Here is a 48788-nt window from a genome sequence, read left to right as displayed (position 1 = left end):
TGGTAATCGTACGCGCAGTATTGGCTGCCACGATCCGAGTGCAGCAGTACCTCGGTTTGCGGCTGTCGGCGAGCCACGGCCATCTCCAGCGCGGCGTGTACCAGAGCCTGCTGCATCCGATGGTGCATCGCCCAACCGACGACAGCACGTGAAAAAAGATCGAGCACGACGGCCAGATACAGCCAGCCTTGGGCCGTCCGCACGTAGGTCATGTCCGAGACCCAGTGCCGATTAGCGCGATCCGAGGCGAACTGGCGATCCAGGTGATTCGGGGCAATCGGCAGAGCATGACGACTGCTGGAAACCAGCCGCCAGCGCCTACGCGAACGAACGCGCAGACCGGCTTCGCGCATCAGTCGAGCCACTCGGTGTCGACCACACACATACCCCATGGCCGCCAACTCGGCCTTGATTCGGCGATGTCCATAGATTCCATTCACCTCGTGGTGGATGGCGCGGATCTCCTTGCTCAGACGCCGATTCGCCATCTCTCTCGCCGAAGGTGGCCGCTGCTGCCAGGCATAGAAGCCGCTGCGTGATACCCGCAGCAGCCGGCACATCGGTGCTACGGGATAGCGACCGGTCAGCGCCTCGATGGCGCGGAACTTCACTTCGTGGGCTGCGAGAAGATGGCGAGCGCCTTTTTTAAAACATCGCGCTCCATGGTGACCTGAGCCAGCTGCTGGCGTAGCCGGCGCAACTCAGCACTCTCGCCACGCTGCTTGCCATTGCCCGGAAAGGCATTGTCACCTTGCTGTTCGTACTGGCGCTTCCATTTGCCCAGCAGGCTTTCAGCGATGCCGAGCGTCTCGGCCACATGACGAAGCGGCGTGCCGGCAACCACCTGGTCTACCGCTTCACGTTTGAAAGATTCTGGAAAACGTCGTCTGGTCTGGGTCATGAACACTCCTTGCGGCGGACATTATCCACCTTAAGTCAGTGTCCACTCAGCCCGGGACAGACCAGATCGCACCTTGCCGCTTTTTGGAGCCATCGAAGGAACCTCTGGCCATCGCAGCCCGGTGGCCCTGGCAGATCCGCACGATCATTTCCGTATATGGGCAGCACCGAGCAGCACCTGACAACAGGAAACTACGTGCGACACCTACCCCGCCTGAAAGAACCACACAAACAAAAACGCCGCGCAAATGCGCGGCGTTTTCAGGTAAGGCAAGACTCAGATCGAGAACGACGAGCCGCAACCGCAGGTGGTGGTCGCGTTGGGGTTCTTGATCACGAAGCGTGAGCCTTCGAGGCCTTCCTGGTAATCCACTTCCGCACCGACCAGGTACTGGAAACTCATCGGGTCGACGACAAGGCTGACGCCCTCGCGTTCGACGATGGTGTCGTCGTCGGCCACTTCTTCATCGAAGGTGAAGCCGTACTGGAAGCCCGAACAACCGCCTCCCGTGACGAACACGCGCAGCTTCAGGCGCGGGTTGCCCTCTTCATCAACCAGGCTCTTCACCTTGCTGGCCGCACCCTGCGTGAACTGCATCGCAGCGGCAGGGGTGAAGGTTTCGACGCTCATGTTCTATCTCCCGGCGCCAGGCGCCCATACTGCGTGGTAGCGCTATATTATCCGCTTACCCTAGAAAATTGGTCAACTATTGAGCGTCATCCACGCTCTCGGGCAGCTCCAACGGTCTGTCATGCTCCTTGATCGGCCGCAGGCCACCTTCGACCTGAGCGCCCATGGCCATTTCCATCAGCCCATAATAGAGGTTGCCGCGAACCCGGGCCTTGGGGCCCAGCTCGACGTGCTGGCTGGCATAGACATCACCGACGATCTCGCCGTCGATCACTACATGGGGGGCGCGCACCTCGCCTTCAACCTGCCCTTCGACGCTGACCCGCACCAAACCCTGCTCGGTGAGGATGTCGCCGAGCACCTTGCCGTCGATCTGCACTGCGCCCTGAAACTCCAGGTCGCCACGAAATTGCGCACCTGCCGCGATCAGGCTGGTTTTGCCCGTGAAGCGCTGCATGTCTGCCTTGCCCTTGCCTTTATTCCACATGGCGAACCATCACCTATCCGTCAGTCCACTCGATTTGACGCTCGACGGCTTTTCCACCTTCGACATCAGCCTTGATACGTATGCGTTTGGGCACGAAGCCCTCGGGAATCCGCAGCTCACCCAACCGCCCACCGTCGGGAATCGCCTGCAGGTGCTTGAACGCGAATGGAATCGCCTTCTCGGTCGAGCCTTCCGGGAGGTCGCCACTGAGCTGAGTCAGCGGCAGGCTCTTCGCCTTGCCATTCATGCTGCCCTCCAGTTGCACGTTCAAACGCCCCTGCAGAGGTTTGTCGTCCTTGCCGATACGGCTGAGCATGAGTTTGAAACGATAGACGCCAGGCGCCTCCGCCGGGTGAATATCGAAGCTGCGGATCAGCAGTCCGTTGACCTTGCTGTCCGGGGCCAGAACCCCCTTGTAGAATGCCAGCTCCTGCTGCTGCTTGAAGTTCTGTTCTTCGAGCAACTTGATGGTCAGGCGGCTTTGCTCGTTGGACTGCTGAGCCAGTTGCTCACCACTGCTGAGTACCGCCATGCGCTGACGTAGCTCGTCCAACTCGCGGACCTGCGTCTCGACCTGCGCCTGCATCTGCTGGAATGCCAGCGCCTGCTCTTGAGTGGATCTGGCTTGCCACCAGTTGCCCCCATAGAAGGCGAGCGGCACCGCGACGAGCAACATCACCAGCGCGACCCGCAAGCGCCGTTCCTGAACCCGGTTGCTGGGGCGAACCTCCCACCCCGTCATCAGGACCGCTGCCCGGGCACGCCGTCACCGCGGTGCCGCGGTGTAATCGCAAAGGGAGCGGATGGGTGCATCGGGTGCCTCGAAACTGTTCGACGAAAAGTCCGATGATAAGGCCCACCCTGCCTGCGGCCAACCGTCTTGATGACTATTGAGATCATGGGCACTAGTATCGCAAGCCCCATCAATGAAAAGGAACGGCAATGCTTTATCTGTGGATCAAAGCCCTGCACATCGTCGCCATGGTCTGCTGGTTTGCCGGTCTGTTCTACCTGCCGCGGCTGTTCGTGTACCACGCCATGAGCGAGGACGAGCCGAGCCGTGAACGCTTCAGCACCATGGAGCGCAAGTTGTACCGGGGCATCATGACGCCGGCGATGATCGCCACCCTGGTGCTGGGTGTGGGCCTGCTGATGCTCGCGCCAGGCTGGATGAGCCAGGGCTGGATGCATGCCAAGCTCACCCTGGTGATCCTGCTGGTGGGTTACCACCATGTATGCGGCGCCATGTACAAACGCCTGGCCCGCGGCGAGAACACGCGTAGCCACGTGTTCTACCGCTGGTTCAACGAGGTGCCGGTGCTGATCCTGATCGCCATCGTCATTCTGGTCGTGGTCAGGCCATTCTGATCCACCACTGACGCGCCTGCTGGCAAGCTGAGAACCACCGCTCAGCTGCGCCGAAAACCGACCCGCCCCCACTTGCCGAACCGATGGCGGCGGGATAGGGTCGGCGACCACTTCTTTCCGTGCAGACAAGGACGCGCATGAGCCAGCCCCGCTACAAGATCGTCTTCGATGGCAGCCTGATGCCCGGCACCTCGCTGGACGAGGTCAAGGCCAACCTGACCAACCTGTTCAAAAGCGATCGCGCTCGCATCGACGCTCTGTTCGGCCGCGGCCCGGTGGCCATCAAGCGAGACCTGGAAGAAGCCCAGGCCGAACAGTACCTGAGCGCGCTGCAACGGGCTGGTGCCCGCGCTCGCAAGGAGCCGGATCTGGCCGCTGCGCTGAGCCTCGTGGAAACGGATGAAGAAAAAGCCGCCAAGGTGGAGCCAGCGGGTCAGCCGCAGACGTCCATGACATGCCCAAAGTGCGGCCACCAGCAGCTCACGGCTGCCGAATGCTCGGCCTGTGGGGTGATCATCGAGAAGTACCTGGCCCGCCAGGCAGAAGCGCCGCAAAGCCCGCCACCGCGCACGGCGTCGAGCGCTGCCGCACAGCCGCCAACCCCCTATTCGCCGCCCAAGGCGGACATCGACCCGCACGCCGGCCAGGTTGGCCAGTTGAAGATCAATTCGTTCAAAGGCCGTATCGGCAGGATGCGTTACCTGGCCTGGTCGCTGGCATTGCTGTTCATCTTCGTCGGCGTCATGGCCGGCATCTCGGCCATCACCATGGTGGCCGATACCCTTGGCAGCATCCTGTTGGTCGGCGCGGTGATCGGCATGCTGGTGATCAGCGCGCAGATCGGCGTGCAGCGTCTGCATGACATGGGCTGGTCCGGCTGGCTGTGGCTGCTCAACGTGGTGCCGATCATCAGCAGCGTGTTCTGGATCGTCATGCTGGTGGTGCCAGGCCCCGCCGGCAGCAACCGCTACGGCCCACCGCCACCGCCCAACAGCCTGGGCGTGAACCTGGTGGCAGGAATCTTCCTGATCCTGCTCATCGGTGGCCTGCTGATGATGTTCCTGAGTGGTTTTGCCATGCTGGCGATCTTCGGCGGCCTGTTCGGCGAACTGTTAAGCGGCAGTTGAGGCACCGCACCGCGAGCACTTTATTTTCCTCACCCGCGCTGCGAGTGCAGCGCTGGCTGCCTGGTTGCGGATAGGCTATACACCTGCCCGCGAAGTGCTCTGGAGAACCTCATGTCACGTTATGCCCTGGTCACGGGTGCCTCGAGCGGCATCGGCCTCGCCCTGGCCGAAGCGCTGGCTCGCCGCGGGCGTAACCTGATCCTCGTGGCGCGCAAGCGCGACGCGCTGGAAAGCATCGCCTACGAGCTGACCCAGCGCTTTTCCGTGGACGTGCTGTTTCGCGTCTGCGACCTCAGCGAGCCTCTGCAACTCTCGGGACTGCTCCATGAGTTGGAGCAGAACGGCCAGGTCATCGAATTGCTGGTGAACAATGCGGGCCTGGGCAGCGGCGGCGCGTTCGTCGCCCAGGACTGGCGACGCGAACAGCAACTGCTGGAGCTCAACGTACTGGCCCTGGCGCGCCTGTGCCACGCCATCGGCACAGTGATGGCAGCCCGCGGCCACGGGCAGATTCTCAATGTCGCCTCGGTCGCCGCGTTCCAGCCCGGCCCGTGGATGAGCAGCTATTACGCCAGCAAGGCCTATGTGCTGCATTTCTCCGAGGGTCTACGCGAGGAGCTGCGCCACCATGGCGTCAAGGTTTCGGTGCTCTGCCCCGGGCCGACCCGCAGCGCTTTCTTCCGCAATGCGCATCTCGATGCCACGGCACTGGAACGCGGCAAGCTGATGCTGAGCGCCGAGGAAGTGGCGCTGATTGCGGTGCGCGGCCTGGAGCGCAACCGCGCGATCATCGTGCCTGGTTGGCGCAACCGCCTGCTGACGATGGCGCCCCGCTTGTTTCCCCGCTGGCTGGTGCGGCGAGTAGCGGCGCGCATCAATCGCCGCTTCGGCCGCGCCTGACTCAGTTCGCGCTGACCGTCCGCCCCCGCGCCCAGGCCCTTAGCTCGGCGAGCCGTTCGGCCATGATCACCGACAACGGCGCCGTGGCCTGAATACCACGCAGCAGCGTGCCATTATCGACCGACTGCTGCTGCGCCTGGGCCGCATACAGGGCGCTCACCACCACCTGCTCGATCTCCGCGCCGGAAAAACCATCGGAGGCCGCCGCCAGTTGCACCAGGTCGAAGGCCGAAGGCTCCAGCTCGCGGCGCTGCAGGTGAATGCGAAAAATCTCCGCGCGAATCTCCGCCTCTGGCAGGTCGACGAAGAACAGCTCGTCGAAACGCCCCTTGCGCACCAGCTCCGGCGGCAGACGGTCGATCACGTTGGCGGTGGCCACCATGAATACCGATGACTTGCGCTCGGCCATCCAGGTCAGCAGCGTGCCCAGCACGCGCTGGCTGACGCCGCCGTCCTGGTCGCCGCTGGCCAGGCCCTTCTCGATCTCGTCGACCCACAGCACGCACGGCGACATCTGTTCGGCCAGCGCCAGCGCTTCACGCAGGTTGCGCTCGGTTTCACCGAAGAACTTGTTGTACAGGCAGCCGAAATCCAGGCGCAGCAAGGGCAGCCCCCAGAGCCCAGCCACCGCCTTGGCCGCCAGGCTCTTACCCGAACCCTGCACGCCGACCAGCAGCACGCCCTTGGGAATATCCACGCCTTCACCCGCGAAGAAGATACGCTGCCGCTCGCCCAGCCAGCGCTTGAGGTTGGCCAGCCCGCCGACATCGGCGAAACGCGCCGTGTCGTGTTCGTAGCTGAGCACGCCATCGAGGTCGAGCAGCTCGAACTTGGCCTTGTTCAGCTCCGGCAGATCTTCCTGAGTAATGGCGCCGTCGTCGCAGATCAGGTTGCGGGCCAGCAGCCTCGCCTCGGCGTGGCTCATGCCGCGCAGGTTCTTCACCACCTGCTGCAGGGTGCGGTTATCGGTGCGTACCCGGCGGTTGCGGTTGCGCTCGCTCCAGCGCGCCGCCTCCTCGCGCACGATGGCCAGCAGTTCGTCTTCAACCGGCAGCGCCAGGTTGAAACGCGCGGCGTAACGCTGCACTTCCGGCGGCAGCTTGCAGGCGTGGGACACCAGCACCAGGGTTGGCGCATGGACGGCATCGGCCATGGCGACCTCCTTGAGCAGGCGCACCAATTTCGGGTTGTCGGTTAGAAACGGATGCAGGTCGCACATCACGTAAAGGCTGCCCTGCTGGTCGGCCTTGATCAGCCGCAATGCCGCTTCGGGGTCGTGGCTTTCACCTTCGGCGAAGGCTTCCCCCGCGAAACCGGCACGCTGCAAGCCGTCGGTGATCGACCAGGTAAACAGGCCCAGCGCGCGACGTACCGCCAGGCCGGTGAGGGTTTCCAGCACGCGGCGCTCGTCCCAGGACTCGATCAGCACCAGCTTGACCTTGGAATCGAGCACCAGCCCCAGGTCGTGAATATCGTTCTTCACAGCAACTCCTTATGCCCAAGCGGCAGCACATGTTCCTGCCAAGCCGAGAGGTGAGCAAGTGGCGGATACACCGCAATGGACGTGCCGCACGTTTATGCGCATCCGCCGGGCGTCACGCCCGCAAACGCCATTTGCGGTAAACTGGCCGCTCATGTCATCGCCGGAGAAACCTCATGGCCAACGACCGCCATTATTCGCCCGTCGACCGCCTGCTGCTGCAAGCCGATATGGCGCTGCGCACGCTGCTGCCCTTCAGCGGCCAACCGTCTCGCCCATCCCCTGCCGTCGTCGAGCAGGAGGCCGAGCTCGATGCCAAGCAGACCCGCCATATCGCCGGGCTGATGCGCATCAACCACACCGGCGAGGTCTGCGCCCAGGCGCTGTATCAGGGCCAGGCGCTGACCGCGCGCCTGCCGCGCGTGCGCGAAGCCATGGAGCATGCGGCCGACGAGGAAATCGATCACCTGGCCTGGTGCGAGCAGCGCATCCGTCAGCTGGGCAGTCATCCCAGCGTGCTGAATCCGGTGTTCTACGGGCTTTCGTTCGGTGTAGGGGCGGTGGCGGGTCTGGTCAGCGACCGGGTCAGCCTGGGCTTCGTGGCCGCGACCGAGGATCAGGTGGTCAAGCACCTGGACGAGCATCTGGAGCAGATCCCCGAGCAGGACACCAAGTCCCGGGCCATCCTCGAACAGATGCGCAGCGATGAACTGGAGCACGCCAACAGCGCGCTGGATGCCGGCGGCGTGCGCTTTCCCGTACCGGTCAAGCTGGGCATGACGCTGCTGTCCAAGGTCATGACCAAAACCACCTACCGCATCTGACGCAAGCAATCACAGGGCGACGCAGGTCGCCCTGCTCTCTCAGGCACCCAGTTCGACGATCTCGTAATCGTGGGTGATTTCCACGCCGGCGCGGCTGAGCATGATCGACGCCGAGCAGTACTTGTCCGCCGACAGCTCCACCGCTCGCTTGACCTGGGCTTCTTTCAGGCCACGACCTTTCACCACGAAATGCAGGTGGATCTTGGTGAATACCTTGGGATCTTCGGACGCGCGCTCGGCCTCCAGAAAGGCTTCGCAGCTCTCGACCGGCTGACGGGACTTCTTGAGGATGCTCACCACGTCGAAGTTGCTGCAGCCACCCAGGCCGATCAGCAGCATTTCCATGGGGCGCACGCCCAGGTTGCGGCCGCCGCTCTCGGGTGGCCCGTCCATTACCACCGCGTGGCCGCTGCCGGACTCACCGAGAAACAGCGCTTCACCGGCCCATTGAACGCGAGCTTTCATCGTTGCCGCTCCTGCTTTTAAAAGGCCGGCAGCTTATCACAGCGCAGCTTTTGCACTGCGCACCACGGATGCTGTTAGAGTTCCGCCAAGAACGTGTAACACCTCACAAATCGGATCACCGGTAAGTATCACCGGCCATGATGATGCCGTTTTAGTGGCACAATCGCTTTCATGAGGTACGACGACGTTCCTGATCGATAAGAACAAGGTATTCATCCGGGCCGCCTTTCTTGCACCGGAGCTGGACAGCGTCACCTACTCACGCCTGTCACAGGCCTATCTTCACAAATTTGGAATCCCAGGCATGGTCGCTATCACTCTCACGCCAAAGGTCAAAAACTTCGACAAGCTGCTCGCGCATTGTCACCGTCGTCGCTACACGGCCAAAAGCACCATCATTTATGCCGGTGATCGCAGCGAAACGCTGTACTTCATCGTCAAGGGCTCGGTCACCATCCTGATCGAGGACGATGACGGCCGCGAGATGATCATCGCCTACCTCAATCCCGGCGATTTCTTCGGTGAGATGGGTCTGTTCTGCAAGGAAGGCGCCGAAAAAGAACGCAGCGCCTGGGTACGTGCGAAGACCGAGTGTGAAGTGGCCGAGCTGAGTTACGCCAAATTCCGCGAGCTGACCCAGCAGGATCCGGACATCATGTTCGCCCTGGGCTCGCAGATGGCCGAACGCCTGCGCAACACCACCCGCAAGGTCGGTGACCTGGCCTTTCTCGACGTGACCGGTCGCGTGGCGCGTACCCTGCTCGACCTGTGCAAGCAGCCCGATGCCATGACCCACCCCGACGGCATGCAGATCAAGATCACCCGCCAGGAAATCGGCCGTATCGTCGGCTGCTCGCGGGAGATGGTCGGCCGCGTACTCAAGTCCCTGGAAGAACAGGGCCTGGTGTTCGTGAAAGGCAAGACCATGGTGGTCTTCGGTACGCGCTAAAAAAACGGGGCATCGATCGCTGCCCCGTTCTTCCATCAAGCCTTGGCCGCGACCGCCAGGGCTTCGACTTCAGGCCGTTTGATCAGCGCGTAAACCACGCCGGTCACCAGGCTGCCCGCCACGATGGCCAGCAGATACAGCAGCGCATGGTTGATGGCATTGGGGATCAGCAGCACGAACAAGCCGCCATGCGGCGCCATCAGCTTGCAGCCGAAGTACATCGACAGCGCACCGGTCAGCGCGCCACCGGCAATGCTGGCCGGGATCACGCGCAACGGATCCTTGGCCGCGAACGGGATGGCTCCCTCGGAAATGAAGCACAGCCCCAGCACACCAGCGGCCTTGCCGGCCTCACGCTCGGTCTGGCTGAACTTGCGTCGGGCCAGCACGGTGGCAATGGCCATGCCGATCGGCGGCACCATGCCGGCGGCCATGGTCGCGGCCATCGGCGCGTAGCTCTGCGACGCCAGCAGACCGACCGAGAACGCATAGGCCGCCTTGTTGATCGGCCCGCCCAGATCCACGCACATCATGCCACCGAGCAGCAGCCCGAGCAGGATCGCATTGGTGGTGCCCATGTTCTGCAGAAAGGCTTCCAGGGAGGCCATGATCGCGGCCACCGGCGTGCCGACCACATAGATCATTGCCAGGCCGGTGACCAGGCTGGCGAGCAGCGGAATCAGCAGGATCGGCTTCAGCGCTTCGATGCTCTGCGGCAGGCGCAGCCAGCGGTTGAGCGCCAGGGCCAGGTAACCGGCCAGAAAGCCGGCGATGATGCCGCCCAGAAAGCCGGTGCCCAGAGCACTGGCCAGCATGCCGCCGATCATGCCGGGCGCCAGGCCTGGGCGGTCGGCGATCGAATAGGCGATGTAACCCGCCAGCACCGGAATCATCAGCGCGAACGCGGCATCGCCGCCAATCTTCATCAAGGCCGCCGGCAGGGTGCCTTCCTGCTTGAAGGCCTCGATGCCGAAGACGAACGACAGGGCGATCAACAAGCCCCCCGCCACCACCATCGGCAGCATGAAGGAAACGCCGGTCAGCAGGTGCTTGTAGGGGCCGCTCTTGGTGGCCGGCTTGCCGCTCTCGGCACTCTGCGCCTGCCCCGCGCCTTGCTGCAGCACGCCTTCTGCCAAGGCCTTCTGCAAGGTCTGCTTGGGCTGTTTGAGGGCGACGCCCGTGCCGCAGCGATAGACTTTCTTGCCGGCGAAGCGGTCGGTTTCCACTTCGATATCGGTGGCCAGCAGCACCACGTCGGCCGCCTTGATGCTCGCTTCATCGAGCAGATTGCGCGCACCGACCGACCCACGAGTTTCCACCTTCAGGTCATAGCCCAGTTGCTCGGCCGCCTGCTGCAGCGCTTCGGCGGCCATGAAGGTGTGCGCCACACCGGTCGGGCAGGCAGTGATCGCCACCAGCTTGGGCTTGCCGGACGGTGTTGCAGCGGCCGGTACCACCTGATCGAGCACCTGCGCCTGCTCGGCAGCGGTACGCAGAAATTGCTGCGGGTCGGCCAGCGCCTCGGAGGGCGTGGATTGCACCACGCGCTTGCCGACGAAGCGCTGCAGGTCCAACTCACCGGTCTTGACCACCAGCACCAGCTCCGCCGCCTCGATGGCGGCGGCGCTCAGCGGCGAGCCGATGGCCTTGGCATCATGCACCTCGACCTGGGTGGACCAACCCAGTCGCTCGGCCGCTGCCTGCAGCAGGCGGGAACACAACACGCTGGTGACCTGACCATTGGGGCAGGCGGTAACGATCAGCACATTCATTGCAGCGACCTCTAATTATTGTTTCGACGTGACAGTCACGGCCGCCTCGAGGCGGGCGAGCTGTTGCCGATCGTGAATTCCGAAACCGATTTGCGTGACCGCCTGGGCGGCGACCGCCGTTGCCAGGCGCAGGGTGCGTTCGGCCGGCCAGCCGCTCAGCAGCCCATGCAGGGTGGCGGCGAGCAGTGAATCACCGGCGCCCACGGTGCTGGCCACTTCCACACGCGGCGGCTGGGCATTGAGCACGCCGTGGGAGCCGAACCAGTCGGCGCCTTGCGAGCCGCGCGAGAGCAGCACGTGCTCGACCCCGCCGGCACGCAGCTTGTCGATGGCCGCATCGATCTGTTCGGGCGAAGCCTGCTCCAGCTCGCAAGCCTCGGCCAGCTCTTCCTCGTTGGGCTTGATCAGCCAGGGACTGGTCGCCAGACCGGCACGCAGCGCCGCGCCGCTGGTATCCAGCGCCACCGGCAGGCCGAGGGCCGTCAGGCGGCGCAGCAAGGCGGCGAACCATTCGGTGGTCACCCCGCGCGGCAGGCTGCCAGCGACAACCACCGCATCGTGGCCAGCGGCAATGTCGTCCAGTTGGGCGAGCAACTGCGCCTGATGTGCCGAATCCACCTCGGGGCCGGGCCCGTTGAGGTCGGTGATACGCCCGTCGCGCTCGGCGAGCTTGATGTTGCTGCGGGTTTCCCCCGGTACGCGCACGAAGGCATCGATAAAGCCGCGGCGGTGCATCAGGTGCTCGAACGGCGCCGCATTGGCCTGGCCGAGAAAGCCACTGACCGTGACTTTGTGGCCAAGATCGGCCAGCACCTGCGCCACGTTGAGGCCCTTGCCTGCCGCATGGCTGGTCATGCCCAGGCTGCGGTTGACGTTGCCGGCCTGCAGGGTATCCAGGCTGACGGTCAGGTCCAGCGCGGGGTTGAGGGTCAGGGTAAGAATCCGCGCCATCACTGCGCCTCCTCGACCAACGCACGCACTGCCGCGGCACTGGGCAGCAACAGCGCCTGTTGGGCCTGGGCCCTGCAATGCTGCAGATCCAGCTCGCGCACCCGCGCCTTGACCAGCGGGATGCTGCGCGCAGCCACGCTCAGCTCGTCGACGCCCAGGCCCACCAGCAGCGGCACCGCGAGCATGTCGGCGGCCAGTTCACCGCACACGCCGACCCATTTGCCTTCGGCATGGGCGGCTTCGACGGTCATGCCGATCAGGCGCAGCACCGAAGGGTGCACGCCGTCGGCCTGGGCCGAGAGCGTCGGGTGGCCACGGTCGATGGCCAACGTGTATTGCGTCAGGTCGTTGGTGCCGATGCTGAAGAAGTCCACTTCGCGGGCCAGCACGGGCGCCAGCAATGCCGCAGACGGCACCTCGATCATGATGCCCAGTTGCAGATCGCTCAGCGGAATCTCGCTGCGCAGCTTCTCGACCATTTCCCGCGCCGCACGCCATTCCTCGACCTGCCCGACCATCGGGAACATGATGCGTAGAGGGCGACCTTCAGCGGCCTGCAGCAGGGCGCGCAGCTGGGTTTCCATGATGTCCGGGCGTTGCAGGGTCAGGCGAATGCCGCGCACCCCCAGGAACGGGTTTTCCTCTTCGGGCATCGGCCAGTACGGCAGCGGCTTGTCGCCACCGACATCCAGGGTGCGCACCACCAGTGGTCGGCCCTGCAGGGCATCGAAAACGCGGCGGTACTCGGCTTCCTGGGTGGCTACGTCGGGCGCCTGGCCATGATTCATGAACACCAGCTCGGTACGCAGCAGCCCCACCGCTTCGGCGCCAAGTTCGACCGCGCCAGCCGCCTCGCCACTGGCGCCGATATTCACGGCCACCTCGACGGCATGACCGTCGCGAGTGTGCGCCGGCTGCAGGCGCTCGCCATGGGCACGCTCGCGGCGCTGCTCGCTGGCCTGCCGCTCGCGCTCGGCTTGGGCCAGGGTTGCCTGGTCCGGCTGCACCCACAACTGGCCGCGGTCGCCATCGAGCAGCAAAGCCGTACTCTGTTCCAGCAACAGCAGGCTTTCACCGGCGCCGACCACGCAGGGAATGCCCAGCGCACGGGCAATGATCGCGCTGTGGGCGGTCGCCCCGCCACGGGCAGTGACGATGCCGGCCACGCGCTGACGATCCAGGCTGGCGACATCTGACGGACCGACTTCGCCCATCACCAGAATGTAGGGCTCGACAGGTTCTTGCGGTGCTTCGACGCCGCACAGGTGAGCCAACACCCGGCGACCGACGTCACGCAAGTCGGCAGCACGCTCAGCCAGCAAGGCGTCATGCAGGGACTCCTGCTGCGCGGCGGCCGCTTCGATTTCACCGACCCAGGCGGCCTGGGCGCTGGCACCGCTGGCCAGGCGCGCGTCGACATCCTCGCGCAGCGCCGGGTCGCGGAGCATCGCCTGATGGGTCACGAAGATGTCCCTGATGCTGGCCTCGTCGCTGCGCTCGACCAGCCGCTGGATCTCACCGTCGATGTGCTGCAGCGCCTGATCCAGACGCTGGCGCTCGGCCGCCACACCCTCGCCACGTTCGGGGTAGTCGAGATTCGGCATACGTCGCACGAAGGCCGGGCCACTGGCGATACCGGGCGAGGCCGCTACGGCATGCACACGCGAACCGGCGACCGGTGCGACGACGGTTTCCTTGATAGGCGATTCGGCAACTGGCTCGGCACTGTTCTCCGCATGCTCGGGCAGCGGCTCGACGTCTTCGCCCAGGCCGGCGAGGATTGCCGCTTCGATGGCCGGCAACGCCTGCTCGGCGATGGCCGGGTCGGCGCTGAACTCCAGCACCTGGCCACGACGCGCACCGAGGGCCAGCAACTTGCTCAGGCTCTTGGCCGACACCGTGGCCGCTGAGCCATCGGCCAGGCGTACGCGAACTTCACCGTCAAAACCCTGGGCGATTTCGCTCAGGGTCTTGGCCGGGCGCGCGTGCAGACCGTGGGCATTGGCCAGGGTAATGCGCAGGCTCGGCCAGTCAGCCGGCAGCTCGGCGCCCAGCGCCTCGAGCACACCCCGGCTGCTGGTAGCCTGGGTGAGCACCTCGCCCTGCCCGGCGATCAGCAGGTCGCACAGCCGCTCAAGTACCTGGCGGTGGCCTTCACCCAGGCAAGCCAGGCAGAACAGACCGGCTACCGGCTGGTCGCCACGCTGCAACGGCTGCGCAGGGGTAACGAAGGCCAGGCCCGGGCGCTCGACGCCCTGCTCGCTGCTCAGCCACCACAAGCCATTGCCCAGCGGCAGGGGCTCGGCCTGCACCAGGCTGGCCGCGTAACCGGCGCCCGCGCAGCCGGCCTTCTTCAGCAGGCGCGCGCCCTGCCAGGTCAACTCATCGAGATCCTCGGCCTCGACGCCCAGGCCGACCAGTTGTGCATCCAGCGCCAGCTCCGGCGCCGCCCCCTGCAGCAACCCGAGAATCGCCTCGGCATCCTGGGCTTCGCGCAGCGCTTGGCTCAGGTCGCCCTCGCCCAGCGCGCGGGTGAGCAGTTGCAGCAAGTGCAGGTGCTCGTCGGAGCGGGCTGCGATAGCAATGGCCAGGTACACCCGCTGGCCATCACCCCAATCCACACCCTCGGGAAACTGGATCAGCCGCATGCCGGTCTCGAACACCTGGTCGCGGGTTTCTGGGGTGCCGTGGGGAATGGCGATGCCCTGCCCCAGGTAGGTCGAACCCTGGCGTTCACGCGCCTGCATGCCATCCAGATAGCCGGCCGCCACCAGGCCATCGGCCACCAGATTCTCGGCAAGCAGGGCCAGCGCCTGCTGCTTGTCGACGGCCTGGCGGCCCATCTGGATTTGCGAAGGGTGTAGTTCGAGCATGACGTTTCTCCTCAAGCAAGACCGGCTGCAGACGGGCTTGGCGGACATTCTTGTTAGCTTAGTCGACTCGTTTGCTGAATCGTTTCATCTAGGACTGGCACGTTACCTGATTATGGGTAATCCTTGAAGGCCTGGCAGAGGAGACAGCCATTTGAAGTTGACCGATATTGCCCGCCTGGCCGGCGTTTCAGTGACCACGGCCAGCTACGTGATCAATGGCCAGGCCGCCAAGCGGCGTATCAGCGCGGCCACCGTCCAGCGCGTGCTCGAAGTCGTGGAAGAACACGACTACCGCCCCAACACCCAGGCCGCCGGCCTGCGCCGTGGCGAAAGCCGCTGCCTGGGGTTCATCCTGCCGGATCTGGAAAACCCCAGCTATGCGCGGCTCGCCAAGCTGCTCGAACAGCGCGCGCGGGCAGCCGGTTACCAGTTACTGATCGCCAGCTCCGACGACCAGCCAGACAGCGAGCGGCAATTGCTGGAACTGTTTCGCTCGCGGCGCTGCGATGCGCTGATCGTCGCCAGTTGCCTGCCCCAGGACGCCGCCGACTATCGCCAACTGGTGGCTGCCGGCACGCCGGTAATTGCCGTCGACCGCGCCCTGGACCCCGAGCACCTGTATTCGGTGGTCAGCGATGACCGCCAGGCCGGCGAGCAGCTGACCTGCAGCCTGGTGCAACAGGGCCAGCGCCATGCTGCCCTGATCGGCGCTCGGTTGGAGTTGCCGATCAGCCAGGCCCGCGAACAGGGCTTTCGGGATGCGCTGGCCGGCTTCGGTGGGCTGGTTAACGTCAGCCACGCTGAGCAATTCAGCCGCCAGTGGGGCTACCGGCAAATGAAGCAACTGCTGGCCAGCGATGGCCTGCCGGACGTGCTGGTGACCACCGCTTACGTGCTACTGGAAGGCGTGCTCGATGCGTTGCACGAACATCCCGAGCTGGATACCCGCACCCTGCGCCTTGGCACCTTCGGTGATGCACAGTTACTGGACTTCCTGCCCATGCGCGTGAATGCCATTTCCCAGCAGCACGAGCGCATCGCCGAGCGGGTGTTCGACCGCCTGCTCGACGCACTGGACGGCAGCTATCATCCGGGCCTGGATGCCATCGAGCGGGGCCTGAAGATTCGTTTCAAGCCCTAGCTCGGTACGAAAGGCCTCCTCACCCGGAGGCCTTTCGCGCAGCCTTAGCGCCCCTGGCGAATCTGCTGCAGCAGCGGCTCGCACTCGTTGGGCTGATCGCCGCTTGGGGCGACCAGCGCCACCAGGCCGGCGGCCGGTGCGACCAGCGCCCCCAGGGCCAGCATGCCAGCGCCACGCAAGACCAGCGGCCCGGCCTTCACGCCAGGGTTGGGGTTCTTGAAGGTGCCGCGCACGTACAGCGGTGAACGCAACGAGAAGATCCGCAGGCCCTTGGACTCGGGGGTGATGGTCAGGTCGAGCTGCTCGTTGCCGAAATTCACCGTGCCGTCCACGCCGATCAGCGCGTTCTCGGTGTCGATCACCATCAATTGCGGGCGCATCACGCCTTGCTTGATGTCGAGATTGGCGGCTGCACAGTTGATCTCCACCTCGTTATCGCCGAACAGTCGGCCGACCAGATAGTTACCGACGTTCAAGCCGGCGATCTCCATGAGGTTACGACTGACCCGGCCGTCGTTGATCAGCAGTTTGACGTGCCCATTGGCGCTGCCCAGCAGGGTCGCAACCGAATTGCCAGTACCGCTGATGGCCGCATCGCCGTTCAAGGCACCGAGGCTGCTCTGCATCACCTCGACATTGGGGAACAGCTGACGCAGGCGGAAATTGCGCGCACTCAGCTGAGCCCGGGCACGGAGCGGTGTGGCGCTGCCGTCCAGGCGCAGCATCGATTCCAGCCGTCCACCCGCCACGCCAAAGCGCAACGGTTCCAGGCTGAGGTTGCCGTTATCGAGCACCACATGGGTGAACAGGTCGGTAAAGGGTAGTTGCTCGCTATGCACGATGCGCTTGCCGGTGAAGCTGACGTCGGCGTCCATGTCGCGCCAACGCTCGGTGCGGAATTCCTCCACGGGCAGCACCTTGTTGCCGGGCTGAACGCTCGCCGCACCACGCTCCTTCTTCTCGGCATTGGAATCGGCACCGATCAGAGGCGCCAGGTCGGCGAAGCGCAGCTGGTTGGACACCAGTGCTCCGGAGAGCTTCGGCCGTGGCTTGCGAGCCACGAAGGTGAGATCGCCATGGATGTCGCTATCGCCGATGCGGCCATTGAATTTCTCGTAGCGAAACAGCGGCCCATCCGGGTCCTGCAGCTGGGCAACCAGTCGCCCGTCGGTGGAATAGGCCGGCGTATCGGGCAGCGTGACGCCGGTCAGCGGGTACAGGTTGCCAAGGCTGGCGCCGGACAGCCGCAGACGCAGATCCAGGGCGCCCAGGTTCTTCGGATCGGTCAGAGTGCCGGCCACCTGCACCCGTGTGGTGCCGGCGCGCACATCGGCCTGCACCGGGAATGGCGAGCGGGCATCCTGCAGCGCCAGCAAGCCACCGATGCGGCCATTGCCGCTCAGAGCCTGGCCTTTGTAACGACCCTTGGCCTGCCAGGCGAAAGCGTAATCCTGCGGCTGCACGGCGTCCTCCTCCGCCTGGTTGGCCGCCTTGCCGACGATCTCGGCAAAGGCGATGGGCTCGCCGAGCGGCTCGACCTGCAGGTTCACAGTGGCCTGGGAAACCTTATCGTCGACGCTGACCCGAGCCTTGTCGAAGCCGATGGTGCCGATGTCCATCACCCAGGGCGACGCAGTTTCTTGTTCTGGCTGCTCCTGCTCACCGAGATCGAAAGTCCAGTTGGCGCGCCCATCGGCCAGGCGCTCAAGCACGGCATCGGCGCCGGTCAGCTGGATGCGCGGAATCGACACGGTCTTCCACAGCAGCGGCACGGGCGACAGGCTGGCTTCGACGCGCTCAAGATAGACGAAGTGCTCACCCTTGGCCCAATCGGGGTTGCCCAGGCTGAGCTGCTCGGCAGACACGTGGGGCCAGGGCACCCAGGCGCGAAAGCCGGGCTCGTCAGGCTCGCGCTGCCAGGTGACGGCCAGATTGCCCTCGATCGCGAAGGGGCGATTGAGCGCTTCAGAAACCCGCGCGTTGATGGTGGGTTTGAGCAGGTTCCAGTCGAACAGCACCAGAAACAGCATCAGAGCTGCGATCAGTAGCAGGAGACTGGCAAGGCACCAGCCGAGTATCTTGCGAAGACGCATCATGCGGCGGCCCCTTTTTATCGGCGATCCCCACAATCACCGTCCCTGACCATTCGACTGGCCAATGCCCGGAATGACTCACAGAATGTTGTCATGCAGGTGTACAAACCTGCCGCCCTTACAACCTCGACCCTTGGCGGGCCCATGCGACTGATCGACACCCACACCCATCTGGACTTCCCCGACTTCGATGAAGATCGCCCTCGCGTGCTCGCCGAGGCCCGCGCGCTGGGCGTCGAGAAGCTGGTGATTCTGGGCGTCGAGCATGGCAACTGGCAGCGCCTGTGGAACCAGGTGCTGGCGCACGACGGGCTGTATGCGGCCTTCGGCCTGCATCCGGTCTATCTGGACAGCCACCGGCCAGAGGACCTGCAACGACTCGAGCAGTGGCTGCTGGAGCGGCAAGGCCACGAGAAGCTCTGCGCGATAGGCGAATTCGGCCTGGATTACTACTTGCCTGAACTGGACCGCGAGCGCCAGCAAGCGCTCTTCGAAGCGCAACTGGCGCTGGCCGAACGCCTCGAACTGACGGTGCTGCTGCACGTCCGGCGCGCCCATGCCCAGGTGATCGCCACCCTGAAGCGTTTCAAGCTGCGGCGTGCCGGCATCATCCACGCGTTCGCTGGCAGTTACGAGGAGGCCCGTGAGTACCTGAAGTTGGGCTTCAAACTGGGCCTGGGTGGTGCGGCCACCTGGCCGCAGGCCAAGCGCCTGCGCCAGGTCATTGCGCGCCTGCCGCTCGATGCCGTGGTGCTGGAGACCGATTCACCGGACATGGCGCCGGCCATGCATCCACACATCCGCAACAGCCCGGTCCACCTGCCGGCGATCTGCCGCGAGCTCGCCACGCTATTGGCGATCGAACCCGAGGCGCTGGCCGCCGCCAGCAGCCGCAATGCGGCCCAGCTGTTCGGCTGGCGTAACTAGAAGAACAACGTCCATAGTGCGATTGCCGCGTACCAGAGGATGGCCGCGCGCACCAGCAACTGCCAGAGGCTGTCGAGCGTCGTCACACCCACCTCGCCCAGGGCTGGCTCCGGGGTTTCGGCGGCGGCACGCGCCGCGCCAGCTGCAAGTTGTGCAGCGGAGATATCCCAGCTCAGCACTTCGTGCAGCAGCGCGCGGCTGACCGCGATGAAGTTGCCGACCAGCGCGAAGCTGGCCGCCAGCACCCGCACCGGCAACCAGTCGAAGGCATGCCGCAACTGACCGGCGCGCTCGCGCAGGGCCTCGGACTGACCATTCTCGACGATCAGCGCCAGCAGGCGATAGGCCAGCGCGGCCAGCGGCCCCAGCAACACGTACCAGAAGATCACCGCGAAGAAACTCTGATAGGCCTGCCAGACCAGGTAGGTCTGCACGTTCGGCAGCAGCGTCGCCTCGCCGTCGGCTTGCACGCCCAGGTCACGCTGTGCGACCAGGAAGGCCGCTTCGCCGTCACCACGCCGCCAACTGTCACGGAACGGGCCCAACGCAGCGAGCAGATCGCCTCGGCCCAGGCTGTAGATCACCACAAGCAGATGGATCGGCAACAGCAGCCAACCATAGGCCAGGGGCGCCAGCAATTTCAGCAGCGCGGCCAGGATCAGCAGGGGCACACCTACCAGCAGCGCAATGGCCAGCCAGGGCGAGTCGCTGGTGGTACCGCCGCGCTCCATCCGAGTCAGGGCGCGCAGCCAGGGTTCATCGTGCTGGATTCGCTGACGCCAGGCGGAAAACTTCTCCACCCACAGCACCAGCAACAACACCAGAAAACTCATGATGCCTCCTTATCAGTCATCAGTGACGAGCGCAGCCGCGCCCAGTCGAATGCCGGCCCGGGGTCGGTCTTGCGGCCCGGCGCGATATCACTGTGCCCGCAGATGCGCGCAGCGGTAATGGCCGGATAGGCCTGCTGCAGTGCACGCGTCAACTGCGTCAGAGCAGCGTACTGCGCATCCGTGAACGGTAGATGATCCGTACCCTCGAGCTCGATGCCCAGGGAGAAATCGTTGCAGTTCTCACGCCCTTCGAAGCAGGACACGCCAGCGTGCCAGGCCCGGTCCAGGCACGACACGAATTGCACGACGGTGCCGTCGCGTTCGATCAGAAAGTGTGCGGAAACCGTCATGCTGGCGATCCCCGCGAAATACGGGTGCGCGTCGGCCTGCAGACAGTTGGTGAAGAACGCCTGCACCTGACCGGTGCCGAATTGCCCCGGCGGCAGGCTGATGTTGTGAATGACCAACAGGGAAATCTCGCCCTGCGGACGCTCGTTGAAGTTGGGCGAAGGACAGTGCTGAATCCCCTGATACCAGCCGTCTTCGAGTTGCTTGCGCATAGGTGCTCCCCGAGAGAGCGGACACTCTAGGGTTTGTTGATGTTTCAGCGCAAGTGATGGCGCGGCGCGCGGCCCTTGGCTGCGGCCAGAACGACTCACGGCCCTGACGGGCCGTGAGAAGAAGATCGATCAACGGGAAGTGGCTTTCAGGCTCAGGCGCCCTTGAGACGACGCAAGTTGCCGATCACCGATTCGAGGGCGCGGTCGAAGAGCAGCGCATCGTCGAGCAAGCGCACCGCGTTGCGGCGGAATTCCACGGCGAGGCCGGTGCGGGTCTTCTCGAGCACCTTCATGCCGGTACGGTTGACGAAGATGTACTTGCCGGTCGGCTTGATGATCGCCGCCAGCTTGCAACGCAGCTTGTGCTCGTCGTCCTCCTGGAATTCGACCCAGCTGCCGACGCGCAAGGCATCGACATGCAACAGCGATTCATCGTCGTCGGCCAGCACCGGCTCATCCTGCGGCTCGCTGCGCGGTTGCCCCGGCGCTTCGAGCACGATCTCCTCGACGATCTCGACCATCGCCGAAATGCTACTTTCCTCTTCCGGCTGCAGGTCGAGCAGGGGCAGCTCGATACCGACGGCAGAGAGCGCCGAGCGCTGCACTTCGTCGGACTCGGTCGGCGCCGCGCGCTCGACATCGGGAATGGCACGTTTGAAGCGCTGGAAAGCCTGCACGTGCAGAGCTTCGAGCTGGCTGAAGAATTCACTGGTGGAGAACGGATCGAACGCCGCACTGGCCATGCCTTCACGCAGCGCCTTGAGCAAGCCGGGCACCAACTCCAGCAGGCGCAGACGCGCCTCCGGGTTGTCGTGGGGCTCCACGCTCCAGATCAGCTCATCCATGGTGGCGAGGGTGCTCTGCCACTGCTCAGAATCGGTACCGTGCTTGAGGCAGGTCAGCATCATGACCTTGCTCCAGGCTTCGCGCAGCAACCGCACGACCACCTCGGGCAACGTCCTGCCGAGCAGCCGCTCATTCAAGGCCTGCTCCACTTCCCGGCGGGCCATCTCGGCACGCGCACTGCCCTCTTCGGCGTCACGGGTACGCTGTTCGAGCAACTCGCTGCGACGGCGCTCGTCACCGGTGAAGGCCAGGAAATCGGCCAGCAACTCGGAGAAGATCGCCGGGTCATCGGTGAAATCGTTGAGCAGACGCTGCACGACCTGCTCGATCTTCTGATAGAGGCTGTCGCGCTGATTGCTGTCATGGTCGCCCCAGCCGAGAGCGGCGGTAGCGATCTCGTTGAGCAGGCGGCGTGCCGGATGGCTGCCGCGACTGAAAAACGTCTTGTCGAGCACCGCGACCTTGAGCATGGGAATCTGCAGGCGGGCGATCAAGGCCTTCAGCGAGTCCGGCAGGCTGCGGTCGTCGAGGATGAATTCGAACAGCATCGACACCAGGTTGATGACGTCTTCATCGACCTCGCCGACCACCCGCACGCGGCCGCTCTTGGCGCTGGCGCGGGTCAGCAGGTGTTCGAGCTGGGCGCGCAGGTCGACATCCGACGGTGCCTGGATCGGCGCGCGCTGTTGGAGATGGGACAGAAGGCGCATCAGGTCGTTGGTGGAAATCGGCATCGCATTGGCCGGCGCCTGGCGCCGCGGCGCGATGCCCTCACGGGTTTGCGACAGCAGCTCCTGCAGCGCGCCGAACACTTCGCGCACCTCGTCGTCGCCGAACCCGGCGGAGCGCTCGAAGCCGTCGACCGAATCACTGCGCTCGAGACGACCATGGGCGGACGGGCGACGTGTCGGTAAGGCCTTCAACTCTGGCAGCACGCCAGCTTCGATCAGCACGCCGTTGGCGTCGGTATACAGCTGTTCGAGGCCGCTGAGCACATACTTCTCGAACAACTTGAGGATGATCAGCTTGACCTTGATTTCCACACCCAGGCCACTGCACGACTCCAGGAACAGCTCGCTGAGCGAAACCGGGCCGAGGGGATTGGACTTGTCATCGAGCTTCTTGCTGACGATGGCATTCAGGCGCGTGGTCAGGTGGGTGAGCGCGACATGGTCGCGACTCAGCACCTTGGCGATCATGGAATCCAGCGCGACGGTCTCTTCCAACTCGTCGTTCTGTACCAGTGAGAGGCTGTCGAAAGACACCGCATCCAGGGTCGGCGGCTTGCCGACCACGTACTGGTTGAGGCTGGCGAACGACTCGAATACACGCTGCAGGAAGCCACGCTCGATCCCCTTGCGCTTGAGGCGCAGGTCACGCATGGCTTCGAAAAAGGCATTTTGCTCGGCATTGCTGGTGGCGCGGTCGGCCATGTCGAACAGGGTGTCGTCGGCATTGTCGAACAATGCCTGCAGCGCCTGCTTGAGCTGGTTGGCGGCGCGGTCACGAACCTGAATGAGCGATGCAGGCAGCCGGGCAGCCGCGGGGCGGGCCGTCTCAGGGACCATCTTGTTCAGATGCACTACGTTGGCATCGTTCTTCATCAAGATCTCCTGCGCAGAGCGCTGGTGAAGCAAACTGAAACAGGAATGCGGGCACCGCTTCAACGTCAAGGGTATGACGTCAATACTTCTGTATTAAAACATATCGGATTGCTGCGGGAGATGCCAAAGCAATTTCCTGCAGATATGAAATGCATCACAGGCCATCCGACGGGCTGCCGCCGAACTGCGCATGTGACCAATCGTTACAGTCAGGGTTCATTTTTACCCGATGAACGTAACAGTGGCGGTCGCAGCCCTTATAATCGCCGCCTCAGCCAATCGGAGGCTCCATGCCGAACATACTGCTCCCTGAGCTTCGCGCCGAAATCGAGGCCAACGTCCGTCACAGCCTGCGCGAAGACATCGGCAGCGGGGACATCACCGCGCAGCTGATTCCCGAGTCACGCCTGGCCAATGCTACCGTGATAACCCGAGACCGCGCGGTGATCTGCGGCACAGCCTGGGTCGACGAGGTGTTCCGCCAGCTCGATGCCCGGGTGGCCGTACACTGGCAGGTGCAGGACGGCCAGCAGGCTGAACCCAATCAGGCTCTGTTCCACCTCGAAGGGCCGGCCCGGGCATTGCTCAGCGGTGAACGCACCGCGCTGAATTTCCTGCAGACGCTGTCGGCCGTCGCCACCCGCTGCCAGCATTACGCCAACCTGGTACAAGGCACCGGCGTGAAGCTGCTCGACACCCGCAAAACCCTGCCCGGCCTGCGCCTGGCGCAGAAGTACGCGGTGACTCAGGGCGGCTGCCACAACCACCGCATCGGGCTGTTCGATGCCTTTCTTATCAAGGAAAACCATATCGCCGCCTGCGGCGGCATCGCGGCGGCGGTGACCAGCGCGCGGTCCATCGCACCGGGCAAGCCGGTCGAGGTGGAAGTGGAAAGCCTGGACGAACTGCAGCAGGCCCTTGCGGCCGGTGCCGACATCGTCATGCTCGACGAGTTGTCGCTGGACGACATGCGCCAAGCCGTCGCCATCACAGCAGGGCGCGCCAAGCTGGAGGCCTCGGGCGGGATCAACGACAGCACCCTGCGCGGCATCGCCGAAACCGGCGTGGACTACATCTCCATCGGCACCCTGACCAAGGACGTCAAGGCGGTGGACCTGTCGATGCGCCTGGCGCTGTAAACGCTCCAAAAGAAAACGGCGCCCTTGGGCGCCGTTTCTGTTTGTTCAATCCACATCCGGACTGCTGACCAGTCGCTTGCGCTCGGGGAAGAACAGACGCTCCAGCTCCGAGCCGGGGTTCTCGGCGCGCATGAAGGCTTCGCCGACCAGAAAGGCATACACCTCGCTGATTTCCATCAGCTCGACATCCGCGCGATTGAGAATGCCGCTCTCGGTCACCACCAGGCGGTCACGGGGAATGCGTGGCAGCAGGTCGAGGGTGGTTTCCAGGCTGACGTCGAAGGTATGCAGGTTACGGTTGTTCACACCCACCAGCGGGGTGTCGAGCACGTTCAGCGCACGCTCGAGCTCGTCGCCGTCGTGTACCTCCACCAGCACGTCGAGATCGAACGACTTGGCGGTCGCGGCCAGCTCGGCCATCTGTGCATCGGACAGCGCCGAGACGATCAGCAGCACGCAGTCGGCGCCCAGCGCCCGTGCTTCGACGATCTGGTACGGGTCGATCATGAAATCCTTGCGGATCACCGGCAGCGAACAGGCGCTGCGCGCTTCCTGCAGGTAACGGTCGGCGCCCTGGAAGAAATCGATGTCGGTGAGGATCGACAGGCAGGTCGCGCCACCATCCTGATAGCTCTGGGCGATGTCCGCCGGCACGAAGTTCTCGCGCAGCACGCCCTTGCTCGGCGAGGCCTTCTTGATTTCGGCGATCACCGCTGGCTGTTTGCTCTTGGCCTTTTCGATCAGCGCGTTGGCGAAGCCACGCACCGGGTCGGCCGCACGGGCCTCACGCTCGACCTCGGCCAGGCTGACGACGGCGCGCCGCGCCGCCACTTCTTCGGCCTTGCGGGCGAGGATATTTTCCAGAACGGTGGGAATGCTCACCCTTCATTCTCCTGTTTGAATACCGCGGTAAAGGACACCAACTCTTCCATTTTCTCCCGGGCCAGGCCGGTGTGCAGGGCGTCGTGGGCCAGGCTCATGCCGTCACCCAGGTTGTCGGCGTGGTCGGCTGCATAGAGTGCCGCGCCGGCATTGAGCACGATGATGTCGGCAGCCTTCTGACCGGCTTCGCTCTTGCGACGCCCCAGGGCATCGCGGATCAGTTCCAGCGATTGCCCGGCGCCTTCGACGGTCAGGCCGATCAGGCTCTGGCTCTTGATGCCGAAATCCTCGGGCTGGATGCGGTACTCGCTGACCACACCATTGTTCAGCTCGGCGACGAACGTCGGCGCCGCCAGGCTGATCTCGTCGAGACCGTCCTGGGCATGCACCACCAGCACATGCTCGCTGCCGAGGCGCTGCAGCACCTCGGCCATCGGCCGACACAGTGCCTGGCTGAAGACGCCAACTACCTGGTGTTTGGCACCAGCGGGATTGGTCATCGGGCCAAGCATATTGAACAGCGTGCGCAGACCCAGCTCGCGACGCGGGCCGATGGCGTGTTTCATGGCGCCATGGTGGGACGGCGCGAACATGAAGCCGACGCCGACGGTTTCGACGCAGCGCGCCACCTGCACCGGCGTCAGGCCCAGATAGATGCCGGCGGCTTCGAGCAGATCGGCGCTGCCACTCTTGCCCGACACCGCGCGATTGCCGTGCTTGGCCACCTTGCCGCCCGCGGCGGCGACGACGAACGCCGCTGCGGTGGAAACGTTGAAGATGTTCATGCCGTCACCACCGGTGCCGCAGGTGTCGACCAGACGCTCGGCAGCGATCTCCACCGGCGAGGCCAGTTCGCGCATCACGCTGGCGGCGCCGACGATCTCGTCGATGGTCTCGCTCTTCATGCGCATGCCCATCAGGAACGCGCCGATCTGTGCGTCGGTGCACTGACCGGTCATGATTTCGCGCATGACATCGCGCATTTCCTCGGTGCTCAGATCGAGCTGGGCGACGATGCGGTTGAGGGCTTCCTTGATATTCATGCGCGCACGCCTCCGGTCTGCTTGAGGAAGTTGGCGAACAGTTCGTGGCCCTGCTCGGTCAGGATCGATTCAGGGTGGAACTGCACGCCCTCGACGTTCAGGGTCTTGTGACGCAGGCCCATGATCTCGTCGACGGCGCCGTCTTCGTGTTGCGTCCAGGCGGTGATCTCAAGGCAGTCCGGCAGGGTCTCGCGCTTGACCACCAGCGAGTGGTAGCGGGTCACGGTCACCGGCATCGCCAGGCCGGCGAACACACCCTTGTTCTCATGGAAAACCGGGCTGGTCTTGCCGTGCATCACCTGGCGAGCGCGTACCACGTCGCCACCATAGGCCTGGCCGATGCTCTGGTGGCCCAGGCAGACGCCGAGGATCGGCAGCTTGCCGGCGAAGTGCAGGATGGCCTCGATGGACACGCCCGCTTCGGTCGGCGTGCACGGGCCGGGCGAGACGACGATGCGCTCGGGCTTGAGGGCCTCGATCTCGGCGATGGTCAGCTCGTCATTGCGAATGACGTGGACATCGGCACCCAACTCGCCCAGGTACTGCACCACGTTGTAGGTAAAGGAATCGTAGTTATCGATCATCAGCAGCATGTTGGCTTTTACCCTTTGATGTACTGCTTTTCAGCCAGTCGCCCTGGTTTCGGTACCCCTATTCCCTTCCACGCCGTAAGCGGCCGGGAGAATGTCTGTTCGGGGTTCGAGCAAGGCAGAGAGAATCGTCCGGAATGGCCGGAGAAGGAATCAGGCGCGCCAACGCCAACGGGCGTGGGCTTTGATGAGGCGCATCAGAAGGGTGCTGCTGGCGTTCACGAAGGAGGTCTCGCGTTTATCTTGCGGCACAGTAGCCCAGCAGAGCCATGGCGTGCAACTGGCATTGCGACACCCGGCATCATGGGCAAACGCCGCCCTGATGGCCGAGCAGAACGATCTACCCGCCGAGCACCAGGAGCGCGTGATGCGCTGGCAGCGCGAGTGAGCCGGAGAGCGAGCACTCTGCGGCCCGGGCTCGTCACTCTCAACGCCGCGTGAGCACCGCACCAGGAACCTATTCATAATCCTTCAGCTCAGGTTCGTCGGTTTTGGCAACAGCGGGAGCGGCCGATCCCCTCCTACAATCTCACCGGCCGCTTCTGCCTTGTAGTTCCCGCTTCATGCACATGAAGATCGTGAACAGCTTCTTAAGGCGTTTCACCGATGGCTCGCACGTACGCCTGGCACATCCCTAGGGCGATGATGGCGCGGTCGCCGCGCCCGCTGATGTCGACAATTCGTTGAGCAGCTCCTCGGTCAATGTCGGCTCGTGGGGCGCCATCCACCAGGCGTCCGGCGCGGGTGGTGGTGGGCAGTTTGGGATGGTGATCGGCGCCGGCAGCGTCGGTGTCGGCGGTAAGGACCGACAGCCGTAGCTCAGCAGTGGCAAGACGATCACGAAGACGCGCAGCCTTTTGTTCAGCATCGCCAAGTCTCCTGTAGTGGGTTTGCGAGGACGCCTGCAGCTGTTGCTCGAGTGCAAGGCGCTTGTTCTGGGCGCGCTGGATTTCACGAGCGGCCGCGTCGTGCAGGCGCGCCATGACCTCGGCGTGGGACTGGTCGCGCGCGGCCAGCGCCTGGCCCAGGCGCCAGCCTTGCACCACCCAGCCGAGGCTGATTGCGCCGAGCAGCAGCGCGAGGGCCAGGCCGCCGCCGACCAGCCATCGATAGCGGACGGGAATCAGCGTAAGCAGGCTCATGCTGTCACCCGTCCGCCGCAGGCGATGAACATGGCCAGCAGGTCTTCCCTGTCACGCGCCTGGGCGGCCAGTTCCTGTCGGTAGATGCGCAGCAGCGCAGCGAGATCGTGCTCACGCTGGCCGTAGCCGGCGCCCGGCAGGCTGGCCCAGATGGGTGCCGCCGCACTGATCGCCTCAGCCACCCGGCCGGCCTGAATGGGTGCGAGTGCGCCGCACTCTGCGAGCAGTTTCACCGCGGCCAGGTCCTGGGCCTGCGGCGTGAAGCGCCCGCGAAAATTGTAGAGCTCGACGATGGCGTCCCAGGTACGTGCCAGGAACTGATAACGGCCAGCGGCCGTGGACTGGATGTCGTAACGAGGCAACTCGATCAGCTGGCGCGGGTGCGCGCTGTAGTCGTCGAACAGCGCGCCGCCCACCAGCACGTTGTAGCCGTCGTCGCTGCTGGTAATGGTCGACGTGCCTTCGCTCCAGGCCAGCATATCGAGGAAAGCGAGTACGTTTTGGCCACCCGCCTGGGTGGCAGTAAGTCGGGCCATGGGGATTCTCCAAGTAGAATGACCCGCCGAAGCGGGTCATGTGGGTTGCTTCAGCGTGGGCCGTAAGTCGCGGTGGTGTTGCCGATACGCGCCATCAGCGAGCGAGTATTGGGCTTGAGGGTGCCGTCGTTGCGGTCCATTCCGTTAGGAGCGTTATCGGCATCACCAGGGCCGGCCAGCCATTGGAAACGCAGCATGTGGTGGGCATCGAAGAGCTTGTGCAATGCAGTGAAGTAATCGCGCATGCCCGGCACGTGATCGGGGCCGCCGAACTCACCGGCGATACCTCGTTTGCCGTTGGCCTTGAGCCAATCAACGAAAGGCTGCCAATCTGCCACTCGCTCTCGGTAGTCGATCGCCTCGTTGGCCTGCGTCCATTTGCCCCCGCCCTGCCCGCCCTTGTCGGGATACTGATGCGCCTCGTAGAGCAAACGCCCAACCGGATCGCTCAGGCTCTTGAGCATGTCGGAACGACGCGGCCATTCCAGCGCCGAGCTGAATGCATTGCCGGCGACCGTGATGAAGTGGCGTGTATCGACCTCACGTACCGCCGTGATAAGCCGCTGCACGTTGTTGCTCCACAACCGTTCGACGTTGACCCCACCATCCGGCACGCTGCCCATGTTGTGTGGCTCGTTCATCAGACCGTACCCCAGCAGTCCCGGCTCGTCGCGAAAAGCGCGGGCAATGGCCGCCCAGATACGCGCCAACAGCGTGTAGTTGACTGGGCAATCAGGTGCACCGATTGCGGTCCACAAGGCAAATCCGCCCCCCCAGCGCTGTACGGTCCGGCCACTCACCGGACCACTGGCGCGAATGTACCAACGGCAGTAATTGTGCATGTCCAGTAACGAGTAACCGCCCCAGCTGTGAATGTGGCGAATGGCCTGCCGAATTTCTTCGATATAGCTCTTGCGCAGAGTGAATCCACCGGCGCCATCGAGGATCACGGCGCGCTCGCCAGAGAACGGCAAGCGCGCCGCGAAAGGTTTGCCATCCAACTTGCCAGCGTAGGACTTGATGTAGTCCGGCTGGTGGCCGCGGGGAGCGACAGTGAAATAGTGAGTGTCGAGCTCGGCGGTGCCGATGCAATCGACATAAGGGTTATTGCCCAGGCCCGCGGCATTGAAACCGATAAGCGGGAATTGGCGGGCAGCGATCATTTGGTCAAAGGTCTTGATAACCATGGTGTTTCCTCCAGACATGAAAAAGCCCGCTCGATGGCGGGCCAGGGTGAGTACGACGGCATGAGGGTGCCGGCATACGGATTCAGATATCGGTTGTTGCCATTTACTGCCAAGCGGCCGAGTTAGACATCCCGGCCACCAGGTGTTTTGTCTTGCTTGCTGCCGCCGCCGCGGCGGCGAATCGCTGCCAGCATCAACGTCACCACCAGCCCGGCACCGGCGAAACCGGCAGGTCCCGGATAGGCGAAGGGGTGGATGCCGTACAGCTGGAAGTCGGTAATAGCGGGGGCACACAGGTACCCCATCACGGCCGACGTCAGAAAGAACGCCAGCCGGTTCCACATGGGCAGGTTCTGCGTAGTGGTGAAATACACCAGGGCCCCGCACAAGGCGCCGAGTGCAGCCTCGCCATTGATTGGAGCGATCAGCGCGGCGAGATGCTCGCCGAGCACGCCGAACAGCACGGCGCTGCTGAATTCAGTCATTGTTATCGTACTCCCCGAGGCCTACGGCCCCGACGACATGAGGTTATGCCGCCCCCTGAAACGACAGAGCCCCGCAGGTGGCGGGGCTCTGTTAAAGGAAGGTCGGTGGTTGCAGCGCGCCGTTGAGCGCATTCGGAATCGATGGATGAAGTCACGAGGCTGGCTGACTGCTCGCCCACCTCTGTGACGGTGATGAATGTATAACCCCCGATTCTCACCCTCTCAAGGGCACCCCGGTAATCAGCGGCAACGCACCGGGAAAACAACGGACACGTAGCCGTTTCAGGCTGCGCAGTACCGTAGATGCACGCCCACAGAAGCGCCCGGAAGACGATTCAGGAACCCGGTGTTTTCAAGGAAGGAAACAAGCCATTGGCGAGAGCCGCCGCCGGCAGAAATGAAAAGCGCGCTCAGGCGGCGCGCTTCAGAAGTTGTGATTCGATGGCCCGGCGGGCCTGTCCCAGCCGTCGATAGAACTGCGCCCGACTGCACCCGCAGGCCGTCCATTTCTCGCGCTGGGGCTCGTCGCTGCAATACTGCGCGATGATGACCTGCCGCTGCTCCGGGGACAGGTGCTTGCTGACGATCCAGTCAATCTCCGTCGTCCTGTCCACCAGCACACGGCTGCCACGGGCAGCGCGATTAAGCACACCTTGTGATGCCATCAATGAAGCGATCACGCTGGTGCCCATGTTCGAGCCTCGCTCCGTTTCGCCGGCCTGATGCGCATCGCCCCACCGCTGCAGCGTTTCGTCTATATGGGAAATCATTGTCTGCCTCCTGCCATCCCCGATGGCGTTTGATATGACCTATCGGCAAGTCGCGTCACGCGCCTTACCGGTTATCGCCACTTCAAAAAATAATCACGAAACGTGTTTTATTCAAGCCGAGAACTGCGCTATAAATATTTCACTACGTGATTACCGGAGAGCCATGATGGAAACCCTGGGGCAACGCATTAAACGCCTGCGCAAGAGCAAGGGCCTCAGCCAGCAGCAACTGGCCGAGGCCTGCGGTTGGTCATCCCAATCGCGCATCGGCAACTACGAAAGCGACCTGCGCGAACCTGCTCTTTCGGACTTGCTGCTGCTCGCCCCCGCGTTGGGTGTCAGCCTCGCCGAGCTGGCCGGCACCGACGAACTGCCCGAAGTACCGCCCGCCGACACCCTGGCAGTCGGCCACGCCCGCAGCGGCGCGGTGCCGGTGGTGGGGCATGCGCAACTGGGTACTCAGGGTTATTTCGAGGAGATCGACTTTCCCGTCGGGCATGGCGACGGCTACCTGCGGATTCACAGCGACGACCCCAATGCCTACGGCCTGCGGGTCAATGGCGACAGCATGCACCCGCGGATCAAAAACGGCGAATACGTGCTAATCGAGCCGAACAAGCCGTTTCATGCCGGGGATGAGGTGATGGTCCGAACCCTGGACGGCCAAGCGATGATCAAGGAGTACATCTACCTGCGCGACGGCATGTACCGCTTCGACAGCGTCAACCAGAACCACCCGCCCATTCACATCCACCAGGACAACGTCACCAAGATTCACCTGGTGGGCGGCATCCTCAAATCCTCGCGCTTCACCGAAGAGTGATGACGCGCCCCATGAACCCGAGCAGCGAGACCTGACCCCATACCGAGCCCGACCATGAACACTCAGCCTGAGCCGCACCTGCCGCTCCAGACGCTGGAGCTTCTATTCCGCACCCACGGCGACGTGCTGGTGCCTATCGACCGCGTGCGCACGGTGTATTTCCGTCACCTGAGCGCTGACAACTTCATCCGCGCCATCGCCACCGGCCGCCTGAATCTGCCCATCACCACCCTGGACAGCAGCGCCAAGGCGCCCAAGTTCATCGAGCTGCACCACCTGGCCGCCTATATCGACAGCTGCGCCAAAGCCGCCGATGCCAGTGGCGAAGGCAGCCTGTGCGCCGAAACCCCGGGCGGTTATTCGCTGGAGCGGGCTCAGGAGCCGCGCCGCGCGTAAGCGGCCAGGATGGTGCGCTCGGACTGCACCAGGTAGGCGTCCAGCGCCTTGGCGGCGTCGTGCGGGCGGCCGGCTTCGAGGTGCTCGAGAATCGCCGCGTTCATGTCGATGTAGGGCGCATGCAGGAATTCGGCGTCGTTGAGCAAGCCGAATACCAGGCGCAGCTCAGCGGACAGGTGCCGGTAGAAGGTATTCAGGCGTTGGCTGTCGGCCAGCTCGACGATGGCAGCGTGGAACGCCATGTTGGCCGTACCCACCGCCCCCCAGTCGGGCACCCCGGCGCTGCGCTGCGCCGCCTTGACCGCCTCGCGCATGCGCTTGACCCCAGGGTGCTTGGGATAGGCCTGGGCCAGCGCCTGGCATTCGACGAAACGCCGCGCCCGGTAGATTTCGATGATCGAGGCCATGTCCGGCACGGATACGAACACACCGCGATTGGGTTCGTGCTTGAGCAGGCCTTCCTGGGTCAGCACGCGAAAGGCTTCGCGCAGGGTATTGCGTGAGATATCGAGGCTTTCGCTGAGCGCCGCCTCGGACAGCCGCTGCCCCGGCACCAGTTCGCCCTCGACCAGCTTGCGGCGAATTTCCGCGGTCACGGTCTCGCCGAGCGTGCGCGGGTTGTCAGATACGTCGTTGTTCATCATCGATCCACCAGGCCAGGGCCGGGCTCTGCAGAGAGCCCAATGCAGGGATGGTCACCGAGCGGCACGCTCGAGGCAAGTGGCCAGGCTGTCACCGCGCGCACCATGGTGAAACACTGCTGGGTATCGAAGTAACAAAACAGTGCAAATAGATCACCAATACAAATTAGATTGTTGAACAATAAAAGCGTCTAGAATCAACAGATCGAACACTTTCATTGCTATATGGCATGTTGATTGCCTTACACACCTGCACCCGTTACCCCGTCCCAGGAGTGTTCCATGCAGGCCCAGACCACCGGCGACTTCGCCCGCTCACGCCGCTCATCACTGATCGCGGCGATCTTCCTGATGGCCACCTCGGCCATCGGCCCTGGTTTCATCACCCAGACCGCCACCTTCACGGCCACCATGGGCGCGGCTTTCGCGTTCGGTATCCTGGCGTCGATCCTGATCGACTTCGTGGTGCAGTTGAACGTCTGGCGCATCGTCACCCTGACACGCATGCGCGCATCGGACATCGCCAACGCGGCAATTCCCGGCAGCGGTTATCTGCTGGCGGTGCTGGTGATCTTCGGCGGGCTGGTATTCAACGTCGGCAACATCGCCGGCTCCGGCCTGGGCCTGAATGCGCTGATGGGGCTGGAAACCAAATGGGGCGGCGCACTCAGCGCGCTGGTAGCCATTGGCATCTTCATGTCGCACCGCGCCGGCATTGCAGTCGACCGAATCATGGTGGTCCTGGGCCTGATGATGATCGGCCTCACACTGTTCGTGACCTTCGCCTCCAACCCGCCGCTGGGCGAAGCGCTGCGCCAGACGGTGTGGCCGGACGAGATCAACTTCGCGACCATCACCACCATCGTCGGCGGCACCGTCGGCGGCTACATCACCTACGCTGGCGCCCACCGCCTCCTTGACCGTGGCACGGTCGGCGTCGAGAACATCAACGAAGTCTCCAAGGCGGCGTTGAGCGGCATCATGGTCACCGGGGTGATGCGTTACATCCTGTTCCTGGCGATTCTTGGCGTGGTCGCCAGCGGCGTAGTGATCGACACCTCCGGCCAGGGCGCCAACCCTGCCGGCCAGGCGTTCCAGGCCGCGGCGGGTGAACTCGGCCTGCGCGCCTTCGGCGTGATTCTCTGGGCAGCGGGCATCACCAGCGTGATCGGCGCGGCCTACACCTCGATGTCTTTCATCACCGTGTTCAACAAGTCGATTACCGAACGCGGCCGCAACCTGGCGACCGTGGTGTTCATCGCCATATCCCTGGGCGTTTACCTGATGCTCGGCACCCCGCCCGCCGGCCTGCTGCTGTTCGCCGGCGGCTTCAACGGCCTGATCCTGCCGATCGGCCTGACCATCTTCATCTACGTGGGCTGGCGCCGCGCCGACCTCATGGAGGGCTACCACTACCCACGCTGGCTGCTGGCCCTGGGCGCCGTGACCTGCCTGCTGACCTGGTACATGGCCGCCAAATCCATCGGCCCGATCTTCGCCTTCATCGCCTGACTCTAGGAGACCCGACATGCCAACCATCGACCTCAACAGCGACCTGGGCGAAAGCTTCGGCCAATGGTCCATGGGCGACGATGCCGCGATGCTCGACATCGTCAGCAGCGCCAACGTCGCCTGTGGCTTCCACGCCGGCGACCCGGCCGGCATCCTGCGTACCCTCAAGGCCGCTGCGGCCAAGGGCGTGACCATCGGCGCCCACGTCGCCTACCCGGATCTGGTCGGCTTTGGCCGCCGCAACATGGACGTGGCCAGCTTTGATCTGACCGCCGACGTGATCTACCAGATCGGTGCACTGCAAGCCCTGGCCACCACCGCCGGCACCGCGGTGCGCTACGTGAAGCCCCATGGTGCGCTGTACAACACCATCGCCCACGACACGCGCCAGGCCCTGGCGGTGATCACGGCGATTCGCGCCGTGGATGCACGCCTGGTGCTGGTCGCCCTGGCTGGTTCGCCGCTCATCGAGCTGGCCCGCCGCGAAGGCCTGACCTGCATCGCCGAAGCCTTCGCCGACCGCGCCTACACACCGCAAGGCACCCTGGTGTCGCGCCGCGAGGCAGGTGCCGTACTGCACGACGCCGAACAGGTGGCCAAACGCATGCTGCGCCTGGTACAGACCGGCGAGGTCGAAGCCATCGACGGCAGCGTCACGCGCATCGAAGCCGATTCCATCTGCGTGCACGGCGACAGCCCCGGCGCCATCCAGATGGCCCGCGAGGTGCGCCAGTTGCTGGAGCAGTCCGGCGTATCCCTGCAATCCTTCGCCGGAGCCGCCCGATGAACGCCATCCAACGCGCCCAACAGGCCGCCATTGCCGCCGCCCGCCAGGCCCGCGCCGAGTATCGCAACGGCCGCGTCGCGCCTACGGCCGGTATCGCGCCGGGCATGACCCAGGCCAACCTGATCGCCCTGCCCCGCGACTGGGCCTATGACTTTCTGCTCTACGCCCAGCGCAACCCCAAAGCCTGCCCGGTGCTCGACGTGAGTGACGCCGGCAGCCCGTACACGGTACTGGCCGAAGGCGCCGACTTGCGCACCGACTTGCCGCTTTACCGCATCTGGCGTGATGGCAAGCTGGCCGAGGAAGTCAGCGACGCCACCGCCGCCTGGGCGGAACACACCGACATGGTGACCTTCCTGATCGGCTGCAGCTTCACCTTCGAGACTGGCCTGCAGGAGGCCGGCATCGAGGTGCGGCACATTGCCGACGGCTGCAACGTACCGATGTACCGCACTAACCGCGCCTGCCGCCCGGCGGGCCGCCTGCATGGCGAGATGGTGGTGTCGATGCGCCCGATCCCGGCGGATCGCGTCGCCGAGGCGGCCGGGATTTCCGGGCGCTACCCCTCGGTGCACGGCGCCCCGGTGCATATCGGCGAGCCGCTACGCCTGGGCATCGAAGACCTGCAGGCGCCGGATTTCGGCGACGCGGTACGCATCGAGCCCGGCGAAGTGCCGGTGTTCTGGGCCTGCGGCGTGACGCCCCAGGCGGCGGTCATGGCCTCCGGCGTGCCCTTCGCGATCACCCATTCGCCGGGTCATATGTTCATCACCGACGTGCCTGACAGCACGTACCACGTATAGGACAAGCCCGTGCGTTTTCTCCCAGCCAACCTCGATACGCTGCTCGTCGAACTGGCCGATCTCGACGAAACACTGGCACTGTTCGACGCGCTGCAGGCCGAACCCATCGCCGGGGTCGAAGAGATCGTCCCAGCGGCGCGAACGCTGCTGATCCAGTACCGGCCCAGCGCCGTCGATCGCCAGGCGTTGATCGATGATCTGGCCCGCCGCGACCTGAGCCGGCGCAGCGCCCGCGAGAGCCGTCGCGTGGAAATTCCCGTGCACTACGACGGCGAAGACCTCGATGAGGTCGCCGGGCTGCTCGGCATCAGCCGTGAAGAAGTGGTGCGCCGCCACACCGGCGCCGATTACGAAGTAGCCTTCTGCGGCTTCGCGCCTGGCTTCGGCTACCTGACCGGCGGCGCCGACTTCCAGGTGCCGCGCCGGCAGACTCCACGCACGCGCATTCCAGCCGGCGCCGTGGCCCTGGCCGGCAACTTCAGCGGCATCTACCCCAAGGCCAGCCCCGGTGGCTGGCAGATCATCGGCGTGACGCCCTTGCAGATGTGGGACCTGAGCCGCGACGAGCCGGCCCTGCTGCGCCCCGGCTACAAGGTGCGCTTCCAGGATGCCGGCCCACTGCCGGCCGGTGGCCTGCCAGACCATGAACGAGCGACGGCCAGCGAGCCGCCTGCCGGTGCCCACCTGGAAATCCTCAGCCCCGGCCTGCAAACGGTGCTGCAGGACCTCGGTCGCGCCGGCCATACCGACCAGGGCGTGTCGATGTCCGGCGCGCTGGATCGCGGTGCCCTGCGTGCCGCCAACCGCGCAGTGGGCAACGACTCGGCCTGTGCCTGCCTGGAAGTGGTGCTCGGCGGCCTGAGCTTCGTTTGCCACGGCCGCACGCTCGTCGCCGTCAGCGGTGCGCAGACGCCCGTCACCGTCACCACCGCCAGCGGCCTGCAGTGGCAGCCGGGCAATTACCAGCCCATCGAACTGGATGACGGCGACCGCGTCAGCCTCCGCGCGCCCCAGGCCGGGCTGCGCAGCTACCTGGCGATTCGCGGCGGCTTTCAGGTCGCGCCAGTGCTGGGCAGTTTGTCCTACGACAGCTTGGCCCAGGTCGGCCCGCCGCCGCTCAAAGCTGGGGACCGATTGGGTTTCGAAGCAACCAGCGTCGGTAGCAGTGTGTCGACGAGCGAAGCCCCGGCCTTCCCTCTGCCCACCGCCTTGGACATCATCACTCTGGATGTGGTCATGGGCCCGCGCAGCGACTGGTTCACTCCGGCAGCCATCGAACGCCTGAGCAGCCAGCTGTGGCGCGTCACCCCGCAATCGAACCGGGTCGGCATTCGCCTCGAGGGCGAGGTGCCGCTGGAACGCTGCAACCATGACGAGCTGCCCAGCGAAGGCACCTCACTGGGCGCCATCCAGGTGCCCGCCAGCGGCCAGCCGGTGCTGTTCCTCGCCGACCATCCGCTGACCGGCGGCTATCCGGTGATCGCCGCCGTGGCCAGCCACCACTTGGATCTGGCCGGGCAAATCCCCATCAACGCGCAGATCCGCTTCAACCCGATCGAGGCGTTCGTCGAGCTCGAGCCCGACGCCTCCTTTCCTACTGCCGATGCGAAGAACCAGCCATGAAAAAAGTCCTGATCGCCAACCGTGGTGAAATCGCCGTGCGCATCGCCCGCGCCTGCCGCGACCACGGTGTAACCTCCGTGGCCGTTTACGCCAATGCCGATATCGACGCCCTGCATGTGCGCCACGCCGACGAAGCCTACGGGCTGGACGGCGAGCGCCCGGCCGACACCTACCTGAACATCGACAAGCTGCTGGCCATCGCCAAGCGCGCCGGCGCCGATGCCGTGCACCCCGGCTATGGTTTTCTCTCCGAACGCGCCGACTTTGCCCGCGCCGTGCAAGGCGCTGGGCTGATCTGGATCGGCCCGAACCCGGAAACCATCGACGTGCTCGGCGACAAGGTCGAGGCTCGCAAACTCGCCCAACAGGTCGGCGCCCCCCTGGTGGCCGGCACGCCGGGCCCGGTGCAGAGCGCCGCCGAAGTGCTGGCCTTCGCCGAGCAGCACGGCCTGCCGATCGCCATCAAGGCCGCGTTCGGCGGCGGCGGGCGCGGCATGAAGGTCGCCTGGCGCATGGACGAAGTCGCCGAGCTGTATGCCTCGGCGGTACGTGAAGCCGAAGCCGCCTTCGGCCGCGGCGAATGCTTCGTCGAGCAGTTCCTCGACCGCCCACGGCACATCGAAGCCCAGGTGATCGCCGATAGCCACGGCAACGTGGTGGTGGTCGGCACCCGCGATTGCTCGCTGCAACGCCGCAACCAGAAGCTGGTGGAGGAAGCGCCAGCACCGTTCATCACCGATGAGCAGCGCCAGCGCATTCACCAGTCCGCCCACGCCATCTGCGCGAAGGCCGGCTATGTCGGCGCCGGCACCGTGGAGTACCTGCTCAGCGCCGATGGCACCCTGTCGTTCCTGGAAGTGAACACCCGCCTGCAGGTCGAGCACCCGGTGACCGAGGAAACCGCGGGCGTCGATCTGGTGATCGAACAGCTGCGCGTTGCCGACGGCCTGCCGCTGTCGTTCACTGAAACACCGACGCCGCGCGGCCACAGCTTCGAATTCCGTATCAACGCCGAGGATGCCGGCAAGGGCTTCCTGCCCACTCCCGGCAAGATCAGCGAATTCCGCGCCCCGAGCGGTCCGGGCGTGCGCCTGGACAGCGGCGTGGAAAGCGGCTCCAGCGTGCCAGGCACATTCGACTCGATGATGGCCAAGCTGATCGTCACCGGCGCCACCCGCGAGCAGGCCATCGCCCGCGCGCGCCGCGCCCTGGCCGAGTTTCAGATCGATGGCATCGCCTCGGTGCTGCCCTTCCATCGCGCGGTGATGGACCACGCCGACTTTACCGGCCCTGAGCATTTTGCCGTGCACACCCGCTGGATCGAAACCGACTTCGCCGAGCAGATCACCCTGGCACCGCGCACCTTGCCGGTGGCCGGCGATGCGGTGCTGCGCACCTTCATCGAGATCGACGGCAAGCGCCACGAACTGGGCCTGCCGAGCGCCCTGCTGCAAGGCCTGGCGCCATTGGGCGGTAACACTCAGCCCACGCCTCAAGCCGCTGCGCCGGACGCCGAAGAAGGCCTGGTCAGCGCACCGATCTCCGGCAACCTGCACGCCTGGCTGGTCGAGGACGGCGCCCAGGTCAAAGCCGGTGAGGTGATCGCGGTGATGGAAGCCATGAAGATGGAAACCCAGGTCACCGCGCCGGGGGACGGCACGCTGCGCATCCGTGAACAGGCCGGCGCTTATCTAGACGCCGGGGCGGCCTTGGCCAAGCTGGAAGGCTGAGATCGGCCCCGGGTATCGCTACCCTCCACCCAGGCTACCCCCGTGGGAACGGGCCATGCCCGTGATTTCGCGCGCATGACGCGCTCCCACAGGATGGAGGCAACTCGCGTTTGGTGCTCAAAGAAAGAGCAGCCATAGGGTGGATCGGGGGGCCTAGCCGACGCTCTTTTCATCCACCATATTGCCGAACTGGTGGTGGACGGATAACGCGTCGTCCACCCTACAACTACCGCGGCCGAAGTAGCCTGACGTTGAGCGCAGCGATACTGAGGAAGTCGAAAACAAGAAGGGCAGCCTAGGCTGCCCTTCTTGTTATTCGCTCGGATCAGAGCGAGCCCTGCTCCGCCAGGGCCACGGCCTTGAACATGGCGCGGCGCTTGTTGAGGGTTTCTTCCCATTCCAGCGCAGGCACCGAGTCGGCGACGATACCGGCGCCGGCCTGTACGTGAAGCTCACCGTCCTTGATCACCGCGGTGCGGATGGCGATGGCGGTGTCCATGTTGCCGTTCCAGGCGTAGTAGCCGACCGCGCCGCCGTAGACGCCGCGTTTGACCGGCTCCAGCTCGTCGATGATTTCCATGGCGCGGATCTTCGGTGCCCCCGACAGCGTGCCGGCCGGCAGGATGGCGCGCAGAGCGTCCATCGAGGTCAGGCCCTGTTTCAGCTCGCCGGTGACGTTGGAAACGATGTGCATGACGTTGGAATAGCGCTCGATGACCATCTTCTCGGTCAGCTTCACCGAACCGATTTCCGAGACCCGGCCAGTGTCGTTACGGCCCAGATCGATAAGCATCAGGTGCTCGGCGACTTCCTTGGCGTCGGCCAGCAGATCCTTTTCCAGCGCCAGGTCCTGCTCCTCGGTGGCGCCGCGCGGGCGGGTGCCGGCGATGGGCCGCACGGTGACCAGGTTGTCCTCGACGCGCACCAGCACTTCGGGCGACGAGCCAACGACATGGAAATCGCCGAAGTTGAAGAAGTACATGTACGGCGTCGGGTTGATGCAGCGCAGCGCGCGGTACAGATCGATCGGCGCGGCCTTGAAAGGGATCGACATGCGCTGGGAAATCACCACCTGCATGCAATCGCCGGCCAGGATGTAATCCTTGATGGCATCCACCGAGCGCTCGTAATCCTCGCGGCTGAAGCTGGAACGGAACGCCGGCTCGGCGCCCGCAGGCTTGTTCAGGTCAACGCCCAGGCGCGGCGTGAACGGCTGACGCAGCTTGTGCAGGATGTCCTGCAGTTGCTGCTGACCACGGGCGAAGGCATCGGTCTCCGTCGGGTCGGCCAGCACGATGGCGTGCATCTTGCCGGCCAGGTTGTCGAACACCACCACGGCATCGGAGACGTTGAGCAGGATGTCCGGCGTGCCCAGCGCGTCGGAGTTCACCCCGGCAGCCAGCTTGGGCTCGACGTAACGCACGCTGTCGTAGGCGAAGTAACCGACCAGGCCGCCATTGAAGCGCGGCAAGCCGGCGATGGTCGGCACCCGGTATCGAGCCTTGAAATCCTCGACGAAGGCCAGCGGGTCGGCACATTCGAGGCGCTCGACTTCGACGCCGTCGGTGGTGATCACCACTTCGTGGCCGTGCACGCGCAGCACGGTGCGCGCTGGCAGGCCGATGATCGAGTAACGCCCCCATTTCTCACCGCCCTGCACCGATTCGAGCAGATAGGAATTGGGCGCGTCGGCGAGCTTCAGGTAGATCGACAGCGGGGTGTCGAAGTCGGCGATGGTTTCGCAGGCGAGCGGAATGCGGTTGTAGCCTTCGGCGGCCAAACGCAGGAATTCTTCGTGGATCATGATCAGCCTCGTGGCATGAGAAATCGGTCGGGTGCAAACGGGCCGCGCGCAGCGGCTGTGAATGTCAGGCGCGCCAGCGCCAACGGGCCAGAGCCTTGATGACTTTCATCCAGAGTTTGCAGGTGACCACCACGGGAGCATCTCGAAGAGGGGAAACAACGAGCGGCCAAGGTAGCGCAGCCGCTCGACGCAAGCAACCGATTGCCGTGAGTGCTTCGGTTGTAGATACCGTCTTCGGCCCTACAGCGCCGTCGCCAAAGCGGGTGTCCCAGCTAAGCAGTTCGCCGTTGCCAGCGTCAGGATCGGCATGGCCTGGTGCACTATTCGCCTCGTTCCTGGCAGCCGGCACCCCGGTCTGCCTGCACGACCTGTGGGAGCGCGCCATGCGCGCGAATCGCGGGCATGGCCCGCCCCCACAATAGAAGAGTCTCTAGCCCGCCGTGGTGAACGACGCCTTACGCCTCGGTGGATCGAAGATCGCGATCCGCTCTACAGCAGCTCAGCCAGGCTATCGACCACCAGCTGCGGCTCTTCCTCGGCTACCGGGCGGCCATGGTTGTAGCCGTAACTGACCGCCACGCAAGGCACGCCGGCCGCACGGGCGGCAAGCACGTCGCTGCGCGAATCACCAACGAACAGCGATTGCGACCGGCTGACGCCCGCCAGGCGCATCACCTGCAGCAAGGCAGCCGGGTCGGGCTTCTGCTGCGGCAGGGTATCGCCGCCGATGATCCAGCGGAAATAACCGCCCAGGCCAACCTGCTCCAGCAGCGGCGCGACGAAACGCTCCGGCTTGTTGGTGACCACCGCCAGTTCGACGGCGGCGGTGCTCAGGGCTTCGAGCAGTTCGTGCACGCCCGGATACAGGGTGATCAGTTCGTGGCAGTCGGCATAGATGTCGAGAAAGCGCGCCAGCGCTTCTTCGCTTTCAGCCTCGCCCACCGTCGAATGATCCAGACCTCCGGCCAGGGCGCGGCGCACCAGCACGCGAGCGCCATTGCCGACCCACTGGCGCACGCGTTCGACACCGGCAGGCTCACGGCCCAGCTCGACCAGCATGCGGTCGACGGCGGTGGCCAGATCCGGCACCGAGTCGACCAGGGTGCCGTCCAGGTCGAACATCACCAGGCGCGGCAACTCACCGGCGCACAGCGCGCGCAGCGGTTTCATCCACGCACCGGGGCCAATTCGGCGCGCATGGCGTCGATCACCGCCTTGTAGTCCGGCTGGTTGAAGATCGCCGAGCCGGCGACGAAGGTATCGGCGCCCGCTTCGGCGATCTCGCGGATGTTCTGCACGTTCACGCCGCCGTCGATTTCCAGGCGGATCTCGCGACCGCTGGCGTCGATCAGCGCGCGGGCTTCACGCAGCTTGTCGAGGGTACCGGGGATGAACTTCTGCCCGCCGAAACCGGGGTTGACGCTCATCAGCAGGATCATGTCGACCTTGTCCATCACGTACTTGAGCACGTCCAGCGGGGTGGCCGGGTTGAACACCAGGCCGGCCTTGGCGCCGCCGCTCTTGATCAACTGCAGGGAGCGGTCGACGTGCTCGCTGGCCTCCGGGTGGAAGGTGATGTACGAGGCGCCAGCTTCGATGAAGTCGCCGATGATGCGATCCACCGGCTTGACCATCAGGTGCGCGTCGATGGGCGCGGTGATGCCGTACTTGCGCAGCGCCGAGCAGACCATCGGGCCGATGGTCAGGTTGGGCACGTAATGGTTGTCCATGACATCGAAATGCACGATGTCCGCCCCGGCGGCGAGTACGTTGTCCACTTCTTCACCCAGGCGGGCGAAGTCGGCGGAAAGGATCGACGGGGCGATGGCGAAGGGTTGCATGGCGCACCTCTGAGTGCTGGGTCACGGTGGCGCGCATTGTACTCGCTGAGCGAATGGCTGCCAGCGTGGCCGATGGTCGTACCGTTCTCTGCGGTGCCAGAAATAAACGCTCGGCCCACTCCCGGGACATGCGGCCAGTAGCCTGCGGTTGAGCGAAGCGATACCCAGGGCGTTCCCGGGTGTCGCTGCGCTCGGCCCGGGCTACCTGTCACATCTGCTATGTGGAAGTCGCCCTAGCGGCGAGTTTCCGGCATACGCCCAGCCAGTCGCGGTTAAAGCCCACTCCACAGCCTGTGCCTCAGATACCCAGGCAGAGGTACTTGATCTCCAGATACTCGTCCAACCCGTACGTGGAGCCCTCGCGGCCCAGGCCGGAGGCTTTCATGCCGCCGAACGGCGCCACTTCGTTGGAGATCAGCCCGGTGTTGATGCCGACCATGCCGTACTCCAGTGCCTCGGCCACCCGGAAGGTGCGGGCCAGGTCGCGGGTGTAGAAGTAGCCGGCGAGGCCGAACTCGGTATCGTTGGCTTGGCGCACCACTTCGGCTTCGTCGCTGAAGCGGAACAGCGGCGCCAGCGGGCCGAAGGTTTCCTCGCGGGCCACGCGCATGGCGCTGGTCACGTCGGCCAGCACGGTGGGTGCGAAGAAATTGCCGCCCAGTGCCTGACCGCCCTGCAGCACCCTGGCGCCCTTCTCCAGCGCATCGGCAAGATGGCTCTGCACCTTGGCCACGGCGTTGGCGTCGATCAGCGGGCCGGTAGTCACGCCGGCCTCGGTGCCCGACCCGACCTTGAGCTTTGCCACCGCCGCCGCGAGCTTCTCGGCGAAGGCGTCGTACACGCCGTCCTGCACGTAGAGGCGGTTGGCGCACACGCAGGTCTGACCGGCGTTGCGGTACTTGGCGACCATGGCGCCCTCTACTGCGGCGTCCAGATCGGCATCGTCGAAGACGATGAACGGCGCGTTGCCGCCCAGTTCCAGGGACAGTTTTTTCAGGGTCGGCGCGCACTGCTCCATCAGTTTGATGCCGACACCGGTGGAGCCGGTGAACGACAGCTTGCGCACGATGGGGTTGGCGCACAGCTCACCGCCCACTTCCCGGGAGCGCTCGGCATCGGCCGGCAGCACACTGAACAGGCCGGCCGGAATGCCGGCGCGTTCGGCCAGTACGGCCAGAGCCAGGGCGCTGAACGGCGTCTGCGGCGCTGGCTTCAGGACCATGGCACAGCCGGCGGCGAGGGCTGGGCCGGCCTTGCGAGTGATCATCGCCGCCGGAAAATTCCACGGGGTGATCGCCGCGGCCACGCCGATCGGCTCCTTGGTGACGATCAGCCGCTTGTCGGCCTGATGGCCCGGGATGGTGTCGCCATAGACACGCTTGCCTTCCTCGGCGAACCATTCGATGAACGAAGCCGCGTAGAGCACTTCGCCCCGCGCTTCGGCCAGGGGCTTGCCCTGCTCGGCGGTCATGATCTGCGCCAGGTCGTCCTGGTTGGCGAGCATCAGCTCGTACCAGGTGCGCAGGCGCGCGGCGCGCTCCTTGGCGGTCAGCGCGCGCCAGGCCGGCTGCGCCGCCTGGGCGGCCGCGATGGCGCGGCGAGTTTCGTCGGCGCCCAGGTTGGGCACCCGGCCCAGGGATTGGCCGTTGGCCGGATTGAAGATTTCCGTGGCACGGCCATCGGCTGCATCGCACCACTTGCCGTCGATATAGGCCTGGTGACGCAGCAGGTCGGGATCGTTGAGTTGCATAGGTCACTCCTCCAGCCGGGGCGTTGGCGCCCCGGCGGTACTGATGGGGTTGAAAGCGGTCACTCTGCCGGCGGCAGGTCCTTGCTGAAGGTCTGGTCGTTCTCACCACGGAAGAAGCGGGTGCCGTAGATCAGCACGCACAGGCCCAGGCCGATGGCGAACGCCCAGGCGGCACCTTTGATCGCCAATACCGCGCCGATCACCCCGGCGATACCCAGGTCACGCTGGCTGCGCGCTTCCATGATGCCCAGGCGCACGCTGACGTAGCCCTGGATCAGCAGGGTCAGCGCCAGCGCCACGCCGAGGATCGGTTGCACCAGGGTGACCACCGGCAATAGCAGCAGGCCAGTGTTGGTGCCCCAGCGGAACGAACCGACGCCGCCGTAGATGGACTTCATCGCCTTGGGGCCGCCCTTGAAGCGCTCGGTGATCACCACCTGCATGGCCGCCCACTGCGGCCCGCACATGGCCACGTCCGGGCCGAACACGCTCATGAAGGCATTGCGCCCGCCAAAGATCAGGTGCGAGCGGTTGGGGTTGAAGTCGATCTTCTCGTCGGTGCGCACCTTGCCGCCTTCCTCGAGGATCGCCTTGTTGCTGAGCACATCGCCGAATACCACCAGGTAGGCGGCCAGTACCGTGGGCAGCGCGGTGAGGAACATCATCAAGGGCGGCATGCCGAGGCCGAACACGGTGTACTCGTGCCACAGGGTGACGAAGTCCGGCTTGCTGATGCCCCACTCGATGCTCGGCCACGGCGCTTCGCCAAAGATCGGCGCGACGATCACCGCCAGGAGGATGATCGGGAAAATGCCCAGCTTGGCGAAATTCCACCAGAAGCGGCTGCGCTTCTTCAGTTCCTGGAAATGCAGGGAGAACACCAGATAGAAGGCCACGCCGATAGCGATGGAAATGGTCCAGGGAAAGGCGTCGAAGCGCCCACCTTCCTTGAACACGGTGACCACCGCACTGAGACCGGCGCCCATGATGATCCCCGCCTTGAGCGCCGAAGGCACCAGCGACACCACCTTGCGCGCCATGCCGGTCATGCCCAGGCCGATGGAAAATACCCCCAGCATCAGCTGGAAGGCAATCAGCGCATGCACCCGCTCAGGGCCCTCCGGGAACTGGGCGCAATAGGCCATGAGCATGGGGATGGCCGGGGTGATCCAGCCCGGCACCACCGGGTCGCCGAGCAGGTGGTGCACCAGGTACAGCAGGCCGTTGAGCATGACCACCGCCAGCGCCACCTCGAAGGGCATGCCGAGGAACTCGGTCATCAGCGGAATCGCCGCCAGGTCCACCGCACACATGAGCAGGCCCTGCATGTAGTCGGAAAGTTCGAAGCGGTAGTGGATGAAGGGCAGGCGCAGCTTGAATGGCCCAAGGGGCGTGTAAGGCGCTTCCGGGGCTTGTTGATGCAGTTCGGACATCGTGGATTACCAGTGTTATTAGTATCGGTCGTAAACCAGCACGCCCCGACGGAATCGGGGCGCTTTCATCAGGTGCAGCAGGTGATTCAGTAAGCGGCGCGGTAGATCTGCTCGATGTCGCCGGCGGTCAGGCGCCGCGGGTTGTTGCGCATCAGGCGGTCGATCTTGCTGGCCTCCTCGGCCATGGCCGGAATGGCGTCCTCGGGCACGTTGAAACTGCGCATGCCCTTGGGAATGTCGACACTGGCGCACAGCTCGGCCATGGCCTCGACGGCCAGGTCGGCGGCGGCCTTGTCACTCAGACCATGGGTCTGCACGCCCAGGGCGGCGGCGATCTCGGCCATGCGTTCGACGCAAGCCAGCTTGTTCCAGGCCATCACGTAGGGCAGCAGCAAGGCGTTGCTGACCCCATGGGCGATGTTGAAGCGCCCGCCTAGCGGGTAAGCGAGCGCGTGCACGGCGCCGACACCGGCGTTACCGAAGGCCATGCCGGCCATCAGGCTGGCGGTCGCCATGTCTTCGCGTGCCTTGAGGTCGGCCGGGTTGGCGTAGGCCTTGGGCAGGGCCTTGGCGATCAGCCTGATGGCGCCGATAGCCAGGGCGTCGGTGATCGGCGAGGCATGCACCGACAGGTAGGACTCCACCGCGTGCACCAGGGCATCGACGCCGCTTGCGGCGGTCACGCTGCGCGGGCACGTCAGGGTCATCACCGGGCTGACCAGGGCTACGTCAGGCAGCAGGTGGTCGCTGACGATGCCCTTCTTCAATTGCGCCTTCTTGTCCGACAGGATCGACACGTTGGTCACTTCCGAGCCGGTGCCGGCGGTGGTCGGGATGGCGATCAGCGGCGGGCCCTTGCGTTTGACCTGATCGACGCCGAACAGCTCTTCCAGCGCGCCGTCATGACCAACGTAACCGGCCACCGCCTTGGCGATGTCGATGGCGCTGCCACCGCCGACGCCGATCAGGCCATCGTGGCCGCCGTCGCGGTAAACCTTGGCGCAGGCTTCGACAATGGCGATCTCCGGCTCCGGCTCCACGCCGTCGAAGATGCCGTAGGCGCGCTCGCCGAGCTGCTCGAGCACGTGGTCCACGGTGCCCGACTTGATCAGGATGGCGTCGGTGACGATCAGCGGGTTGGTGACATTCAGGCGGGGCAGTTCGCTGGCCAGCTGCTCGACGGCGCCCTGGCCGGTGAGCAACTTGTTGGCGATCTTGAAGGCGGAGGTAGTCATCATCAGGCCCTTTTATGCGTTGTCTTGCGGGACGGGTTCGGGCCTGTCATAGCGATTCCTGTGCCAGTCTGGCGAAACCCTCGTGGTAGACGGGTTGCGTCGATCTGTCACAGGTTAGCGGCACTGGCGTGCGATCAGGAAATGGATCAAGGGCCTGCCATTTGATCCATTTCCCAATCAGCCTTGTTCCCAGCGCTTCATCTTCTGTACCAGCGTCGCCTGGCTCAGGCCGAGCGCCTTGGCTGCCTCGCGGGTGGTCTTGTGCTGCACCAGCGCCTTGCGGATCAGCCGCCGCTCGAGCTGCTCCACCTGCTTGCGCAGCGGCAGGCTTTCATTGCCCGCATCCACCGCAGACAGGCGCATCTCCTCGGGCAGGTCGAACAGCTCCACGGCCTCGCCGCCACAGGTGACCACCAGGCGCTCGACCAGGTTGATCAGCTCGCGGATATTACCGGGCCAGGCGTAGTCGGTAAGCGCATCCAGCGCTTCCAGCCCCCAGGTCAGCTCACGCCCGTAGCGAGCGTTGAATTCGGCCAGGTAGAAATCGAGCAGCGGCTGGATTTCCTCCGACCGCTCGCGCAGCGCAGGGATATGGATCGGTACCACGTTGAGGCGGTAGTAGAGGTCTGCGCGAAAGCGCCCTTCGGCGACCATCTGGCGCAGGTCATGGTGAGTGGCGGTGATGATGCGCACGTCCACTTCCTTGAGTTCCAGGCTGCCCACGGGAATGAAGCGGCTCTCCTCGATCACCTTGAGCAGCTTGACCTGCAGGGCCAGCGGCAGGTCGCCGATCTCGTCGAGAAACACCGTGCCGTGGTGGGCCAGCTCCAGCAGGCCGCGCTTGCCCTTGCTGCCAGCGCCGGTAAAGGCACCCGCCACGTAGCCGAACAGCTCGGCCTCGATCAGGTTCTCCGGCAGCGCGCCGCAGTTGAGCGCCAGGAACGGCTGGGCCGCGCGCGGGCTACGCTTGTGGATGTACTGAGCGATCAATGTCTTGCCGACGCCGGTTTCGCCCTGCAACAGCACCTTCACGTCGCTGGCGGCCACCTGCCGGGCCTGGGCGAACAGGCGCCCCGAAGCCGGCAGGCTGGCCACCGGCGAGGCGTCGAGCAGGTCGTCACGCTGGCCGGCGTGCAGCTTCGCGGTGCTGCTGCGTAGCTGCTTGAGCTGCTGCAACTCGTCACGCTCGTGCTTGATGCGCAGCAGCTCGGTCATGTCGCGCACCGTGCTGACCACGTAGCGCACACGGCCGGCGCTATCGAGAATCGGCGTGCCGCTGACCAGCAGCCGCTTGCCCTGGCTGACGCTCTGCATCAGCGACAGCGCCCTGCCCTCCTTGAGCACTCGCAGCGACACCGACTGAGAGATTACGCCCCTCTCCACCAGCGCCTGCATGTGCTGGCCGACCACATCCTCGCTGCGCAGGCCAGTCAGCCGTTCGTAGGCGCCGTTGACCTTGAGGGTGATGCCGTCGGCGTCGGTGATGTAGACACCGTCGTGCAGCGCATCGAGCAATTCGCGAAAACTGGGGTCGTCGAAATCCATCGGGCTTTCCAGGAGCGGGCAGAAGGCCTGGCAGTGTACTCGCAGACGCAATAGTCATAACAAAGGGCGCGCAGCAAGTCGGGTCACTGCCGGCAATGACAGCCTAAAAAAGATATTTCGCATTTTCGCGCGGAGATACGCTTGATACCGGACTGGCAATAAAGCGTTCGCTGCGATTACTTGGCATTCTCCATTAGCACGCCGCCTGACCGGATGGGTTTCGCCCCTTACGGGCGAGTCACTTGATTCGCTGCGCTCACCCTTCGGGCCAGCCTACGGCTGTTACTTCGCTGCGCTTCGTAGCTCTTGCTTGCCCAAGAGAAAGTAACCAAAGAGAAGGGCACCCCACCATCCGGGCTA

47 protein-coding genes are annotated in these 48788 nt (G+C 64.7%); 16 read left to right on the top strand and 31 right to left on the bottom strand.

Features of this window, described 5'->3' with window-relative positions; genetic code table 11:
- From BVH06_RS25550 to BVH06_RS19725, 5 genes are all read right to left on the bottom strand, one after another.
- Positions 1-611 (bottom strand): IS3 family transposase (locus BVH06_RS25550; protein WP_139315689.1); only part of this gene is annotated, 611 nt, incomplete at its 3' end.
- Positions 608-901 (bottom strand): transposase, encoded by a 294-nt coding sequence (locus BVH06_RS19740; protein ID WP_075935226.1) that lies wholly within the window; start codon positions 899-901, stop codon positions 608-610. The genes BVH06_RS25550 and BVH06_RS19740, both read right to left, overlap by 4 nt.
- Before the next feature lie 276 nt (positions 902-1177).
- On the bottom strand, positions 1178-1531 hold the full coding sequence (erpA, locus tag BVH06_RS19735; RefSeq protein WP_013789740.1) for an iron-sulfur cluster insertion protein ErpA: 354 nt from the start codon (positions 1529-1531) through the stop codon (positions 1178-1180).
- A gap of 76 nt (positions 1532-1607) precedes the next feature.
- The gene (locus tag BVH06_RS19730; RefSeq protein WP_075935225.1) at positions 1608-2018 is read right to left on the bottom strand and encodes a polymer-forming cytoskeletal protein; all 411 of its coding nucleotides are present in this window, start codon (positions 2016-2018) and stop codon (positions 1608-1610) included.
- Positions 2019-2031: 13 nt separating this feature from the next.
- Positions 2032-2712, bottom strand: a complete 681-nt coding sequence (locus BVH06_RS19725) for a DUF6776 family protein (RefSeq protein WP_083652136.1) — start codon at positions 2710-2712, stop codon at positions 2032-2034.
- Between the two features lie 248 nt (positions 2713-2960).
- On the opposite strand from BVH06_RS19725, the gene hemJ reads away from it, so the two are divergent.
- The 3 genes from hemJ to BVH06_RS19710 all read left to right on the top strand — a co-directional run bounded on the left by hemJ (position 2961) and on the right by BVH06_RS19710 (position 5413).
- On the top strand, positions 2961-3386 hold the full coding sequence (hemJ, locus tag BVH06_RS19720) for a protoporphyrinogen oxidase HemJ (RefSeq protein WP_075932182.1): 426 nt from the start codon (positions 2961-2963) through the stop codon (positions 3384-3386).
- 137 nt (positions 3387-3523) lie between these two features.
- Positions 3524-4513 carry a DUF805 domain-containing protein gene (locus BVH06_RS19715; RefSeq protein WP_075935224.1) on the top strand — a complete coding sequence of 330 codons (990 nt, stop codon included), beginning with the start codon at positions 3524-3526 and terminating at the stop codon, positions 4511-4513.
- A gap of 111 nt (positions 4514-4624) precedes the next feature.
- Entirely contained in the window at positions 4625-5413 is a 789-nt protein-coding gene (locus BVH06_RS19710) for an SDR family oxidoreductase (protein WP_075935223.1), read from the top strand.
- A gap of 1 nt (position 5414) precedes the next feature.
- Here the strand turns inward: BVH06_RS19710 and BVH06_RS19705 are convergent, their stop codons facing one another.
- A complete protein-coding gene (locus BVH06_RS19705; RefSeq protein WP_075935222.1) occupies positions 5415-6896 on the bottom strand; it encodes an AAA family ATPase in 1482 nt (493 codons plus the stop codon).
- Positions 6897-7069: 173 nt separating this feature from the next.
- On the opposite strand from BVH06_RS19705, the gene coq7 reads away from it, so the two are divergent.
- The gene (gene coq7, locus BVH06_RS19700; protein WP_075935221.1) at positions 7070-7717 is read left to right on the top strand and encodes a 2-polyprenyl-3-methyl-6-methoxy-1,4-benzoquinone monooxygenase; all 648 of its coding nucleotides are present in this window, start codon (positions 7070-7072) and stop codon (positions 7715-7717) included.
- Between the two features lie 39 nt (positions 7718-7756).
- Here the strand turns inward: coq7 and BVH06_RS19695 are convergent, their stop codons facing one another.
- On the bottom strand, positions 7757-8182 hold the full coding sequence (locus BVH06_RS19695) for an OsmC family protein (protein WP_075935220.1): 426 nt from the start codon (positions 8180-8182) through the stop codon (positions 7757-7759).
- Positions 8183-8218: 36 nt separating this feature from the next.
- A complete protein-coding gene (locus tag BVH06_RS25545; protein ID WP_139315688.1) occupies positions 8219-8398 on the bottom strand; it encodes a hypothetical protein in 180 nt (59 codons plus the stop codon).
- 88 nt (positions 8399-8486) lie between these two features.
- Here BVH06_RS25545 and crp point away from each other — a divergent pair, with 88 nt between their 5' ends.
- On the top strand, positions 8487-9131 hold the full coding sequence (gene crp, locus BVH06_RS19690; RefSeq protein WP_075932187.1) for a cAMP-activated global transcriptional regulator CRP: 645 nt from the start codon (positions 8487-8489) through the stop codon (positions 9129-9131).
- A 35-nt stretch (positions 9132-9166) separates the two neighbouring features.
- On the opposite strand, the gene BVH06_RS19685 is transcribed toward crp, so the two are convergent.
- Genes BVH06_RS19685 through ptsP form a run of 3 tightly spaced genes read right to left on the bottom strand, consistent with a single transcriptional unit; the run spans position 9167 to position 14727 of the window.
- Positions 9167-10903 carry a PTS fructose-like transporter subunit IIB gene (locus tag BVH06_RS19685; RefSeq protein ID WP_075935219.1) on the bottom strand — a complete coding sequence of 579 codons (1737 nt, stop codon included), beginning with the start codon at positions 10901-10903 and terminating at the stop codon, positions 9167-9169.
- Between the two features lie 15 nt (positions 10904-10918).
- The gene (gene pfkB / locus BVH06_RS19680) at positions 10919-11854 is read right to left on the bottom strand and encodes a 1-phosphofructokinase (RefSeq protein ID WP_075935218.1); all 936 of its coding nucleotides are present in this window, start codon (positions 11852-11854) and stop codon (positions 10919-10921) included.
- Positions 11854-14727, bottom strand: a complete 2874-nt coding sequence (gene ptsP, locus BVH06_RS19675; RefSeq protein ID WP_075935217.1) for a phosphoenolpyruvate--protein phosphotransferase — start codon at positions 14725-14727, stop codon at positions 11854-11856. Before ptsP ends, pfkB begins: the two co-directional genes overlap by 1 nt.
- Before the next feature lie 151 nt (positions 14728-14878).
- Here ptsP and cra point away from each other — a divergent pair, with 151 nt between their 5' ends.
- A complete protein-coding gene (gene cra, locus BVH06_RS19670; protein WP_075935216.1) occupies positions 14879-15868 on the top strand; it encodes a catabolite repressor/activator in 990 nt (329 codons plus the stop codon).
- A 44-nt stretch (positions 15869-15912) separates the two neighbouring features.
- On the opposite strand, the gene BVH06_RS19665 is transcribed toward cra, so the two are convergent.
- Positions 15913-17964: an AsmA family protein gene (locus tag BVH06_RS19665; protein WP_075935215.1), complete on the bottom strand. Its 2052-nt coding sequence runs from the start codon at positions 17962-17964 to the stop codon at positions 15913-15915.
- Positions 17965-18105: 141 nt separating this feature from the next.
- Here BVH06_RS19665 and BVH06_RS19660 point away from each other — a divergent pair, with 141 nt between their 5' ends.
- Positions 18106-18888, top strand: coding sequence for a TatD family hydrolase (locus BVH06_RS19660; RefSeq protein ID WP_075935214.1), 783 nt, complete (start codon positions 18106-18108; stop codon positions 18886-18888).
- Here BVH06_RS19660 and ampE read toward each other — a convergent pair.
- The 3 genes from ampE to BVH06_RS19645 all read right to left on the bottom strand — a co-directional run bounded on the left by ampE (position 18885) and on the right by BVH06_RS19645 (position 22731).
- A complete protein-coding gene (gene ampE, locus BVH06_RS19655) occupies positions 18885-19721 on the bottom strand; it encodes a regulatory signaling modulator protein AmpE (RefSeq protein ID WP_075935213.1) in 837 nt (278 codons plus the stop codon). The genes BVH06_RS19660 and ampE overlap by 4 nt on opposite strands.
- Positions 19718-20281, bottom strand: a complete 564-nt coding sequence (gene ampD / locus BVH06_RS19650) for a 1,6-anhydro-N-acetylmuramyl-L-alanine amidase AmpD (RefSeq protein ID WP_075932195.1) — start codon at positions 20279-20281, stop codon at positions 19718-19720. The genes ampE and ampD overlap by 4 nt, the downstream gene beginning before the upstream one ends.
- A gap of 152 nt (positions 20282-20433) precedes the next feature.
- On the bottom strand, positions 20434-22731 hold the full coding sequence (locus BVH06_RS19645; RefSeq protein WP_075935212.1) for a DUF1631 domain-containing protein: 2298 nt from the start codon (positions 22729-22731) through the stop codon (positions 20434-20436).
- A gap of 290 nt (positions 22732-23021) precedes the next feature.
- Between BVH06_RS19645 and nadC the strand changes: the two genes are divergently transcribed.
- The gene (gene nadC, locus BVH06_RS19640; RefSeq protein ID WP_075935211.1) at positions 23022-23870 is read left to right on the top strand and encodes a carboxylating nicotinate-nucleotide diphosphorylase; all 849 of its coding nucleotides are present in this window, start codon (positions 23022-23024) and stop codon (positions 23868-23870) included.
- A gap of 45 nt (positions 23871-23915) precedes the next feature.
- On the opposite strand, the gene trpC is transcribed toward nadC, so the two are convergent.
- The 3 genes from trpC to BVH06_RS19625 are packed head-to-tail and all read right to left on the bottom strand — an operon-like array spanning position 23916 to position 26388.
- The gene (gene trpC, locus BVH06_RS19635; protein WP_075932198.1) at positions 23916-24752 is read right to left on the bottom strand and encodes an indole-3-glycerol phosphate synthase TrpC; all 837 of its coding nucleotides are present in this window, start codon (positions 24750-24752) and stop codon (positions 23916-23918) included.
- Entirely contained in the window at positions 24749-25795 is a 1047-nt protein-coding gene (gene trpD / locus BVH06_RS19630) for an anthranilate phosphoribosyltransferase (protein ID WP_075935210.1), read from the bottom strand. The genes trpC and trpD overlap by 4 nt, the downstream gene beginning before the upstream one ends.
- A complete protein-coding gene (locus BVH06_RS19625) occupies positions 25792-26388 on the bottom strand; it encodes an aminodeoxychorismate/anthranilate synthase component II (protein WP_075935209.1) in 597 nt (198 codons plus the stop codon). The genes trpD and BVH06_RS19625 overlap by 4 nt, the downstream gene beginning before the upstream one ends.
- A gap of 184 nt (positions 26389-26572) precedes the next feature.
- On the opposite strand from BVH06_RS19625, the gene BVH06_RS25805 reads away from it, so the two are divergent.
- On the top strand, positions 26573-26773 hold the full coding sequence (locus BVH06_RS25805; RefSeq protein WP_075935208.1) for a hypothetical protein: 201 nt from the start codon (positions 26573-26575) through the stop codon (positions 26771-26773).
- Between the two features lie 202 nt (positions 26774-26975).
- Here the strand turns inward: BVH06_RS25805 and BVH06_RS19615 are convergent, their stop codons facing one another.
- The 5 genes from BVH06_RS19615 to BVH06_RS19595 form a co-directional block, all read right to left on the bottom strand.
- Positions 26976-27527 carry a hypothetical protein gene (locus tag BVH06_RS19615; protein ID WP_075932201.1) on the bottom strand — a complete coding sequence of 184 codons (552 nt, stop codon included), beginning with the start codon at positions 27525-27527 and terminating at the stop codon, positions 26976-26978.
- On the bottom strand, positions 27524-28063 hold the full coding sequence (locus BVH06_RS19610; protein WP_075935207.1) for a glycoside hydrolase family protein: 540 nt from the start codon (positions 28061-28063) through the stop codon (positions 27524-27526). Before BVH06_RS19610 ends, BVH06_RS19615 begins: the two co-directional genes overlap by 4 nt.
- A 50-nt stretch (positions 28064-28113) precedes the next feature.
- Entirely contained in the window at positions 28114-29250 is a 1137-nt protein-coding gene (locus BVH06_RS19605) for a glycoside hydrolase family 5 protein (protein ID WP_075932203.1), read from the bottom strand.
- Between the two features lie 122 nt (positions 29251-29372).
- Entirely contained in the window at positions 29373-29735 is a 363-nt protein-coding gene (locus BVH06_RS19600; protein ID WP_075932204.1) for a putative holin, read from the bottom strand.
- A 410-nt stretch (positions 29736-30145) separates the two neighbouring features.
- The gene (locus BVH06_RS19595) at positions 30146-30505 is read right to left on the bottom strand and encodes a hypothetical protein (RefSeq protein ID WP_075932205.1); all 360 of its coding nucleotides are present in this window, start codon (positions 30503-30505) and stop codon (positions 30146-30148) included.
- Between the two features lie 166 nt (positions 30506-30671).
- On the opposite strand from BVH06_RS19595, the gene BVH06_RS19590 reads away from it, so the two are divergent.
- Together BVH06_RS19590 and BVH06_RS19585 are read left to right on the top strand one after the other, a co-directional pair.
- Positions 30672-31328 carry a S24 family peptidase gene (locus BVH06_RS19590; RefSeq protein WP_075935206.1) on the top strand — a complete coding sequence of 219 codons (657 nt, stop codon included), beginning with the start codon at positions 30672-30674 and terminating at the stop codon, positions 31326-31328.
- 54 nt (positions 31329-31382) lie between these two features.
- The gene (locus BVH06_RS19585) at positions 31383-31724 is read left to right on the top strand and encodes a pyocin activator PrtN family protein (protein ID WP_075935205.1); all 342 of its coding nucleotides are present in this window, start codon (positions 31383-31385) and stop codon (positions 31722-31724) included.
- Here the strand turns inward: BVH06_RS19585 and BVH06_RS19580 are convergent.
- Positions 31703-32365, bottom strand: a complete 663-nt coding sequence (locus tag BVH06_RS19580) for a GntR family transcriptional regulator (RefSeq protein WP_075932208.1) — start codon at positions 32363-32365, stop codon at positions 31703-31705. The two genes, BVH06_RS19585 and BVH06_RS19580, sit on opposite strands and share 22 nt — an antisense overlap.
- A 282-nt stretch (positions 32366-32647) precedes the next feature.
- Between BVH06_RS19580 and BVH06_RS19575 the strand changes: the two genes are divergently transcribed.
- Genes BVH06_RS19575 through BVH06_RS19555 form a run of 5 tightly spaced genes read left to right on the top strand, consistent with a single transcriptional unit; the run spans position 32648 to position 38820 of the window.
- Positions 32648-33877 (top strand): NRAMP family divalent metal transporter, encoded by a 1230-nt coding sequence (locus tag BVH06_RS19575; RefSeq protein ID WP_075935204.1) that lies wholly within the window; start codon positions 32648-32650, stop codon positions 33875-33877.
- 16 nt (positions 33878-33893) lie between these two features.
- Positions 33894-34664, top strand: coding sequence for a LamB/YcsF family protein (locus BVH06_RS19570; RefSeq protein ID WP_075935203.1), 771 nt, complete (start codon positions 33894-33896; stop codon positions 34662-34664).
- On the top strand, positions 34661-35467 hold the full coding sequence (locus BVH06_RS19565; protein ID WP_075935202.1) for a putative hydro-lyase: 807 nt from the start codon (positions 34661-34663) through the stop codon (positions 35465-35467). The genes BVH06_RS19570 and BVH06_RS19565 overlap by 4 nt, the downstream gene beginning before the upstream one ends.
- A gap of 9 nt (positions 35468-35476) precedes the next feature.
- Positions 35477-37090 carry a 5-oxoprolinase/urea amidolyase family protein gene (locus BVH06_RS19560; RefSeq protein ID WP_075935201.1) on the top strand — a complete coding sequence of 538 codons (1614 nt, stop codon included), beginning with the start codon at positions 35477-35479 and terminating at the stop codon, positions 37088-37090.
- On the top strand, positions 37087-38820 hold the full coding sequence (locus BVH06_RS19555) for a biotin carboxylase N-terminal domain-containing protein (protein ID WP_075935200.1): 1734 nt from the start codon (positions 37087-37089) through the stop codon (positions 38818-38820). Before BVH06_RS19560 ends, BVH06_RS19555 begins: the two co-directional genes overlap by 4 nt.
- A gap of 325 nt (positions 38821-39145) precedes the next feature.
- Here the strand turns inward: BVH06_RS19555 and trpE are convergent, their stop codons facing one another.
- From trpE to BVH06_RS19520, 7 genes are all read right to left on the bottom strand, one after another.
- Positions 39146-40624 carry an anthranilate synthase component I gene (gene trpE, locus BVH06_RS19550; protein ID WP_075935199.1) on the bottom strand — a complete coding sequence of 493 codons (1479 nt, stop codon included), beginning with the start codon at positions 40622-40624 and terminating at the stop codon, positions 39146-39148.
- Positions 40625-41113: 489 nt separating this feature from the next.
- Positions 41114-41794 (bottom strand): phosphoglycolate phosphatase, encoded by a 681-nt coding sequence (locus BVH06_RS19545; protein WP_075935198.1) that lies wholly within the window; start codon positions 41792-41794, stop codon positions 41114-41116.
- Complete coding sequence (gene rpe, locus BVH06_RS19540; RefSeq protein WP_075935197.1) at positions 41791-42465, bottom strand: ribulose-phosphate 3-epimerase; 675 nt, start codon at positions 42463-42465, stop codon at positions 41791-41793. The genes BVH06_RS19545 and rpe overlap by 4 nt, the downstream gene beginning before the upstream one ends.
- A gap of 298 nt (positions 42466-42763) precedes the next feature.
- Positions 42764-44215: an NADP-dependent succinate-semialdehyde dehydrogenase gene (gabD, locus tag BVH06_RS19535; RefSeq protein WP_075935196.1), complete on the bottom strand. Its 1452-nt coding sequence runs from the start codon at positions 44213-44215 to the stop codon at positions 42764-42766.
- 59 nt (positions 44216-44274) lie between these two features.
- Positions 44275-45648, bottom strand: coding sequence for a hypothetical protein (locus BVH06_RS19530; RefSeq protein ID WP_075935195.1), 1374 nt, complete (start codon positions 45646-45648; stop codon positions 44275-44277).
- Between the two features lie 86 nt (positions 45649-45734).
- Positions 45735-46883: an iron-containing alcohol dehydrogenase gene (locus tag BVH06_RS19525; protein ID WP_075932608.1), complete on the bottom strand. Its 1149-nt coding sequence runs from the start codon at positions 46881-46883 to the stop codon at positions 45735-45737.
- A 177-nt stretch (positions 46884-47060) separates the two neighbouring features.
- Positions 47061-48428 (bottom strand): sigma-54-dependent Fis family transcriptional regulator, encoded by a 1368-nt coding sequence (locus tag BVH06_RS19520; protein WP_075935194.1) that lies wholly within the window; start codon positions 48426-48428, stop codon positions 47061-47063.
- Positions 48429-48788 lie beyond the last annotated feature (360 nt).

Source organism: Pseudomonas sp. PA27(2017) (assembly GCF_001945445.1).
In the GTDB taxonomy this organism is placed as follows: Bacteria; Pseudomonadota; Gammaproteobacteria; order Pseudomonadales; family Pseudomonadaceae; genus Aquipseudomonas.
Note: the sequence above shows the minus strand (reverse complement) of the source record. Positions and strands in the feature narration are given on the sequence as shown.

Excerpts from the sequence above, each read along its gene's own strand:
- BVH06_RS19740 (WP_075935226.1), bottom strand. The coding sequence starts at position 901 with ATGACCCAGACCAGACGACGTTTTCCAGAATCTTTCAAACGTGAAGCG.
- erpA (WP_013789740.1), bottom strand. The coding sequence starts at position 1,531 with ATGAGCGTCGAAACCTTCACCCCTGCCGCTGCGATGCAGTTCACGCAG.
- BVH06_RS19730 (WP_075935225.1), bottom strand. The coding sequence starts at position 2,018 with ATGTGGAATAAAGGCAAGGGCAAGGCAGACATGCAGCGCTTCACGGGC.
- hemJ (WP_075932182.1), top strand. The coding sequence starts at position 2,961 with ATGCTTTATCTGTGGATCAAAGCCCTGCACATCGTCGCCATGGTCTGC.
- BVH06_RS19715 (WP_075935224.1), top strand. The coding sequence starts at position 3,524 with ATGAGCCAGCCCCGCTACAAGATCGTCTTCGATGGCAGCCTGATGCCC.
- BVH06_RS19710 (WP_075935223.1), top strand. The coding sequence starts at position 4,625 with ATGTCACGTTATGCCCTGGTCACGGGTGCCTCGAGCGGCATCGGCCTC.
- coq7 (WP_075935221.1), top strand. The coding sequence starts at position 7,070 with ATGGCCAACGACCGCCATTATTCGCCCGTCGACCGCCTGCTGCTGCAA.
- BVH06_RS19695 (WP_075935220.1), bottom strand. The coding sequence starts at position 8,182 with ATGAAAGCTCGCGTTCAATGGGCCGGTGAAGCGCTGTTTCTCGGTGAG.
- BVH06_RS25545 (WP_139315688.1), bottom strand. The coding sequence starts at position 8,398 with ATGAATACCTTGTTCTTATCGATCAGGAACGTCGTCGTACCTCATGAA.
- crp (WP_075932187.1), top strand. The coding sequence starts at position 8,487 with ATGGTCGCTATCACTCTCACGCCAAAGGTCAAAAACTTCGACAAGCTG.
- BVH06_RS19685 (WP_075935219.1), bottom strand. The coding sequence starts at position 10,903 with ATGAATGTGCTGATCGTTACCGCCTGCCCCAATGGTCAGGTCACCAGC.
- pfkB (WP_075935218.1), bottom strand. The coding sequence starts at position 11,854 with ATGGCGCGGATTCTTACCCTGACCCTCAACCCCGCGCTGGACCTGACC.
- ptsP (WP_075935217.1), bottom strand. The coding sequence starts at position 14,727 with ATGCTCGAACTACACCCTTCGCAAATCCAGATGGGCCGCCAGGCCGTC.
- BVH06_RS19665 (WP_075935215.1), bottom strand. The coding sequence starts at position 17,964 with ATGATGCGTCTTCGCAAGATACTCGGCTGGTGCCTTGCCAGTCTCCTG.
- BVH06_RS19660 (WP_075935214.1), top strand. The coding sequence starts at position 18,106 with ATGCGACTGATCGACACCCACACCCATCTGGACTTCCCCGACTTCGAT.
- ampE (WP_075935213.1), bottom strand. The coding sequence starts at position 19,721 with ATGAGTTTTCTGGTGTTGTTGCTGGTGCTGTGGGTGGAGAAGTTTTCC.
- ampD (WP_075932195.1), bottom strand. The coding sequence starts at position 20,281 with ATGCGCAAGCAACTCGAAGACGGCTGGTATCAGGGGATTCAGCACTGT.
- BVH06_RS19645 (WP_075935212.1), bottom strand. The coding sequence starts at position 22,731 with ATGAAGAACGATGCCAACGTAGTGCATCTGAACAAGATGGTCCCTGAG.
- nadC (WP_075935211.1), top strand. The coding sequence starts at position 23,022 with ATGCCGAACATACTGCTCCCTGAGCTTCGCGCCGAAATCGAGGCCAAC.
- trpD (WP_075935210.1), bottom strand. The coding sequence starts at position 25,795 with ATGAATATCAAGGAAGCCCTCAACCGCATCGTCGCCCAGCTCGATCTG.
- BVH06_RS19625 (WP_075935209.1), bottom strand. The coding sequence starts at position 26,388 with ATGCTGCTGATGATCGATAACTACGATTCCTTTACCTACAACGTGGTG.
- BVH06_RS25805 (WP_075935208.1), top strand. The coding sequence starts at position 26,573 with ATGAGGCGCATCAGAAGGGTGCTGCTGGCGTTCACGAAGGAGGTCTCG.
- BVH06_RS19615 (WP_075932201.1), bottom strand. The coding sequence starts at position 27,527 with ATGAGCCTGCTTACGCTGATTCCCGTCCGCTATCGATGGCTGGTCGGC.
- BVH06_RS19610 (WP_075935207.1), bottom strand. The coding sequence starts at position 28,063 with ATGGCCCGACTTACTGCCACCCAGGCGGGTGGCCAAAACGTACTCGCT.
- BVH06_RS19605 (WP_075932203.1), bottom strand. The coding sequence starts at position 29,250 with ATGGTTATCAAGACCTTTGACCAAATGATCGCTGCCCGCCAATTCCCG.
- BVH06_RS19600 (WP_075932204.1), bottom strand. The coding sequence starts at position 29,735 with ATGACTGAATTCAGCAGCGCCGTGCTGTTCGGCGTGCTCGGCGAGCAT.
- BVH06_RS19595 (WP_075932205.1), bottom strand. The coding sequence starts at position 30,505 with ATGATTTCCCATATAGACGAAACGCTGCAGCGGTGGGGCGATGCGCAT.
- BVH06_RS19590 (WP_075935206.1), top strand. The coding sequence starts at position 30,672 with ATGGAAACCCTGGGGCAACGCATTAAACGCCTGCGCAAGAGCAAGGGC.
- BVH06_RS19585 (WP_075935205.1), top strand. The coding sequence starts at position 31,383 with ATGAACACTCAGCCTGAGCCGCACCTGCCGCTCCAGACGCTGGAGCTT.
- BVH06_RS19580 (WP_075932208.1), bottom strand. The coding sequence starts at position 32,365 with ATGAACAACGACGTATCTGACAACCCGCGCACGCTCGGCGAGACCGTG.
- BVH06_RS19575 (WP_075935204.1), top strand. The coding sequence starts at position 32,648 with ATGCAGGCCCAGACCACCGGCGACTTCGCCCGCTCACGCCGCTCATCA.
- BVH06_RS19570 (WP_075935203.1), top strand. The coding sequence starts at position 33,894 with ATGCCAACCATCGACCTCAACAGCGACCTGGGCGAAAGCTTCGGCCAA.
- BVH06_RS19565 (WP_075935202.1), top strand. The coding sequence starts at position 34,661 with ATGAACGCCATCCAACGCGCCCAACAGGCCGCCATTGCCGCCGCCCGC.
- BVH06_RS19555 (WP_075935200.1), top strand. The coding sequence starts at position 37,087 with ATGAAAAAAGTCCTGATCGCCAACCGTGGTGAAATCGCCGTGCGCATC.
- trpE (WP_075935199.1), bottom strand. The coding sequence starts at position 40,624 with ATGATCCACGAAGAATTCCTGCGTTTGGCCGCCGAAGGCTACAACCGC.
- BVH06_RS19545 (WP_075935198.1), bottom strand. The coding sequence starts at position 41,794 with ATGAAACCGCTGCGCGCGCTGTGCGCCGGTGAGTTGCCGCGCCTGGTG.
- rpe (WP_075935197.1), bottom strand. The coding sequence starts at position 42,465 with ATGCAACCCTTCGCCATCGCCCCGTCGATCCTTTCCGCCGACTTCGCC.
- gabD (WP_075935196.1), bottom strand. The coding sequence starts at position 44,215 with ATGCAACTCAACGATCCCGACCTGCTGCGTCACCAGGCCTATATCGAC.
- BVH06_RS19530 (WP_075935195.1), bottom strand. The coding sequence starts at position 45,648 with ATGTCCGAACTGCATCAACAAGCCCCGGAAGCGCCTTACACGCCCCTT.
- BVH06_RS19525 (WP_075932608.1), bottom strand. The coding sequence starts at position 46,883 with ATGACTACCTCCGCCTTCAAGATCGCCAACAAGTTGCTCACCGGCCAG.
- BVH06_RS19520 (WP_075935194.1), bottom strand. The coding sequence starts at position 48,428 with ATGGATTTCGACGACCCCAGTTTTCGCGAATTGCTCGATGCGCTGCAC.